The 57,015-nt window shown below is 65.7% G+C and carries 48 protein-coding genes and 1 other RNA gene (2 of these 49 cut by a window edge); 16 read left to right on the top strand and 33 right to left on the bottom strand.

Annotated features, from left to right (window positions below; genetic code table 11):
- On the top strand, positions 1-844 hold the 3' portion of the coding sequence (locus tag P6U31_RS10155) for a tartrate dehydrogenase (RefSeq protein WP_407188065.1). Its footprint begins 230 nt before the window's first position; 844 of the gene's 1,074 nt are visible here — the last part of the coding sequence; the start codon falls outside the window, past its left edge; it ends in the stop codon at positions 842-844.
- A gap of 148 nt (positions 845-992) precedes the next feature.
- Here P6U31_RS10155 and P6U31_RS10150 read toward each other — a convergent pair whose 3' ends face one another.
- Both P6U31_RS10150 and P6U31_RS10145 read right to left on the bottom strand, forming a co-directional pair.
- Positions 993-1,934, bottom strand: a complete 942-nt coding sequence (locus tag P6U31_RS10150; RefSeq protein WP_407188064.1) for a LysM peptidoglycan-binding domain-containing protein — start codon at positions 1,932-1,934, stop codon at positions 993-995.
- Between the two features lie 151 nt (positions 1,935-2,085).
- A complete protein-coding gene (locus P6U31_RS10145) occupies positions 2,086-2,700 on the bottom strand; it encodes a CGNR zinc finger domain-containing protein (protein ID WP_407188063.1) in 615 nt (204 codons plus the stop codon).
- Between the two features lie 127 nt (positions 2,701-2,827).
- Between P6U31_RS10145 and P6U31_RS10140 the strand changes: the two genes are divergently transcribed.
- Positions 2,828-3,679 (top strand): alpha/beta fold hydrolase, encoded by an 852-nt coding sequence (locus P6U31_RS10140; RefSeq protein ID WP_407188061.1) that lies wholly within the window; start codon positions 2,828-2,830, stop codon positions 3,677-3,679.
- A 13-nt stretch (positions 3,680-3,692) separates the two neighbouring features.
- Positions 3,693-4,283, top strand: coding sequence for a TMEM175 family protein (locus tag P6U31_RS10135; protein ID WP_407188059.1), 591 nt, complete (start codon positions 3,693-3,695; stop codon positions 4,281-4,283).
- Between the two features lie 82 nt (positions 4,284-4,365).
- Here P6U31_RS10135 and P6U31_RS10130 read toward each other — a convergent pair whose 3' ends face one another.
- Positions 4,366-5,085, bottom strand: coding sequence for a hypothetical protein (locus P6U31_RS10130; protein WP_407188057.1), 720 nt, complete (start codon positions 5,083-5,085; stop codon positions 4,366-4,368).
- A gap of 288 nt (positions 5,086-5,373) precedes the next feature.
- Between P6U31_RS10130 and P6U31_RS10125 the strand changes: the two genes are divergently transcribed.
- Together P6U31_RS10125 and P6U31_RS10120 are read left to right on the top strand one after the other, a co-directional pair.
- Complete coding sequence (locus P6U31_RS10125) at positions 5,374-6,297, top strand: ABC transporter ATP-binding protein (protein ID WP_128927291.1); 924 nt, start codon at positions 5,374-5,376, stop codon at positions 6,295-6,297.
- Entirely contained in the window at positions 6,294-7,055 is a 762-nt protein-coding gene (locus tag P6U31_RS10120; protein ID WP_128927292.1) for an ABC transporter permease, read from the top strand. Before P6U31_RS10125 ends, P6U31_RS10120 begins: the two co-directional genes overlap by 4 nt.
- 51 nt (positions 7,056-7,106) lie before the next feature.
- Here P6U31_RS10120 and P6U31_RS10115 read toward each other — a convergent pair whose 3' ends face one another.
- Positions 7,107-7,433, bottom strand: a complete 327-nt coding sequence (locus tag P6U31_RS10115) for a hypothetical protein (RefSeq protein ID WP_407188055.1) — start codon at positions 7,431-7,433, stop codon at positions 7,107-7,109.
- 323 nt (positions 7,434-7,756) lie between these two features.
- Here P6U31_RS10115 and P6U31_RS10110 point away from each other — a divergent pair, with 323 nt between their 5' ends.
- Together P6U31_RS10110 and P6U31_RS10105 are read left to right on the top strand one after the other, a co-directional pair.
- Positions 7,757-8,542: a L,D-transpeptidase gene (locus tag P6U31_RS10110; RefSeq protein WP_407188053.1), complete on the top strand. Its 786-nt coding sequence runs from the start codon at positions 7,757-7,759 to the stop codon at positions 8,540-8,542.
- A gap of 62 nt (positions 8,543-8,604) precedes the next feature.
- Positions 8,605-9,600 carry a glycerophosphodiester phosphodiesterase gene (locus tag P6U31_RS10105; RefSeq protein ID WP_407188052.1) on the top strand — a complete coding sequence of 332 codons (996 nt, stop codon included), beginning with the start codon at positions 8,605-8,607 and terminating at the stop codon, positions 9,598-9,600.
- Positions 9,601-9,616: 16 nt separating this feature from the next.
- Here the strand turns inward: P6U31_RS10105 and P6U31_RS10100 are convergent, their stop codons facing one another.
- A complete protein-coding gene (locus P6U31_RS10100) occupies positions 9,617-11,896 on the bottom strand; it encodes a fused MFS/spermidine synthase (protein WP_407188051.1) in 2,280 nt (759 codons plus the stop codon).
- Between the two features lie 219 nt (positions 11,897-12,115).
- Here P6U31_RS10100 and P6U31_RS10095 point away from each other — a divergent pair, with 219 nt between their 5' ends.
- Positions 12,116-13,726 carry a phytoene desaturase family protein gene (locus P6U31_RS10095; protein ID WP_407188049.1) on the top strand — a complete coding sequence of 537 codons (1,611 nt, stop codon included), beginning with the start codon at positions 12,116-12,118 and terminating at the stop codon, positions 13,724-13,726.
- A gap of 287 nt (positions 13,727-14,013) precedes the next feature.
- Here the strand turns inward: P6U31_RS10095 and P6U31_RS10090 are convergent, their stop codons facing one another.
- Positions 14,014-14,169, bottom strand: a complete 156-nt coding sequence (locus P6U31_RS10090) for a Flp family type IVb pilin (RefSeq protein WP_128929373.1) — start codon at positions 14,167-14,169, stop codon at positions 14,014-14,016.
- 164 nt (positions 14,170-14,333) lie between these two features.
- Between P6U31_RS10090 and P6U31_RS10085 the strand changes: the two genes are divergently transcribed.
- Positions 14,334-15,221: a 50S ribosomal protein L11 methyltransferase gene (locus tag P6U31_RS10085; protein WP_407188048.1), complete on the top strand. Its 888-nt coding sequence runs from the start codon at positions 14,334-14,336 to the stop codon at positions 15,219-15,221.
- 51 nt (positions 15,222-15,272) lie between these two features.
- On the opposite strand, the gene P6U31_RS10080 is transcribed toward P6U31_RS10085, so the two are convergent.
- Entirely contained in the window at positions 15,273-15,455 is a 183-nt protein-coding gene (locus tag P6U31_RS10080) for a hypothetical protein (protein ID WP_407188046.1), read from the bottom strand.
- Between the two features lie 186 nt (positions 15,456-15,641).
- Here P6U31_RS10080 and P6U31_RS10075 point away from each other — a divergent pair, with 186 nt between their 5' ends.
- Positions 15,642-17,471, top strand: a complete 1,830-nt coding sequence (locus P6U31_RS10075; RefSeq protein WP_407188044.1) for an aminopeptidase P family protein — start codon at positions 15,642-15,644, stop codon at positions 17,469-17,471.
- 197 nt (positions 17,472-17,668) lie between these two features.
- Positions 17,669-18,949 (top strand): multidrug effflux MFS transporter, encoded by a 1,281-nt coding sequence (locus tag P6U31_RS10070; RefSeq protein ID WP_407188043.1) that lies wholly within the window; start codon positions 17,669-17,671, stop codon positions 18,947-18,949.
- Between the two features lie 100 nt (positions 18,950-19,049).
- Here P6U31_RS10070 and ligA read toward each other — a convergent pair whose 3' ends face one another.
- Positions 19,050-21,197, bottom strand: coding sequence for an NAD-dependent DNA ligase LigA (ligA, locus tag P6U31_RS10065; RefSeq protein ID WP_407188042.1), 2,148 nt, complete (start codon positions 21,195-21,197; stop codon positions 19,050-19,052).
- A gap of 113 nt (positions 21,198-21,310) precedes the next feature.
- Here ligA and P6U31_RS10060 point away from each other — a divergent pair, with 113 nt between their 5' ends.
- Positions 21,311-21,598 carry a GIY-YIG nuclease family protein gene (locus P6U31_RS10060; RefSeq protein ID WP_407188040.1) on the top strand — a complete coding sequence of 96 codons (288 nt, stop codon included), beginning with the start codon at positions 21,311-21,313 and terminating at the stop codon, positions 21,596-21,598.
- Between the two features lie 86 nt (positions 21,599-21,684).
- Here the strand turns inward: P6U31_RS10060 and recN are convergent, their stop codons facing one another.
- From recN to rsmH, 18 genes are all read right to left on the bottom strand, one after another.
- A complete protein-coding gene (recN, locus tag P6U31_RS10055) occupies positions 21,685-23,358 on the bottom strand; it encodes a DNA repair protein RecN (protein ID WP_407188039.1) in 1,674 nt (557 codons plus the stop codon).
- A gap of 13 nt (positions 23,359-23,371) precedes the next feature.
- Positions 23,372-24,262 carry an outer membrane protein assembly factor BamD gene (locus P6U31_RS10050; RefSeq protein ID WP_407188038.1) on the bottom strand — a complete coding sequence of 297 codons (891 nt, stop codon included), beginning with the start codon at positions 24,260-24,262 and terminating at the stop codon, positions 23,372-23,374.
- A 247-nt stretch (positions 24,263-24,509) separates the two neighbouring features.
- Complete coding sequence (gene lpxC, locus P6U31_RS10045; protein ID WP_407188036.1) at positions 24,510-25,472, bottom strand: UDP-3-O-acyl-N-acetylglucosamine deacetylase; 963 nt, start codon at positions 25,470-25,472, stop codon at positions 24,510-24,512.
- A 363-nt stretch (positions 25,473-25,835) separates the two neighbouring features.
- Positions 25,836-27,632 carry a cell division protein FtsZ gene (ftsZ, locus tag P6U31_RS10040; RefSeq protein WP_407188035.1) on the bottom strand — a complete coding sequence of 599 codons (1,797 nt, stop codon included), beginning with the start codon at positions 27,630-27,632 and terminating at the stop codon, positions 25,836-25,838.
- Between the two features lie 87 nt (positions 27,633-27,719).
- Positions 27,720-29,042 carry a cell division protein FtsA gene (ftsA, locus tag P6U31_RS10035; RefSeq protein ID WP_128927307.1) on the bottom strand — a complete coding sequence of 441 codons (1,323 nt, stop codon included), beginning with the start codon at positions 29,040-29,042 and terminating at the stop codon, positions 27,720-27,722.
- Positions 29,039-30,061: a cell division protein FtsQ/DivIB gene (locus P6U31_RS10030; RefSeq protein WP_407188033.1), complete on the bottom strand. Its 1,023-nt coding sequence runs from the start codon at positions 30,059-30,061 to the stop codon at positions 29,039-29,041. The genes ftsA and P6U31_RS10030 overlap by 4 nt, the downstream gene beginning before the upstream one ends.
- Positions 30,062-30,407: 346 nt before the next feature.
- The gene (locus P6U31_RS10025) at positions 30,408-31,394 is read right to left on the bottom strand and encodes a D-alanine--D-alanine ligase (RefSeq protein WP_407188032.1); all 987 of its coding nucleotides are present in this window, start codon (positions 31,392-31,394) and stop codon (positions 30,408-30,410) included.
- 101 nt (positions 31,395-31,495) lie between these two features.
- A complete protein-coding gene (murB, locus tag P6U31_RS10020) occupies positions 31,496-32,416 on the bottom strand; it encodes a UDP-N-acetylmuramate dehydrogenase (RefSeq protein WP_407189809.1) in 921 nt (306 codons plus the stop codon).
- 153 nt (positions 32,417-32,569) lie between these two features.
- The gene (murC, locus tag P6U31_RS10015; RefSeq protein ID WP_407188030.1) at positions 32,570-33,973 is read right to left on the bottom strand and encodes a UDP-N-acetylmuramate--L-alanine ligase; all 1,404 of its coding nucleotides are present in this window, start codon (positions 33,971-33,973) and stop codon (positions 32,570-32,572) included.
- Positions 33,974-34,110: 137 nt separating this feature from the next.
- Positions 34,111-35,211, bottom strand: coding sequence for an undecaprenyldiphospho-muramoylpentapeptide beta-N-acetylglucosaminyltransferase (gene murG, locus P6U31_RS10010; RefSeq protein WP_407188029.1), 1,101 nt, complete (start codon positions 35,209-35,211; stop codon positions 34,111-34,113).
- Between the two features lie 164 nt (positions 35,212-35,375).
- Positions 35,376-36,527, bottom strand: coding sequence for a putative lipid II flippase FtsW (ftsW, locus tag P6U31_RS10005; protein WP_407188027.1), 1,152 nt, complete (start codon positions 36,525-36,527; stop codon positions 35,376-35,378).
- Positions 36,528-36,727: 200 nt separating this feature from the next.
- On the bottom strand, positions 36,728-38,128 hold the full coding sequence (gene murD, locus P6U31_RS10000) for a UDP-N-acetylmuramoyl-L-alanine--D-glutamate ligase (protein ID WP_407188025.1): 1,401 nt from the start codon (positions 38,126-38,128) through the stop codon (positions 36,728-36,730).
- A gap of 118 nt (positions 38,129-38,246) precedes the next feature.
- The gene (mraY, locus tag P6U31_RS09995) at positions 38,247-39,350 is read right to left on the bottom strand and encodes a phospho-N-acetylmuramoyl-pentapeptide-transferase (RefSeq protein WP_407188023.1); all 1,104 of its coding nucleotides are present in this window, start codon (positions 39,348-39,350) and stop codon (positions 38,247-38,249) included.
- Between the two features lie 164 nt (positions 39,351-39,514).
- Positions 39,515-40,897: a UDP-N-acetylmuramoyl-tripeptide--D-alanyl-D-alanine ligase gene (murF, locus tag P6U31_RS09990; protein WP_407188022.1), complete on the bottom strand. Its 1,383-nt coding sequence runs from the start codon at positions 40,895-40,897 to the stop codon at positions 39,515-39,517.
- Positions 40,894-42,366 carry a UDP-N-acetylmuramoyl-L-alanyl-D-glutamate--2,6-diaminopimelate ligase gene (locus P6U31_RS09985; protein ID WP_407188021.1) on the bottom strand — a complete coding sequence of 491 codons (1,473 nt, stop codon included), beginning with the start codon at positions 42,364-42,366 and terminating at the stop codon, positions 40,894-40,896. Before P6U31_RS09985 ends, murF begins: the two co-directional genes overlap by 4 nt.
- An 82-nt stretch (positions 42,367-42,448) precedes the next feature.
- Entirely contained in the window at positions 42,449-44,191 is a 1,743-nt protein-coding gene (locus P6U31_RS09980) for a peptidoglycan D,D-transpeptidase FtsI family protein (RefSeq protein WP_407188020.1), read from the bottom strand.
- Positions 44,188-44,580 (bottom strand): hypothetical protein, encoded by a 393-nt coding sequence (locus P6U31_RS09975; RefSeq protein WP_407188019.1) that lies wholly within the window; start codon positions 44,578-44,580, stop codon positions 44,188-44,190. Before P6U31_RS09975 ends, P6U31_RS09980 begins: the two co-directional genes overlap by 4 nt.
- A 3-nt stretch (positions 44,581-44,583) precedes the next feature.
- Positions 44,584-45,573 carry a 16S rRNA (cytosine(1402)-N(4))-methyltransferase RsmH gene (gene rsmH, locus P6U31_RS09970; RefSeq protein ID WP_407188018.1) on the bottom strand — a complete coding sequence of 330 codons (990 nt, stop codon included), beginning with the start codon at positions 45,571-45,573 and terminating at the stop codon, positions 44,584-44,586.
- A gap of 566 nt (positions 45,574-46,139) precedes the next feature.
- Between rsmH and P6U31_RS09965 the strand changes: the two genes are divergently transcribed.
- Entirely contained in the window at positions 46,140-46,922 is a 783-nt protein-coding gene (locus P6U31_RS09965; RefSeq protein WP_407188017.1) for an N-acetylmuramoyl-L-alanine amidase, read from the top strand.
- Between the two features lie 115 nt (positions 46,923-47,037).
- On the opposite strand, the gene P6U31_RS09960 is transcribed toward P6U31_RS09965, so the two are convergent.
- Positions 47,038-48,270 (bottom strand): RNA polymerase sigma factor, encoded by a 1,233-nt coding sequence (locus P6U31_RS09960; RefSeq protein ID WP_407188016.1) that lies wholly within the window; start codon positions 48,268-48,270, stop codon positions 47,038-47,040.
- Positions 48,271-48,292: 22 nt separating this feature from the next.
- Positions 48,293-48,646 carry a YciI family protein gene (locus tag P6U31_RS09955; protein WP_407188015.1) on the bottom strand — a complete coding sequence of 118 codons (354 nt, stop codon included), beginning with the start codon at positions 48,644-48,646 and terminating at the stop codon, positions 48,293-48,295.
- A 150-nt stretch (positions 48,647-48,796) separates the two neighbouring features.
- Between P6U31_RS09955 and rnpB the strand changes: the two genes are divergently transcribed.
- Positions 48,797-49,274, top strand: an RNA gene (rnpB, locus tag P6U31_RS09950) — RNase P RNA component class A.
- A gap of 280 nt (positions 49,275-49,554) precedes the next feature.
- On the opposite strand, the gene P6U31_RS09945 is transcribed toward rnpB, so the two are convergent.
- Positions 49,555-49,989 (bottom strand): DUF983 domain-containing protein, encoded by a 435-nt coding sequence (locus tag P6U31_RS09945; protein ID WP_407188014.1) that lies wholly within the window; start codon positions 49,987-49,989, stop codon positions 49,555-49,557.
- Between the two features lie 79 nt (positions 49,990-50,068).
- Between P6U31_RS09945 and P6U31_RS09940 the strand changes: the two genes are divergently transcribed.
- Positions 50,069-51,439 (top strand): PLP-dependent aminotransferase family protein, encoded by a 1,371-nt coding sequence (locus P6U31_RS09940; protein WP_407188013.1) that lies wholly within the window; start codon positions 50,069-50,071, stop codon positions 51,437-51,439.
- Positions 51,440-51,449: 10 nt separating this feature from the next.
- Here P6U31_RS09940 and P6U31_RS09935 read toward each other — a convergent pair whose 3' ends face one another.
- Positions 51,450-51,710, bottom strand: coding sequence for a hypothetical protein (locus P6U31_RS09935; RefSeq protein WP_407188012.1), 261 nt, complete (start codon positions 51,708-51,710; stop codon positions 51,450-51,452).
- Positions 51,711-51,929: 219 nt separating this feature from the next.
- Between P6U31_RS09935 and P6U31_RS09930 the strand changes: the two genes are divergently transcribed.
- Complete coding sequence (locus P6U31_RS09930; protein ID WP_407188011.1) at positions 51,930-52,673, top strand: sulfite exporter TauE/SafE family protein; 744 nt, start codon at positions 51,930-51,932, stop codon at positions 52,671-52,673.
- An 84-nt stretch (positions 52,674-52,757) separates the two neighbouring features.
- Here the strand turns inward: P6U31_RS09930 and P6U31_RS09925 are convergent, their stop codons facing one another.
- The 3 genes from P6U31_RS09925 to P6U31_RS09915 form a co-directional block, all read right to left on the bottom strand.
- Positions 52,758-54,164: an MATE family efflux transporter gene (locus P6U31_RS09925; RefSeq protein WP_407188010.1), complete on the bottom strand. Its 1,407-nt coding sequence runs from the start codon at positions 54,162-54,164 to the stop codon at positions 52,758-52,760.
- 67 nt (positions 54,165-54,231) lie between these two features.
- Positions 54,232-56,031, bottom strand: a complete 1,800-nt coding sequence (locus P6U31_RS09920; RefSeq protein ID WP_407188009.1) for an ABC transporter ATP-binding protein — start codon at positions 56,029-56,031, stop codon at positions 54,232-54,234.
- Between the two features lie 324 nt (positions 56,032-56,355).
- Positions 56,356-57,015, bottom strand: the end of a protein-coding gene (locus P6U31_RS09915) for a DHA2 family efflux MFS transporter permease subunit (RefSeq protein WP_407188008.1). Its footprint extends 924 nt past the window's final position; 660 of the gene's 1,584 nt are visible here — the last part of the coding sequence; the start codon falls outside the window, past its right edge; it ends in the stop codon at positions 56,356-56,358.

Below are 57,015 nucleotides of genomic sequence, written 5' to 3'. Positions count from 1 at the left end.
TGCCCCCGATGTGCCCGATCACATCACGCTGTGGGGCCTGCGCCTGCCGATCTGCCAGGGTTTTGATCAATACGCCAATGTGCGGCCGACCAAGATCCTGCCGGGCGTTGCCTCGCCGCTGCGCAATGTCGGCGTCGGCGATCTCGACTGGGTGATCGTGCGCGAGAATTCGGAAGGCGAATATGCCGGTATGGGCGGCCGCGCCCACAAGGGCCTGCCGGAAGAGGTCGGCACCGAGGTCGCGGTCTTCACCCGCGTCGGCGTCACCCGCATCATGCGCTATGCGTTCCAGCTCGCGCAGTCGCGTCCGCGGAAATTCCTGACCGTCGTCACCAAGTCGAACGCGCAGCGCCACGGCATGGTGATGTGGGACGAGATCGCCGCCGAAGTCGCGACCGAATTCCCCGACGTGACCTGGGACAAGATGCTGGTCGACGCCATGACGGTGCGGATGACGCTGCACCCGAAGAGCCTCGACACCATTGTCGCGACCAACCTGCATGCCGACATCCTCTCCGATCTCGCCGGCGCACTGGCGGGCAGCCTCGGCGTCGCCCCGACCGGCAACATCGATCCGCAACGCCGCTTCCCCTCGATGTTCGAGCCGATCCACGGCTCGGCCTTCGACATCACCGGCAAGGGCATCGCCAATCCGGTCGCAACCTTCTGGACCGGCGCGCAGATGCTGGAGCATCTCGGCGAGAAGGACGCGGCGGCACGGCTGATGGCGGCCGTCGAACGTGTCTGCGCGGCCGGCGTGCTGACGCCCGACGTCGGGGGCAAGGCGACGACGAAAGAGGTCACAGACGCGGTGATCGACGCGATCCACGGGTCGAACGTGTGAGAAAAGCCCTGCGTCATGGCCGGGCTTGTCCCGGCCATCCACGATCTTTCGCGCGGCACCGAGAACGTGGATGCCCGGGACAAGCCCGGGCATTACGAATTCGTGGAATGATCGCCGAGCCAACAAGCCCCGCCTTGCGGCCTAGCGCTTACTTCCGCTTGGCCGGAGCCGGCGGCGGCGCCGCCATCGCGGCTGCAGGCTCGGGCGGTGCCAGATGCCTGGGCACGATGATGGTCTGGCCCGGCGTGAGCTGCGCGTCTTCCGGCAGTGAATTGCTCTGCGCCAGCGACCACAGCGGCACGCGATTGGCGGCGGCGATGCTCTCCATGGTATCGCCGCGACGCACCGGCACCCGCACGCCGCTATCCCACAACTCCACAAGCGTATCGCCAGGCACGAGATAGCGCAGCGGCACCGCATCGGCCTGGGTCTGCGGCGGAATGCGCGGCAGCTGCCTCACCATCTCGACGATCTGGCGATGGATATCGTCGGACTTCTCGATGTTGATGTGCGAGACGCGGCTGTTTTCCTTCAGGTCGTAGCTCGCGTAATGACCGCGAAAGCCCGGCACGGCCACGACGTCGCCGCCGCCGAGAACACTGTCGGACAGGAAGATGTTGATGAAGCGCTCGACATTGAGCGGCACGTCGCCGGTCGCATGCGCGGGATCGATGGCGATGACGAGACTGATCGGGACGTTCTCCTTGGCCGCCATCTCGGAGATGACGATCGAGCACAGCCCGCCCATGGAGTGGCCGATCAGCACGATCGGCGCCGGACTTTCCTTGTAACTGGAAATCGCGCGCTTGCCGATCAGCTGGCACAGTGTGAATTCATAGACGTCGGCGGAGAAGCCGGCCTGCGTCAGCTTCTCGCTGAGCCGGTCCATGCCGGTCGAGAAGATCGGGCCCATGGCGCCGCGGAATAGGTAGACCTTGGGCGGCGGCAAAGGCTCGAACGGTGGAGGCGGCGGCGCGGCGGGGGCGGCCGCGACGGCCTTCTGCTTGGCAGGTGAGGCAGCGGCCATGCCGCTGCACAAGGCGAGCAGCACGACTGCTGCCAGCGCGATCAGTCGCCTTGAATGATTCATCAGTCCAGCAGTCCCACCACGGGAGGCCGAGACCTCCCCCGACTGGCTTACTGACCACCGATTGGGTGGATTTTGGGGCACGGGAACCGAGCCGCGACGCGCCGCGCGCGCAACAAGCCCCCGCAATTGGATGCGCCCCACTCTCAGCCCGTCACGGCCTGCCCTTGAGTCGGCTGCGGTGTGCGGCCTGCTTGGCGCGATTGCCGCAGATCGCCATCGTGCACCAGCGCCGCGCACGCCTGCGGGTGTGGTCAGCAAACAGCATCGTGCAATTGTGGCCTTCGCACGCCTTCACATCGGAAAAGTCTTCCTCGCAGACGAACCTTGCCATCGCTTCGCCAATGGGCAGCAGCAGGGACTCCGGCGAGTGCCAGCGCCGCATCCGTTGCAGCGCAAGTTCGCCGTCGCCGCGCGCCGGCACGATCTGCAGGAAGGCCTTGTCCCGCTCCAGGATGTCGTTCAACGGGCCGAGCTCTTGCAACGCCTGCGCGGTCAGAGGCCGCCCCGCATGCTTCAGAACGAAGCTCCTGAACCACTCGCGCAAGGCCCGGGCCTGATCGGCCACCTCATCGAGCTCCTCCGGCCTCGCTCGCGCCTTGAGCGCGTCCAGCTCCTCCGCCGGCACCAGCTTCGCCTGCAACAGCCAGTCGATCAGGCCTTCGCCATCGTCGATCCAGTCGACGGGCGTATCGACCGGCGTTGCAACCGAGTTGAGGAAATCGAGGCCGAGCGAGTCGGCGATGAACATCGCGGGCGGTCTGTCCATGAGCGGGTCTCTGGCCTGCCGGTAAGCGGCAACGACTTAGTAACCAGTAAAATCGCAATTGACAAGTTACCATCAACATCAGTAACCTGCAATTCAGCCATTAACGGGTTACTCTTGGAGAACGCCGATGACCCCGACCACCTACCGCACCGCAGACGTCGATGGCTTCAAGGTGTTCTATCGCGAGGCCGGCCCCAAGGATGCAGCGAAGCTGCTGCTGTTGCACGGCTTCCCGAGCGCCGGCCACATGTTCCGCGACCTGATCCCGTTACTGGCGGACAGATTTCACATCGTGGCACCCGACCTTCCCGGTTTTGGCCAGTCCGACATGCCGCCGCGGGAAGACTTCATCTACAATTTCGACAACATCGCCCATGTGATCGAGCGCTTCACCGAGGTGATCGGCTTCGAGCGCTTCGCCGTCTACGTGTTCGACTATGGCGCGCCGACGGGCTTTCGGCTGGCACTCAGCCATCCCGAACGGATCACAGCGATCATCTCGCAGAACGGCAACGCCTATGAGGACGGCCTCAGCGACGGTTGGACCCCGATCAAGGCCTATTGGCAGGATCCCTCTCCTGCGAACCGCGAGGCGCTGCGCGCCTTCCTCACGCCGGAGGCGACGCGCTGGCAATACACGCACGGCGTCCCTGACGCGACCCTGGTATCGCCGGACGGCCAGAACCTCGACAATTTCTACCTGGCGCGTCCAGGCTCGGATGACGTACAGCTCGACCTGTTCGGCGACTACAAGAGCAACGTTGCGCTCTATCCGCTCTTCCAGAGCTACTTCCGCACGCACAAGCCGCCGTTCCTGGCGGTGTGGGGCAAGAACGATCCGTTCTTCATCCCGCCCGGCGCCGAGGCGTTCAAGCGCGACAATCCCAACGCGGTGGTGCAGTTCTTCGACACCGGCCATTTCGCGCTTGAGACGCATGCGAAGGAGATCGCGGAGAGCATCCGTGCATTCTTGAAATGACGGGAGCAGCACCATGGCCCATGCGAGACGGAGTCCGGAGCGGCTGAGCGCATTCTCCGACGGCGTGTTCGCCGTCCTGATCACCGTGCTGGTGCTGGAACTGCGCCCGCCGGAGCTTCCGACGTTCCCGGCGCTGCTCGCGCTATGGCCGACCTGGCTCTCTTATGCGGTGAGCTACGTCTTCATTGCGATCGTCTGGGCCAACCATCACCATCTGATGCGCTACGCGAACGAAGCGACGCCGCGGCTGATGTGGTTCAACTTCGCACACCTGTTCTCGGTGTCGTTGCTGCCGCTCTCCACGGCGTGGATGGCGGTCAGCGAGCTCGCGCCGCAGCCGGTCGCATTCTACGCCGCCGTGTTCTTCCTGGTGAACGCGACCTATGTCGCGCTGATCTTCGACCTCGTGGGGCGGGCGCCGGCGGACGAGGTCCCGCCGCGCGAGCGCAGGATCATGCGCATTCGCTCGGTCGTCACGCTTGCGATCTTCGCGCTCGCAGCAGGCTTGGCCCTGAAATACCCGGTTGCTGGACTTGCGCTGTGCTGCTGCTGCCTGATCGTCTACCTGAAGCCGGAAGCGCCAGGCGGAGAGGACCAGCCATAAAGCAATGCCGCCGTCGACCCGAGGTCGGCGGCGGCATCGACAATGTCTTAAGCTGCGAAGTCTTGAGCTGCTTCGGCAGGCTTCAGTTCCTTGCTGGCGCCGTCGCCGCCGCCGAGCGGGCCTGCCGCGGTGCGCCGGGTTCGGCGACCGGGGCTGACGGGGCGCGCGAGCGCATGATCGCGGCGTCGATCTCGGCGATGACGCGGCGCTGGATCGCCTCGTTCTTGTCGATCGAGATGTGACCGACGCCGGTGCCCCGCACGTCGACATTGTCGAGCTTGCCACGGAAGCCGGCGGCCGGCCGCACAGGCTCGCCCGGGCCATCGCCGATATAGATGTTGATATAGCGCTCCGCGCCGGTCGAGAGCTTGGTCTTGAACACGGAGTCGAGTCCGATCGCGAGCTTCACGGGCACGCCGAGCTGGTTGAGCTTGGCGATCATGTCGGGCAGCGCGGTCGCGCCGGAGGAATGGCCGACCAGAATGATGGTCTTGAGCCGGCCGGCCCTGTAGGCGGTTGCCGCCTCGTCGGCCAGCGAGGACCAGGACACGAAATTGGCGACCGTCACCGGAATGCCTTGCGCCTCGAGCCGGGCACCGATCGTGTCCAGCCCGAGCGAGAAGATGTTGAGCACGCCACGGAGGAGGTAGACGTGGGTGGTCGCGGTCGCGGCCTGGCTCGGCGCCGCCTTGGCGGTGGCCGGGCTCATGACAACAGCTGACAGCAGGAGCAGGCCCATTGCCCACACGCGGAGGGCGGACAATTGGCTGACGCCGGCGGTGTGACGGCCGTTCGGTCTCATCGATCTTTTCCCTGGGGACGATACGCTTTGCGATTGGCCGGAATCGTAGCCACGGCCCGCTCGCAGACGCAACAAAGAGGCGCGTGAATGGCAATCTTAGCCACAGCCCGTGGCCATAGCGCAACACTTGCCTGAAACCTGCCACCGAAGAGCCGGTTTTGAGACCATTTTTCTCCGGGGAATTGCGGACAGGCAAGTGCGTTCCTATTTCAGGGCTCCGCTGACCCGCCCTCGCGGCAGGTTCCGGCCTCCCCCTCCCCAGCCCTGCCCTTCAGCCTCGCGGCCATCATGTCCTCCATTATTTCCGTCGCCAATCTGTCGAAGACCTATGGGTCCGGCTTCAAGGCGCTCAAGAACGTCAATCTCGACATCAAGCGCGGCGAGATCTTTGCGCTGCTCGGGCCCAACGGCGCCGGCAAGACCACGCTGATCTCCATCATCTGCGGTATCGCCAATCCGAGCGAAGGCCGCGTCCTCGTCGGCGGCGAGGACATCCAGACCTCCTACCGCAAGGCACGCTCGCTGATCGGCCTGGTGCCGCAGGAATTGCACACCGACGCCTTCGAGAGCGTGTGGGCGACCGTGAGCTTCTCGCGCGGCCTGTTCGGCAAGCCGAAGAATCCCGCCCACATCGAGAAGGTGCTGAAGGACCTCTCGCTGTGGGACAAGAAGGACAACAAGATCATCACGCTCTCCGGCGGCATGAAGCGGCGCGTGATGATCGCCAAAGCGCTCTCGCACGAACCGCAGATCCTGTTCCTGGACGAGCCGACCGCCGGCGTCGACGTCGAGCTGCGCAAGGGCATGTGGGAAGTCGTACGCACCCTGCAGCAGTCCGGCGTCACTATCATCCTGACCACGCATTACATCGAGGAAGCCGAGGAGATGGCGGACCGCATCGGCGTCATCAACAAGGGCGAGATCGTGCTGGTGGAGGACAAGACCACCTTGATGCAGAAGCTCGGCAAGAAGCGGCTGACGCTGCATCTGCAGGGCAAGATCGCCTCGCTGCCGGAGAGCCTCCACCATTACGAGCTCGAGCTCTGCGATAACGGCGCCACGCTGGTCTACGACTACGACACCAAGGGCGAGCGCACCGGCATCACCAGCCTGCTCGGGGACCTCCGCACTGCCGGCATCCGTTTCAACGATCTCGACACGACGCAATCGTCGCTCGAGGACATCTTCGTCGACCTCGTGAGGACGTCATGAACCATCGCGCCATCCGCGCCATCTATTTGTTCGAAATGGCGCGCACCTGGCGCACGCTGCTGCAAAGCATCGTCTCGCCGGTGGTTTCCACCTCGCTCTATTTCGTGGTGTTCGGCGCTGCGATCGGCTCGCGCATCAGCCAGGTCGAGGGCGTCAGCTACGGCACCTTCATCGTGCCGGGCCTGATCATGCTCTCGGTGCTGACGCAGAGCATCGCTAACGCCTCGTTCGGCATCTACTTCCCGAAATTCACCGGCACGATCTACGAGATCCTGTCGGCACCGATCTCCTATTTCGAGATCGTGCTCGGCTATGTCGGCGCCGCCGCGACCAAGTCGATCATCCTGGGCCTGATCATCCTGGCGACCGCCGGGCTTTTCGTCCCGTTGCATATTCACCATCCGATCTGGATGCTCGCCTTCCTGGTGCTGACGGCGGTGACGTTCAGCCTGTTCGGCTTCATCATCGGCATCTGGGCCGACGGCTTCGAGAAGCTGCAGATGATCCCGATGCTGGTGGTGACGCCGCTGACCTTTCTCGGCGGCAGCTTCTATTCAATCGACATGCTGCCGCCGGCCTGGCGCACGGTGGCGCTGCTCAATCCGGTCGTCTATCTGATCTCGGGCTTCCGCTGGAGTTTCTACGAGATCGCGGACGTCAGCGTCGCCGTCAGCATCGGCATGACGCTGGCGTTCCTGGTGATCTGCCTTGGCATCATCTGGTGGATCTTCCGCACCGGCTATCGGCTGAAGAACTGATCTGTCATTCCGGGGCGTGAACAGCACGAGCCCGGAATGACGGCGTTGCACTCACCGATAGCAGTGGAAGTGGTGATAGCCGTCATAATACCCGCGGCAGCGGTGGCGGTAGTGACGATGGGGAATGCCGAGCACGCCTTCGACCGCCCCCACTGCACCGCCGACACCGGCACCGACGACGCCTCCGACTGCGCCGCCCACGGGGCCGGCGATCCGGTTGCCTTCATAGGAGCCTTCCTGCGCGCCGCGCACGATGCCCTGGGCATGGCCGGCGTGCGGCGGGGCCAACAGCGCGAGCAGAAGGGCGGCGGCTGCGAACAGCAGGCGGGCGGGCAAGCCGGCCGGCAACGGCGCGGCGGCGAGACGGGCTTTGTTCATCTTCGGTCCCACGGGAAGCAAAGGGGCAAGCGGCGGCGAGTGTCGCCGTCGAGTCTACCATCATCAACGCCGGAGGGGCTGAATGGTTGCGCTTTGTAACGAATTGTCGGCGTTATGAATGCGCATCCGCTCGCGAAAATGTCAGCGCCGCCGCGCACAGCGCGGCACAAAGCGGCCTTGCTTACGCCCCGCATGGCGTTAACGATGCCCAGGCAGGCCGCTGGAACGAAAGCCCGATTGCAGACATATTGCACGCCGGGGACGGAGAGCCGCGGCACCTAGCGTGAACAGGCCGGAGGCCAGGACTTCAAATGCGTTTCCAGATGCGTTCATTTTTCATCGCTTTCACGTCCCTGATGCTTATGAGCGCGGGCACCGCGCAGGCGAAGGTCGAGATCACCATCGACAAGGACAATCAGCAGATGACCGTCGCGGTCGACGGCGTCGCGCGCTATCACTGGCCGGTGTCGACCGGGATCCCGTCGCGCGAGACCCCGAATGGCGCGTTCCGCGCCTTCCGCATGGAGGAGGATCACTACTCCAAGGAATTCGACGACGCGCCGATGCCGCACGCGATCTTCTTCACCAAGGTCGGCCACGCCATCCACGGCACCGACTCGGTCGGCCGGCTCGGCTCGCCGGCGTCGCATGGCTGCGTGCGGCTGTCGCGGCAGAACGCATCGACGCTCTATGCTCTGGTGCAGCAGCAGGGCGTGCTCAACACGACGGTGACGCTGACCGGCTCGGCGCAGGTGGCACTGGCGCGCAATCCGCGCGGCCGCAACGCCACCGCAGTGGCCCGCGCCCCGCAGCAGCCGACCGAAGAGCAGTACGCCACCACGAGCGATCCCGTGAATCTCGCGCCGCCGGCGCAGCCCGCGCGCCGCTACATGCCGCAGGACGACAATTACATCTATCCCGCCGACGGCAGCGATACCGGCGCGCGCTACCCGGCGCCTCGGTCGGCCAGCCGTCCGCTCTATGACGCGCAGGTCTATCAGCAGCAGCCGCAGCAATATTACAATCAGGGCTACGGCCAGCAGGGCTCTTATTATCAGCCGCAGCCCCGGCAGCTTTATCAGCCGCGCGGCTACTACTATCAGAACTGACGCGGCCCTATCTCCGACGCTCGTCCCAGGTGGCACGGGCAACAGATAGTATTCGAGGCACCATGCTATCACGTGCCGCGACCATTCTGACCGTGCTCTCGGTTCTCACTGCAGGACAAGCCATGGCTGTTGATATGGCCTTCGATATCGAGGCGCATCGCGGCGGGCGCGCGCTGCTGCCGGAAAACACTCTGCCGGCTTTCGCCAACGCGCTGTCGATGGGCGTGGACACGCTGGAGCTCGACGTCGGCGTGACCGCGGACGGCGAGGTCGTCATATCGCACGAGCGCGGGCTCAATCCCGATCTCGCACGCAGCGCCGACGGCGCTTACATTGCTCCGCCCGGCACGCCTTTGGTCAAGCTACGGCTGGACGAGGTCAGGACCTATGACGTCGGCCAGATCCGGCCGGACAGTGCTTACGCGAAACAATTTCCCGACCAGCGGGCCGTACCGGGAACGCGCATTCCCACCCTGCGCGAGCTGTTCGCGCTGGTGCGCAAGTCCGGCAACACGCGTGTGCGCTTCAACATCGAGACCAAGATCGACCCGAACCATCCGGACGAAACGCTCGATCCGCAAGCCTTCGTCACGAGGCTGCTGGGACTGGTCGAGGCCGAAAAACTTTCCGACAGGGTCATGATCCAGTCCTTCGACTGGCGGACCTTGCAGCTCGTCCAGCAGCAGGCACCGAAGATACCGACGGTGTATCTGACACTCCAGCGCGGCTCGGGCCAGACGGTGGTTCTGGACAAGGCGACCAAGTGGACGGGCGGTTTCAATCCTGCCGATCACGGCGGTTCGTTGCCGCGGACGATCAAGGCGGCAGGCGGTGCGATCTGGTCGCCCTATTTCGGCGATGTGACCGCGGCCCTCGTCGCGGAAGCGCACGGGCTCGGACTACGCGTCGTGGTCTGGACGGTGAACAAGCGCGACGACATGGTGCGGATGATGGAGCTTGGTGTCGACGGCATCATCTCGGACAGGCCGGACTTGTTGCGCGAGGTGGCCGGCGAAAAGGGAATTGCCTTGCCTCAGGGAACGCCGGTCGAGCCGTAAGACGGTCTCGTGTCGCCTACTCCCCGTCCCGCAAGCGCCGGTACAGCGCACCCAGGATATTGGAATAATCGTCGGTCCAGACCCGCACCCTGTCGTCGGCTTCGGTCTGCTCCCATGACTTGGACGAGGCGAGCCGGCCGATATCGGCTTCCTCCCGCGCGGAGATGACGACGTCGGTGGAGAAGATGTAGTCCGCATCCCGCCCGGAATCCTCGTTGAAGACCCAGCTCTTGAGGTCGTTGGCATCGGCGATGCCGACCACGACGGTCTCGAGATCGAGGTGCCGGTTGGACACATGCATCACCACGGCGCCGTGCGGCGCGAGCTTGTCCTTGTAGATCTTCATCGCCTCTTCGGTGGCGAGGTGAATCGGGATCGCATCGGAGGAATAGGCGTCGACGATGATGAGATCGTAGGCGCCGTCGGGCTCCTTGGCGAAGGTCAGGCGCGCATCGCCGATCACCGGCTTCATGTCCGGCAGGCAGCTCGAGATGTAGCGGAAATTCCTGGGGTCCCGCGCGGCATCCACCATGGATTGGTCGATCTCGAAGAATTTCCAGTCCTCGCCGGGCGCGGCGGCGCAGGCGAGCGTGCCGGAGCCGACGCCGATCGCGGCGACCTTCAGCGGCGCCCCCTTGCGCTCGCGGATCGCGTCGACGGCCTGACCGATGCCACCGTCCTTGTGGTAGTAGGTGATCGGCTCGGGCCGGCCCGTCACCGGCGTGCCGTCATTGTTGCGGAAGCGCTCGGCGCCGTGAATGGTGGTGCCGTGCATCAGCACGTGGAAGTAGCCGCCGGGCGTCACCACGATCTTGTGCACGCCAAAGAAGCTGCGCACCGTCGTGACGCGGCCCTCATCCGCCGGATAGACGCGGATCAATGCCAGGGCGAGCACGACGGTGGCGAAGATCTTCCAGCGCCCGGCATTGAGCGCCAGCGCGAGCAGCGCGGCGAACACGCCGACGCCGCCAGCGACCCAGACGCGGTGATCCTCGAACCAGGTCGAGACGCCGCCCGTGGTGGTGGACGGCGCAATCAGCGCAACCGCGAGCGCGGCGAGCACCAGCCAATACCATTTGACGATGCCGGCGAGCCGCTCGTTGGCAGGCGGCCGGCACAACGCCGCGAGCGCGATCAGGATCGGATATTCGGCAATCCACGAGAAGGTGAAGGGCGCGACGAGACCGGCAAACAGGCCGCCGACCATGCCGCCGAACGACAGGGCGACATAGAAGCCGGTGAGATATTTGGCGGCCGGCCGCGTCCGCGCCAGTTCGCCGTGACAGGCCATGGCGATGACGAAGAAGCAGAGCTGGTGGCCGCCGAGCGTCAGCAGCAGGTTCTGCTCGCCGCCGAAGGCAAGCAGGACGACGACGCCCGCGATCGCCACCGGCTGCAGCATCAGCATCCATTTGTGCGGCAATAACGGCCGCGACTGGAACACCACGACCCAGGTCAGCAGATACAGCGACAGCGGCAGCACCCACAATAGCGGCGCCGCCGCGACGTCGGTCGAGATATGCGCGGTGACGGCGATGAGCAGGCCGGACGGCACCGCGGCGAGAAAGATCCAGCGCAGCCGTGTCAGGAAAGTTGGCGCCGGCGCATTGACGTTCTCGGTTCGCGCATCGACTACAGGTAGCGTCGGCGAGCGCAACAGCAGCACGCCGCAGGCCGCGATCAGGAGGATCAGAAGAGCATATCCGCCGGTCCACAGCCGGTTCTGCGTATGCAGCGTGAACACCGGCTCCAGCAGGAACGGATAGGACAGCAGCGCAAGGAAGCTGCCGATGTTCGAGGAGGCGTAGAGGAAATAAGGATCGTGCGCGGCGGGATGGCCGGTGCGGACGAACCAGGCCTGCAGCAGCGGATTGTTGGCAGCGAGCGCAAAGAACGGCAGGCCGATCGAGACCACGAACAGGCCGAGCAGCCAGACCGCATAACCGGAAGCCGGCGGCTCGCCGTAAGCCGAGGCGATGCCGAGCGGCAGCGTCGCGAAGGCCGCGATCAGCAGCACCAGATGCACGGCGACCGGCACCACGCGGCTCCTCGCCTGCATCAACAGATGCGCATAGGCATAGCCCGCCAGCAGCAGCGACTGAAAGAACACCATCGCCACCGACCACACCGCCGGCGAGCCGCCGAGCCGCGGCAGCACCATCTTCGTGAACAGCGGCTGCACCGAGAACAGCAGCAGCGCGCTGACAAAGATCGCAGCGGTGTAGACCGTCAGCAGCAGCCGGTTGCGCGAGGCGGACGGCTGCTCCGCGGCCGCGGGTTGCACGATCGAATCCATGGAAGCTCCGGCTCAAAACCCGGCGGGCGCCGGGCGCGCGCAATGGAGCACAAGGCGCCTGAACGGGCAATAAAGGGTGTCGTGATGTTGCAGCGAGGAATGCTTGATATAGAGATGTCATTCCGGGGCGCCTCGAAGAGGCGAACCCGGAATCTCGAGATTCCGGGTCTGGTCCTTCGGACCATCCCGGAATGACAGTGGAACAAATTTGAATCTTCCATGAGCGAAACTGACGTCGTCATCATCGGCGCTGGCCATAACGGCCTCACCTGCGCGGCCTATCTTGCGATGGCGGGCCTGCGAGTGCGCGTGGTCGAGCGCCGCAAGGTGGTCGGCGGCGCCGCGGCCACGGAGGAGTTTCACCCGGGATTCCGCAATTCGGTCGCGGCCTACACCGTGAGCCTGCTCAATCCGCAGGTCGCCCGCGACCTCAAGCTCACCGAGCAGGGCCTGCGGATCGTCGAACGGCGCGCCCAGAATTTCCTGCCCGCGCCGGACGGCAGCTATCTCCTCACCGGCGAGGGACGCACGAAGCAGTCCGTCGCACGGCTGAGCGCGCAGGACGCAGGCGCGATCGAGGGCTTTTCGCGCGAGCTGGAAGAGATCGCCGACGTGCTGCGGCAATTCGTGCTCCGCGCGCCGCCGAACCTCGTCGACGGTTTTGGCGCCGCGGCCGTCCGCGAAGGCCTCAACGCCTGGAAGGCCGCCAACATCCTGCGCGGCCTCACGCTGGAACAGAGCCGCAGCCTGCTCGATCTCTTCACCCGCTCCGCCGGCGAGATGCTGGACGAGCGTTTCGAGCATGATCTGGTCAAGGCGCTGTTCGGCTTCGACGCCATCGTCGGCAACTATGCCAGCCCCTACGCCGCCGGCTCGGCCTATGTGATGCTGCACCACGCCTTCGGCGAGGTGAACGGCAAGAAAGGTGTTTGGGGTCATGCCATCGGCGGCATGGGCGCGATCACGCAGGCGATGGCGCGCGCGGCACGCGACCGCGGCGTCGTGATCGATACCGATGCGGGCGTCCGTGAGATCATCGTCGAGCGCGACCGCGCCGTCGGCGTCGTGCTGGAGAACGGCTCAACCATCCGCGCCAAATATGTCGCGTCAAATGTCAATCCGAAGCTGCTCTACACGCGGCTGGTCGCGGCCGATGCCCTGCCTGCGGACTTCCTCGCGCGCATCCGGAACTGGAAGAACGGTTCCGGCACCTTCCGCATGAACGTGGCGCTGGACCGCCTCCCCTCCTTCACGGCGCTGCCGGGCGACGGCGATCATCTCTCTTCCGGCATCATCCTGGCGCCGAGCCTTGCCTACATGGACCGCGCCTATCTCGATGCGCGCGCGCAGGGCTGGAGCCGCGCGCCCGTCGTCGAGATGCTGATCCCCTCTACGCTCGACGACACGCTGGCGCCCGCAGGAAAGCATGTCGCGAGCCTGTTCTGCCAGCACGTCGCGCCCGAGCTCCCCGATGGAAGGTCGTGGGATGAGTCTCGCGACGCGGTCGCCGATCTCATGATCGCGACAGTGGATAAATACGCGCCGGGCTTTGCGGCGAGCGTGCTGGGCCGCCAGGTCCTGTCACCGCTCGATCTCGAACGGCAGTTCGGCCTGCTCGGCGGCGACATCTTCCACGGCGCGCTGACCTTGAACCAGCTGTTCTCGGCGCGGCCAATGCTGGGCCATGCCGATTATCGCGGGCCGTTGAAGGGCCTCTACCATTGCGGATCAGGCGCTCATCCCGGCGGCGGCGTCACCGGCGCTCCCGGCCATAACGCCGCGCAGGTGATCTTGAGGGATCACCGGTCGCTGTTCGGAAGCCGTGGATAGGCCTGTGGATGGCTTGTGGACAGGCTGTCGAAAGGTTTGTGGTTGGGCAGCGAAGGGCTGGGCAGATGGTCCGGGGCGATCCCCGGGGAAAAGCCAGTGGAAATCGCAAGGACAAGCGCGGGAAAAGCGGGTGGATAGGTCCTGGCCGACAGGCGGACAAGCTGTGAAGATCCCGAAGGAAAACGCGGCAAAAACGACCTCGCCCGCCAGGGGAGATCCCCCTTGCGGGCGTTGATCAGGAATAACCTCGGAAGAAAATCGCCCCCGCTGGGGAATGGAGGCGGAAATTACTTCAAGGAGCTGCTAATCGAACTGAACTTGTCGTTCAGGGTCGAGCCCAGGCTGTTCACCACGGTGATGATCGCCAGAGCGATACCCGCGGCAATCAGGCCGTATTCGATCGCAGTTGCGCCGGACTCATCAGACCAGAACTTCTGAATCATGCTCTTCAAGACTCGCCTCCGTTTCAATTCCAGGCTGTATTGCCTTAATTCGACATCCGAGAATGTACGGGGGCACACCCTTCGGTCCGGTTAATCCGGGAACCGCAAGTTATTCGGAACATTGGCGACAAAAGTTCCCAAAATTGAATTGAACGGACACCCGAATGCAGCCTTCTCCTACCCATCGCGCCAGCTTTTCGATCGGCAGCGAGGCCCACGCCAAACGCGTCGTCGACGTGCTCACCGAGGTGTTTTTCGAAGGCGATGCGGCGGTCGCCGCCTTCGAGCGGCCGGACGGCCAGTGGGACGTCACGCTGCATTTCGCCGATGCGCCCGATCAGGATCGGCTGCGCGAACTCATTGTAACTTCAGCAGGAAATGAGATTGCCGCAACGCTCGCCTTCGACACAATCGAGGCCAAGGACTGGGTCAAGGCCAGTCTGGAAGATCTCGTCCCGGTCTCGGCCGGGCGCTTCGTCGTCCACGGCAGCCACGACCGCGACCGCGTGGCGCCGAACAAGCTCGCCATCGAGATCGAGGCGGCACTCGCCTTCGGCACCGGCCATCACGGCACAACGCGTGGCTGTTTACTGCTGCTTGACCATGTCCTGAAGAGTTCCCGCCCGAGGAGCCTGCTCGACCTCGGCACCGGGACTGGCGTGCTGGCGATTGCCGCGGCGAAGGCGCTGCATCGCGCCGTGCTCGCCTCCGACATCGATCCGCCCTCGGTGCGGGTGGCGGCCGAGAACGCCTCGCTCAATGAAGCTGGCAATCATGTGCGGGTCATCCGCGCCACCGGCTTTGCCGCACCGGATTTTGCACAGGCCGGCCCGTTCGACCTGGTGCTGGCCAACATCCTAGCCAACCCCTTGCGGCAATTGGCGGGTCCGATGGCGCGGCATCTTGCGCCCGGCGGACGCGTCATCCTCTCCGGCCTGTTGACGCATCAGGCCCCCGCCGTGATCGCCGCCTACCGCGCGCGCGGCCTCGTGCCGTTGAAGCATCTGCGGATCGAGGGGTGGAGCAGTTTGTTGTTGAGGAAGCTTTCGTAGAGCGGGTTGGCCCCGGGCTGCGCAAAGCGCATTCCATTAACGTAACCCACCTCAGTCTCGAGGCTTGTCGTCGCGCCGCACCGCGCGCTCGTCAAGCAAGGCGCGCCTTGCGCGGCGCTCGGCAATCCGGTCGATCATCTGACTGATGACGCTGCGCGGCTTCTTCGGTACTGCCGAGGTGGCCGTGGCGCGGCGGGCCGGCGGCGAAATCTTCTCAAACGTGAACGCTGGCATCGTGTGTCCCCTCGTCGTTGAGATGAACCACTTGCTCGAATTTCCCTATTATCCGGACGAAGCGCGACTGCCGCATCCTTGCTCCACTCGATTCAAGTGGAACTATTTCAAGCACGGTCCATGCCAGATGCGACGCAAATGCGTCCAGATTGCGGACTCGTCCCCATGATCCTAAAGTGATCCACCATGTTCGAAGCACACTTCCAGACATTCGAGGAGCCGGAGGCCGGCGTCGCACTGACGGCACGGCTGGCCGCACTGCGCGAAGAACTCGCCCGTCGCAAGCTGACCGGCTTCGTGATCCCACGCGCCGATCAGCAGCAGAACGAATATGTGCCGCCGTCGGAAGAGCGGCTGGCCTGGCTGACCGGCTTCACGGGCTCGGCGGGCCTCGCGGTGGTGCTGGCCCAGGAAGCCGCGGTGTTCGTCGACGGCCGCTATACGCTTCAGGCCGCCAAGCAGGTCGGTGCCAAGGCCTGGGCGGTGGAATCGTTGATCGACCCGCCGCCGGAAAGCTGGGTGTCTGCGCATCTGAAGGCCGGCGACCGCCTCGGATTTGATCCGTGGCTGCACACTTTTGCGGCAGCCGAGCGCCTGGCCGCCGCCTGTGCCAAGGCCGGTGCCGAGCTCGTCGCGGTCGACAGCAATCCCATCGACGCGATCTGGCAGGACCGCCCGCAGCCGCCGCTCGCCCCCGTCGCCGTGCACGGGCTGCAGCATGCCGGCGTCACCGAAGCCGAGAAGCTGGCGCAGATCAGAAGCGAGATCGGCAAGCTCGGTGTCGACGCGCTGGTGCTGTCCGATAGCCACGCGGTCGCCTGGACCTTCAACATCCGCGGCGCCGATGTCGCCCATACGCCGCTGCCGCTGTCCTACGCGCTGGTGCCGAAGGACGGACGGCCGACCATCTTCATCGACCACCGCAAGCTCTCCAACCTCACGCGCGATCATCTCGAGCAATCCGCCGACGTGCGCGAACCCGATGCGATGGCGCCGACGCTGATGGCGCTCGCCAAGGGTGGCGGCTCGATCGCGCTCGACAGCGCCACCGCGGCCGACGCGCTCAGCCGGCTGATCGCAGGCGCTGGCGGCAAGCCGGTGCGCGGCAGCGATCCGATTGCCCTGCTCAAGGCGGTCAAGAACGCAACCGAGATCAAGGGGACGCAGACGGCGCACCGGCGCGACGCCGTGGCGCTGGCACGCTTCCTCGCCTTCATCGACCGCGAGGCTGCAAGCGGCAAGCTCACCGAGATCGACGCGGTCGAGGCGCTGGAGACGTTCCGCCGCGACACCGGCGCGTTGAAGGACGTGTCGTTTCCCACCATCTCCGGCACTGGCCCGAACGGCGCCATCGTGCACTACCGCGTCACCCGCAAGAGCAACCGGCGGATTGCGCCCGGTGACCTGTTGCTGATCGACTCCGGCGCGCAGTACGAGGACGGCACCACTGACGTCACCCGGACCATGGCCGTCGGCGAGCCGACGGAGGAGATGCGCGACCGCTTCACCCGCGTGCTGCGGGGCCACATCGCGATCGCGCGTGCAGTCTTCCCGGACGGCACCACGGGCGCGCAGCTCGACACGCTGGCGCGGCAATATCTCTGGGCCGCCGGCGTCGATTTCGAGCACGGCACCGGACACGGCGTCGGCAGCTATCTGTCGGTGCACGAAGGGCCGGCACGGATTTCGAAGCTCGGCACCACGCCGCTGAAGCGCGGCATGATCCTCTCCAACGAGCCCGGCTACTACAAGACCGACGGCTTCGGCATCCGCATCGAGAATCTCGAGCTGGTCGTCGCCGCCGACATCAAGGGCGCCGAGAAGCCGATGAACGCGTTCGAGACGCTGACACTCGCGCCGATCGACCGCCGGCTGATCGACGTCGCAATGCTGAGCCGCGACGAGCTCGACTGGCTCAATGCCTATCACGCACGCGTTCGCGCCGAGGTGCGGCCGGCACTCGACGAGGCGACCCGGGCGTGGCTCGATCAGGCTACGGCGGAGCTGCGGACGTAGTGCGCATGGCGCCACGCGCGCGACGCAACCCTTCTTGCCCCGCCGAGCGGTCATGCCGCACGGGTCACGCGCTCAATCGGTCGCCATCGTGCCCTCATCATAACCGTCCCGGAATCCGAATAGCCGCATTCCGAAACGCCGATATCCGTCTTGCGTGAGCACGCTACAGTCGGTCTGACTTCGAGAGACGGACGACGATGCACGGCATGATCCGCAGGCCGCCGGATGCGGCGACGAAGAACATCGCGACCTCGCGCGTGGTGTTGCTGCTGCTGGTCGTCATGACCGGGATCGCGCCGATCTCGCTCTACATCCTGGTTCCGGCATTGCCCGTGCTCGCAACCACGTTCGGCCGCGACATCTCGATCGTGCAGATGACGGTGTCGCTCTACATGGTCGGCATCGCCATGTCGCAGCTGATCATGGGACCACTATCGGACAGATTCGGCCGGCGCCCGGTGCTGCTTGGCGGCCTCGCGCTGATGGTCGCCGCCAGCATCGCCTGCATCTTTGCGCAAGACCTGCCGCAGCTCATTGCCGCGCGCTTCTTCCAGGCCCTCGGCGGCGCTTCCGGCATGGTGGTGAGCCGCGCCATCATCCGCGACATCTACGAGCGCGACCGCGTCGCCTCCATGATCAGCCTCGTCATCGCCGCCCTGATGATCGGCCAGATGGTCTCCCCGCTCACCGGCGGCCTGATCGAAACCGCGTTCGGCTGGCGCGCGATCTTCTACGCCGTCACATTCGGCGCCATCGCCGTTGCCCTCGGCATCGCGATCGCGCTGCCGGAGACGCGCCGCAGCCGCGCAGCCGGCAGCGGCGGATTTCGCAGCGACGTCGGTACCCTCATCAAGAGCCGCGCCTTCATCGGCTACGTGATGTGCCAGGTGCTGGCCTCGCAGATCATTTTCACCTTCGCCGGCGGCGGCCCCTACATCGTCGTCACGCAAATGGGCCGGACCAGCGCCGAATACGGCGCCTGGTTCGCAACGACGGGATTTGCGTATCTGGTCGGTAATCTGCTCTGCGTGCGCTTCGCGCCGCGGCACTCGCTGGAGAAGATGATCTGGTTCGGGCTGGGCTTGCAGCTCTGCGGCAGCCTGCTCAACCTGCTCTGGAGCTTCACCGGCTGGAACGAAGCGCCCGCGTGGCTGTTCGGCACGCAGATGATCGTGATGGTCGGCAATGCCTTCGTGATGGCGAACTCCGCCGCCGGCGCCATCAGCATTCGCCCCGAGGCGGCCGGCACTGCGTCGGGCGCGATGGGCTTCCTCCAGCAGGGCATCGGCGCGCTGATGTCCCAGTTCGGCGCCTATCTCGGCGGCCACTCCGCCACGACGCTGCCGCTGACCTCGGCCGTCCTCGCCATTTCGCTGCTCTGCGCCTGCATGATGATCTTCGTCGTCCCCCGCCGCGAACTCGTGATGAGCGAGACGCTGATCGAGCAGGCAGAGGAGGAAGAGAGCGGGATGATGTAAGGTTGAACCCGTCATTCCTGGGCGCACGAAGTGCGAACCCGGAATCTCGAGATTTTCGGGTTCGATGCTTCGCATCGCCCCGGAATGACCGTGCTGGCCCTCACTCCCCAATCAGCTTCAGCCACTCCTCTTCCGTCAGCACCTTGACGCCGTGCTTGTTGGCCTCCGCCAGCTTCGAGCCCGCACCGGGGCCGGCGACGACGAGATCGGTCTTCTTCGACACCGAGCCGGATACCTTCGCCCCGAGACGCTCCGCCGTGGCCTTGGCCTCGTCGCGCGTCATCTTCTCCAGGGATCCCGTGAACACCACGGTCTTGCCGGCGACCGGCGAATTGCTCTTCGGCTTCTCGGCGTCGACGATCTCGACCTCCTTCGTCAGCCGCTCGACAATGCCGCGATTGTGGCTCTCGCCGAAATAAGCGGCGATGCTCTTGATCACGGTCTCCCCGATCTGGTCGAGCGCATCCATGTCGGCCATCGCCTCCTCGTCGCCCTTGGCGACCTTGAGGCAGGCGTCGTGGAAGGTGTCCCAGGAGCCGTAACCGCGCGCCAGCGCCAGCGCCGTTGTCTCGCCGACATGGCGCATGCCGAGTGCAAAGATAAAGCGCTCCAGGGCGATCTTGCGCCGGCTCTCGATGGCGCCGAACAGATTGCGCACCGAGGTCGCGCCATAGCCCTCGATCTCCTCCAGCTTGAGCTTGGAATTGCGCTTCTCGAGCGTGAAGATGTCGGCGGGCTCCTTGACCCATCCTTCGTCGAAGAAATACTGGAGCTGCTTCTCGCCGAGCCCGTCGATGTCAAAGGCGCGGCGCGAGACGAACAGCTTGAGGTGCTCGATCTTCTGATAGGGGCAGGCGAACTCGCCGGTGCAGCGCGCGCGGGACCCCTCTTCGCCGGTCGCGGTCTCCTCGCGCACGACGTCGGTGTGCAGCGGGCACGGACATTTCTTCGGGAAATGGAATTCCTTGGCCGTCTTCGGCCGCCTGTCGAGAACGACGTCGACCACTTGCGGGATGACGTCGCCGGCGCGCTGGATCACGACGGTGTCGCCGATCCTGATGTCGCGGCCCTCGCGCAGCACCTCGCCCTTGTTGCCGATGCCCTTGATGTAGTCCTCGTTGTGCAGCGTGACGTTCTGCACGATCACGCCGCCGACGCCGACCGGTTCGAGCTTACCGACCGGCGTGAACGAGCCGGTGCGGCCGACCTGGATCTCGATGTCGCGCAGCACCGTCATGGCGCGCTCGGCCGGGAATTTGTGCGCGATGCCCCAGCGCGGCGTACGCGAGACGAAGCCGAGACGCTCCTGCCAGGCGATGCGGTCGACCTTGTAGACGACGCCGTCGATGTCGTAATCGAGTCTTGCGCGCTGCTCCTCGATGGAATGATGGAAGGCGAGCAGCTCCTCGACGGAATGACAGAGCCTGGTCAGCGGGTTGGTCTTGAAGCCGCAACGCTCGAACCATTGGATCATGCCGCTCTGCGTCTCTTCCGGCATCGCGCTCATCTCGCCCCAGGCATAGGCGAAGAAGCCGAGGGGCCGCGAGGCGGTGATGGTCGGATCCTTCTGCCGCAGCGAGCCGGCGGCCGAATTGCGCGGATTGGCGAAGACGGTGTCGCCGGCCGCCTTCTGCCGCTCGTTGAGCGCGAGGAACGCCTTCTTGGTCATGTAGACCTCGCCGCGGACTTCGCAGATGTCGGGGACGTTGCGGCCCTTCAGCTTCTGCGGCACGTCTTCGAGGGTGCGGATGTTGGCGGTGACGTCCTCGCCCACCGCGCCGTCGCCGCGTGTCGCGGCGGTGACGAGTTCGCCGCCCTCGTAGCGCAGCGACATCGAGAGGCCGTCGATCTTCGGCTCGGCGGAAAAATCGACCCTGTCGTCATCGAGCTTCAGGAAGCGCACGATGCGGCCGACGAAGTCGCGCACATCCTCTTCGGCAAAGGCATTGTCGAGCGACAGCATCGGGACGGCGTGCCGCACCTTCCTGAAGCGCCCCGACGGCGCCGCACCGACCTTCTGCGAGGGCGACTCCGCGCTGACGAACTCCGGAAAACGCTTTTCGATCGCGTTGAGGCGCTGACGCAGAGCGTCGTACTCGGCATCGGTGATGATGGGCGCATCCTCCTGATAGTAGCGCTCGTTGTGGCCCTCGATCTCGAGCGACAACCGCATATGCTCGACCTTGGCCTGCGCCTTGGTGAGGTCAGCGACGTCGCGAAGCGGTTTCGATTTTGCTGCTCTTGCCATTATACTTAAGGTTGCGTCTCGTCGTTCCGGGATGGTCCGAAGGACCAGACCCGGAACCTCGAGATTCCGGGTTCGCACGTCGTGCGCCCCGGAATGACGTTGGGGAGGGGCCCGTGGCGTATTACGTCTATATTCTAGCAAGCCGGCGAGATGGGGCAATCTACGTCGGCATCACCAATGACCTGGTGCGCCGCGTCTATGAACATCGAATCAAGGCGGTCCCGGGATTCACAGCCAGATACAACATCACGCAACTGGTTTGGTTCGAGATCTATGACGATCCAATCTCGGCAATCTCTCGCGAGAAGGAGTTAAAGAAGTGGAAGCGGGCTTGGAAAATTCAGCTGATCGAGAAGGACAATCCGAACTGGAATGATCTCTACGAGTCAATCTGCAGCTAAGGCGCCATTCCGGGGCGGCTCGAAGAGCCGAACCCGGAATCTGGAGATTCCGGGTTCGATGCTTCGCATCGCCCCGGAATGACGGCTCAGGCCGTCGCCGCCTTCAGCAGCCGTTCCGCCGCGGCCCTCGCCTCTGCCGTGATCTCGGCGCCGGCCAGCATGCGGGCGATCTCCTCGCGGCGGTGGTCGGCGGCCAGCGCATTGACGCGGGTGGCGACGCGCTTGCCCTTGTCGAGGGCGTCCTTGGAGATGAGCAGATGCTGGTCGGCGCGGGCGGCGACCTGCGGGGCGTGGGTCACGGCCATCACCTGGACCTTGCCGGCAAGCCGCGCCAGGCGGCCGCCGATGGCGTCGGCGACCGCGCCGCCCACGCCGGTGTCGATCTCGTCGAACACCAGCGTCGGCGCCGAGCCGCGGTCGGACAGCACGACCTTCAGCGCCAGCAGGAAGCGCGACAGCTCGCCGCCGGAGGCGACCTTCATCAGCGGGCCCGGCTTGGTGCCCGGATTGGTCTGGACCCAGAACTCGACACGGTCGAAGCCCTGCGGCCCCGGCGCGGCCTCATCGGTCTCGACCTGGGTCATGAATTTTGCGCGTTCGAGCTTGAGCGGCGCGAGCTCGGCATTGACGGCCTTGTTGAGCTTCTCCGCCGATTTCTGCCGCGCCAGCGACAGCTTCTTGGCAGCGGCGGCATAGCGGCCGTCTGCCTCGATCGCGGCCTGCTCCAGCTTCTTCAACTGCGAGGCGCCGGCATCGATCAGCACGACGTCGGCGGCATATTTGGCGGCCAGCGCCGCAAGCCCGTCGACCGGCGTCGAATATTTGCGCGAGGCGGCGCGCAAGGCGAACAGGCGCTCCTCGATGCGTTCGAGCTCGGCCGGATCGAAATCGGTCGCGGCCAGCGCCGCCTGGAGATGCTGGTCGGCCTCCTCCAGTGCGTTGATCGCCGCATCGATCGCCTTCACGGCCGGCTCGACCAGCGCCGGCGAGTTGACGCCGCGGCGCTCCAGCCGGCGCACCGCCGCCGACAGCGCCGCAACCGGCGAATGGTTGCCGCCGACCGCCTCCTGCGCCTCGCGCAGATCGGAGGCGATCTTCTCGCCCTGCATCATGGTGGTGCGGCGATGGGCGAGCGAGGTCTCCTCGCCGTCCTTTGGCGCGAGCTGCTTCAGCTCGTCGGAGGCGTGGCGCAGATAGTCGGCCTCGCGCGCGGCGCGCTCCATGCCGGCGCGATGCTCCTCCAGCGCGGTGTTGGCGGTCCGGCGCGCGTCCCAGAGCATCTCGACCGCGGCGACGTCCTTCTCCAGGCCGGCAAAAGCGTCGAGCAGGCGGCGATGGGTGGCGGCATCGACCAGCGCGCGCTCGTCGTGCTGGCCGTGGATCTCGACCAGGGCGGCACCGACCGCCTTCAGTGTCTGCACGCTGATCGACTGGTCGTTGATGAAGGCGCGGGTGCGGCCGTCGGCGAACTGCACCCGCCGGAGAATCATCTCGCCGGTGTCGTCGAGACCGTTCTCGGCCAGGATCTTCGTCGCAGGGTGATTCTTCGGGACATCGAACACGGCCGTGACCTGCCCCTGCTCCGCGCCGTGGCGCACAAGGCCGGCGTCGCCGCGGCCGCCAAGCGCCAGCGCAAAGGCATCGAGCAGGATGGATTTGCCCGCACCAGTCTCGCCGGTCAAAACCGCGAGCCCGGTGGCGAATTCGATATCGAGCCGTTCGATCAGGACGATGTCACGGATCGACAGACGCGCCAGCATGGAACCCTATTTCCTAGCCGAGGCCCATCTTCTTGAAGGTCTTGCTGATCCAGGACCCCTGATTCTCGCTCGGCTCGAGACCACCGGATTTTACAAGATTATAGGCGTCCTTGTACCAGCGGCTGTCAGGAAAATTGTGCCCCAGCACCGCCGCCGCGGTCTGCGCTTCGCCGACGATGCCGATCGCCATATAGGCTTCGGTGAGCCGGTACAGCGCCTCCTCGACATGGCGGGTGGTCTGGTACTGCGTGACGACGGTCTTGTAGCGGTTGATCGCCGCCGTGTAGTCGCGCTTCTGCGCGTAATAGCGCCCGACGTTCATTTCCTTGCCGGCGAGCTGGTCGCGGGCGCCCTCGATCTTGGCCTTGGCCGAGGTCGCGTATTCGGAAGTCGGATATTTGCGCACCACCTCTTCCAGGGCTGCGATCGCCTTCTCGGTGCGGGCCTGGTCGCGGCTGATGTCCGGGATCTGGTCGTAATGGGAGGCTGCGATCAGATATTGCGCATAGGCCGCATCCGGGCTGCCGGGATGCAGCGTGACGTAGCGGGTGGCGGCGCCGATGCAGCCGTCGAAATCGCCGCCCTGGTAGGACGCGTAGGCCGACATTAGCAGCGATTTGCGGGCCCAGTCGGAATAAGGATGCTGGCGGTCGACCTCTTCGAACTTCTTGTTCGCCGCCTTCATGTCCTTCTTCTCGTTCATGAGGTACAGGCCCTCATTGTAGATCTTGTCGGCGGGCTCCTCGACGAAGGTGTCGTCCTTGGCTGTGAACTTGTCCCAGAGCGAACCGGTGCCGCAGCCGGCGAGCGGCAGCGCGAGCACGATGAAGGTGACGGCCTGAAGCAGCCCACGGGCTCGCGAGGAGACCGAGAAATATTCGCGCGTCATACGCTGTGCCGACATGAGTTTAAGACCTGACGCCCTGTGATGCGGTGCCCGCCAGCCCATGACCCCCGTCATGGGCGCGAAATGTAACCGTGGTGCCTGCCATGCGACCACGTCGATGTATCCGAAAAGCGATCTTTGACCAGTCGGATAGGCAGGCATTTCGCCCGGATTAAGGCGAACTTGCCGCAATCCTAGCCGATCATGGTTACCAGGAGTTTCCCGGGGGTGGGCCGCGGCCAGAGGCCCGCGGCGACAACTCTGGTCAGGACACGTCCGGCCCGTAGGCCGCGGCGAGCCGGCCGCCGACGATGCCGCGACCGACCTCGCCCACGGGACGCGCGGTGCGGCGGGCCGCCTCGCCCTCGACCACCCGCCAGGCGGTACGGTCGGCGAGCAGTGCGGTCAGGACGGCATGGTTGAGCTTGTGGCCGCCACGCACCGAGCGGTAGGCGCCAAGCAGCGGCAGGCCGGCCAGCGTGAGGTCGCCAATCACGTCCAGCACCTTGTGGCGGGCGCACTCATCGGCGTAACGCAGGCCCTCGGGATTGAGCAGCCGTTCCTCGTCAAACACGACGGTGTTGCCGAAGGAGGCCCCACGGCCGTAGCCCGCAGCCCAGAGCCGCGCTTGATCGCACATCAGGCCGAAGGTCCGGGCGCGAGCGACCTCGCGGCGGAACCGCTCCGGCACGAGGTCCAGCGCGTAGCTCTGCCGGCCAATGACGGGATTGGCGAAGTCGATCTCGACTTCAGCGCGGAAACCGTCAGCATAGGGCCGCAGCTCGCCGAAGGAGTCACCGATCGCGACCGAGACGGATTTCAAAACCTGGATGAAGCGGCGCGGCGCCGGCTGGGTGACAATCCCGGCCTGATCGATCGCCGCAACGAAAGCCGCGGCGCTGCCGTCCATGATCGGCACTTCCGGACCGTCGATTTCGATGGTGGCGTTGTCGACACCCATGCCCCGCAATGCAGCAAGGACGTGCTCGGCGGTGGAAACCAGCGGTCCTTCACTGTCACCCAGCACGGTCGCCAGATCTGTCGCGACCACTTGCGCGGCCGTCGCCTGAACTTCGCGATCACTTCCCTCGAGGCCCGTACGGACAAAAATAAAACCCGCGTCAACAGGCGCAGGCCCGAGGGTGAGAGTCACGGGAAGACCGGAATGAACGCCTACGCCTGCCACGGAGGCTTGCGCACGAAGCGTTGTTTGCCGGCTAAATTTCATCAGAACCCGCCCCACTACGACCCACTGCGACTTATACGAGATCCCCCTGGCCGGTCAGTGCCGCCGGTTGCGAATCTCCGTATCCCCAAGTCACGGCGAACCATAGTCACTGCCCCAAACAGCGCCAACTCACGCTTTTTTACCGATTGTTACCCCAAACCCGCCGTATTCGCGCCAAGGCTTAACCAAATTGCGCGGAGGTTTTGGACCGCTACCGGCGATTTTACTGAACACCCAAACACGTAATTAATGATTTAAAATCAGTTGTTTGGCTGCACAATCCGGCTATGCACGGGCCAAAAGGAAAGGTCCCGGCAAGCTTGTTGCCGGGACCTGTTTTCGTATGCCTTATTGTAACAATTCTCAGGTCGCCTGCCGGCGCAGGAAGGCCGGGATATCAAGATGGTCGTCACCCTGTGGCGCCGGCGCAACAGGCGCGGGACGTCCATGCATGTCCAATCCCTGCGGCGCGGGACGACGGGCGTACTCCGATACCGGATCGTTCGACGCGATCTGCTGCGCCACGGTCTTCTGCGGGCGGCGGTCGGGCAGCGGCGGCATGGCCGGACCGGTGGTACGGGCTGCGACCGGCGGCTCGCTTTCCTCGTCACGACGGCCGAGCCCGACATTGGCCAGGCGCTGCAGCAGCGACAGACGGGTCTTCTGCGGGACCTCCTCTTCGACTTCCCCGCGGGCCTGGCGAATCTCGGCCTGGGCGGGCATCGGCAGCTCCTCGATCCGCGGCATGCGCGGCGCCCGGACCGGCGGACGCTCGGCCTGGGGCGGGATGAAGTTTTCCGGCGTCATCGGCTCCTGCATCGCGACCGGGGCCATGTCCGGCTCCGGGAACAGTGTCGGCTTCTGTGCGATCGGCCGCACGGTGACGTCGCCATAGGTCTGCGGCGCGGGCGCCGGGGGGGCTTCAGCGACGGCGGCGGCGATGGCGGCGAGCGCTGCGCGCTCGACGTTCGGGCGCGGCGCGACCGGAGCAGCCGGCGCCGGCGCGGCGGCCGGGACCTGGGCTTCCAGCTTCTGGGCGCGTTCGGCCAGGCGCTGATTGTCGGCGCGCAGGCGCGCGGTGAGATCGGCGAGACGGCTCTCGGCGGCGGCCGCCGGCGCGGCGGGAGCCTGCTGCACCTGTGGCGCGGCGTTGGCGACGGGCGCGGAGGTCGCCTGGCTGTTGCGGGCGATTGCGGCCTGTTCGATGCCGGTGGCAACGACCGAGACGCGGATCAGGCCGTCGAGCGCTTCGTCGAAGGTCGCGCCGACGATGATGTTGGCATCCTGGTCGACTTCCTCGCGGATGCGGGTCGCGGCCTCGTCGACCTCGAACAGCGTGAGGTCCTTGCCGCCGGTGATGGAGATCAGGAGGCCCTTGGCACCCTTCATTGAGGAATCGTCGATCAGCGGATTCGCGATCGCGGCTTCCGCGGCGGTCAGCGCGCGCTTGTCGCCGGAGGCCTCGCCGGTGCCCATCATCGCCTTGCCCATCTCGCGCATGACGGCGCGGACGTCGGCGAAGTCGAGGTTGATCAGGCCTTCCTTGACCATCAGGTCGGTGATGCAGGCAACGCCCGAATAGAGCACCTGGTCGGCCATCGCGAAGGCGTCGGCGAAGGTGGTCTTCTCGTTGGCGACTCGGAACAGGTTCTGGTTCGGGATGATCAGGAGCGTATCCACGACCTTGTGCAGCTCGGCGATGCCGGCTTCAGCGGTGCGCATGCGGCGACCGCCCTCGAAGTGGAACGGCTTGGTCACGACGCCGACGGTGAGGATGCCCATGTCGCGCGCGGTCTTGGCGATCACGGGGGCTGCGCCGGTGCCGGTGCCGCCGCCCATGCCGGCGGTGACGAACACCATGTTGGCGCCCGAGAGATGGTCGCGCAGCTCGTCGATCACCTCTTCCGCCGCCGCGGCGCCGACGTTCGGCTGCGAACCTGCGCCCAACCCTTGCGTGACCGCAGTGCCCATCTGCACGATGCGCTGCGCCTTCGACATCGTCAGCGCCTGCGCGTCGGTGTTGGCGACCACGAAGTCGACGCCCTGAAGGCCGGCCGTGATCATGTTGTTGACGGCGTTGCCACCGGCGCCGCCGACGCCGAACACGGTGATCCGGGGCTTCAGTTCGTGAATATCAGGAACATTGATGCTGATGGTCATGGTTGCCTCTCGATCACGCGCGCGTGGGTTCGCCCCGGCCGGCGGCCGCGGGAGTTGGTGAAATCAGGGAATTGCGGAAATGAATCATCAGAAGCCTTCGCGTAGCCATCGTCCGACCTTTCCGAAATAACCGCCGGTCCCTGTCTTGACCTGCTGCCGCGTATGCCGCGGTTCGACATGTTCGAGGTGAACATATTGCGGGTAGACGAGGAGTCCGGCCGGCACCGCGAACGCGGCGTTCTTCGCCTCGTTGGGCAGCCGGCCGAAGCCGAGCGGACGTCCGACCCGCACGGGCCGGCCGAGAATCTGGGTGCCGAGCTCGACGAGGCCGGTGAGCTGCGAGGCGCCGCCGGAGAGCACGACGCGGCCGTTGGGCTCCGAGGCGAAGGGCGAATCCTTCAGCTTGTCCCGAACCATTTCGAAGACTTCCTCGGCACGGTGCTTGACGATGTTGGCGATAGTGGCGCGGGAGACGATCTGCGGCAGATCCTGCTCGTCACCGGCTGTCGGCACAGACATCAGCTCACGCGAGTCCGATCCGCCGGTGATGACGGTCCCGTATAACGTCTTGATTCGCTCGGCATCGGCAATGGTCGCGGAGAGTCCGCGCGCAAGATCCATCGTGATGTGTTGCCCGCCGACCGCAAAACCCGCCGCATGCACGAACCGGCCGCCAGAATAGACGGCGATCGTGGTGGTGCCGGCGCCCATCTCGACGACAGCAGCGCCCAGATCGGCCTCATCGTCGGTCAGCACCGACAGGCCGGCCACGTAAGGGCTCGCCGCCATGGCTTCGACATTGATGTGGCAACGTTCGACCGCCAGCATCAGGTTGCGCGCCACGGTGGCGTCGCAGGTGACGACGTTCATGTCGACGCCGAATTGATGGGCAACCATGCCGCGGGGATCGCGGATGCCCTTGACGCCATCGAGGGTGTAGCCGACCGGCAGCGCGTGCAGCACGGTGCGGCCTTCACCGGTGGCGTGACGCATGCCGGTGGAGGTGACGCGGCTGACATCGGCCTGCGTCACGGCGCCGCCACGGATGTCGGCGGCGGCCTCGACCAGCTGGCCGGAGAGCCGGCCGCCGGAGACCGAGAGCAGCACGGACTCGACCCGCACCTTGGCCATCTTCTCCGCCAGCGCGACGGCTTGGCGCACCGCTTGCTCGCATTCGCCAAGATCGATCACCGCGCCGGCCTTCATGCCGCGCGACTGGATCTGGCTGTAACCGATCAACTCCACCGCATGGGTGCGGCCGCGCAGCGCATCGCTCGGCGGCGACGGCTTCAGCCGCGCGATCATGCAGGCGATCTTGCTGGTGCCGATGTCGAGGCAGGCGACGAGGCCGCCGCGCTTGTGCGGCATCGGGCGCGTCTTCGGCGTCTGGGTGCGATCGAGACCGGTCATGCGGAATCCCCGGCCTTCTTTTTCTTCTTGTCCTTGAACAGATCCTCGCGCGCCTTGGCGGCGTCCTCGGACAGCTGCACCACCAGCCGATCGGGCAGGCGCATGTCGACGGCGACGATGTCGCGGGAGAACAGCCTGTCCTCCTTGTCGAGCTTGGACAGCATCGCGAGCGCGTTGCCGACGTCCTGCTCGGGCAGGCGGATGTCGAGGCCGTCCTTGAGCCTCAGATTCCAGCGCCGCTCGCCGACGAAGATCGCGGCCTTCGTCACCGAATTGACCTGCGGATAGCGCGCCAGCAGCGCGAGGAAATCGCGGGCCTGGGTCTCGGCGCCCTTGCCGACCACGAGCGGCAACGACAGGAAGCGACGCGAGACGTAGGGCTCGAGCACGGCGCCGTCATCGGCGATCACGGAGAGCCGGCCGGCCTCCTGCCACAGCGCGAACGCCTTGCGCTCGGTGAGCTCGATCATGAGCTGGCCCGGATAGAGCTTCAGCACGGTGGCATCGGCGATCCAGGGATTGGCCTTGAGCTTGTCGCGCACCGCATCGGCATCGAGGAACAGCAGCGAGGAACGGCCGCTGACGCCGCCGATCGCCAGGATCTCGTCCTGGGTGAGCTGCTTGCGGCCGTTGATCACGACTGAGGTGATGCGGAACCCGGCGGAATTGGCCAGCGCGTTGCGCGTGTCGCTGACCGCAGTGATGAAATCCTGGAGATGGCCGCCCTTGACGATGCCGAAGCCGCAGCTTCCGATCAGCAGCAGCACGGTCATGCTGATCCCGACCCGGCGTGGCAGATAGCGCTCGACCAGTGCGACCACGCGCGGCGGCGGCTCGCGCTCGACGATGGCCTTGGCCCTGGCCTTGGACTTGTCCTTGGCGGCGGCGCGCGCCTCGGCGCGCTTGTCCTGCACCCACTCGCGCAGAAGCACGACCGCTCCGACAGCGGCCGCCTTCAGGTCGGCTTGGGGCCTCAGCGATCTGAAAAGCGACCGGGTGAGGCTTCCTGCTCCATCCATTGCACGAGCTCGTCAACAGTTTGCCCGCGACATCGCGCGGATCCTGGCGAACATGACGTCCGGGTGCCGGGCCGGGTGCTGGTCTTCAGCAGATGAAGCCTCTTCCCTTCAAAGCGTTCGCTGGAGGTGACATCACCCGCAACAGCTCACGCGCCGGCAGCCAAAGCGCCATATGCGCCGCCAGCGTTAACCTTCGGACGTCCTGGTAAACAAAAGGTAAAATTCGTTAACGTCCGGCGCATTTTGCCCCGCCGTGTGAGGCATTTACGCCGCGATGTCCGGCATTTTACCGGTCTTGGGCGCCAAACCGGCCGGTTTCGCCCGTCCGGCCGTTAACCAGTCCTAATTATTTCCGCACGCTCCGCCCGGCGAGCTCGATCAGGCCGCGCAGGAAGTCGACGAATTCGATGCCCTCGGCCTTCAGCGCCTTGGGGTAGAGCGAGGACTTGGTCAGCCCGGGCAGCGTGTTGGTCTCGAGATAGACGAGGCCCCTCTCCGAGACGATGAAGTCCGACCGGGAATAGCCGGTGCAGGACATCGCACGGTGCGCCAGCATCGCCTGCGCCTTTAGCGCGGCGGTGATCTCGGGTGCGAAGCGGCCGGGGCAGATCTCCTGGGTCGACTTCAGGAGATATTTCGCGGCGTAGTCGAAATTGCCTTCGCCTGGAATGATCTCGATCGGCGGCAGCGCGATGATCGAACCATCGGTGCGCTCCAGCACGGCGCAGGTCGCCTCGACGCCGGCAATGTAGGGCTCGATGACGTACTCTTCGTGCTTCGCCGCGTTGCGGACGGCAACGAGATCCTGCTTGGCGTTGACGAAGATCAGGCCGTAGCTAGAGCCGTCGCGCGCGGGCTTTGCGATCAGCCTTCCATATTCGGCGAAAGCCTCCTCGATGTCGTCGAGCGCAACGTTGGCCGGCGGCGTCACCCCGCCGAGCGCGGCAAAGCGCTTGGCCGCGATCTTGTCGAAGGCAAGATGCGAGGACGCCGAGCCCGAGCCGGTGAAAGGCACGCCGCGCGCTTCGCACATCACCTGCAATTCACCGTTCTCGGCCCGTCCGCCATGCAGGCCGAGCACCAGCACGCGTCCCTCGGCCTTGGCCTGGTCGAGCGCCTGCTCCAGCGGAATCCCCCGCGTGCCGGGCTTGAACTCGTCCTCGAACGGACGGACATGCTCGAGCAGTTGCTTGGACTGCACGGCGTGCACCTTGTCCTCGACGTCCCACCACCAGAGATCAGCCTCGGGCAACGCCTGATGCAGCGCCTGGGCCGAGGCGACCGAAACCAGACGCTCCCGGTTGGAGCCTCCGAAGAGGATGGTGATGCGCATGTGTCCTCTCATTTCATTTCGTCATTCCGGGATGGTGCGCAAGCACCAGACCCGGAATCTCGAGATTCCGGGTTCGCGCGTCGCACGCCCCGGAATGACTGTTAGATCGGAATCCCGATCCGCTTGATTTCCCAGTGTAGCTCAATTCCGGAACTTGCCTTCACCCGTTCGCGCACGGTCTCGCCCAGCGTCTCGATGTCGCGCGCGGTGGCGTCGCCGGTGTTGATCAGGAAGTTGCAGTGCATCTCGGAGACCTGCGCGCCGCCGACCCGCAAGCCGCGGCAGCCGGCCGCGTCGACCAGCTTCCAGGCGGAATGGCTCGGCGGATTCTTGAAGGTCGAGCCGCCGGTCTTCTCGCGGATCGGCTGCGCGCTCTCGCGATGGCTTTGCACCTCCGCCATGCGCGCGCGGATCGCCTCCGCGTCCCTGATCTCGCCGCGAAAGCGCGCGGAGGTGAAAATGATGGAGGGATCGACGCCGCTGTTGCGGTAGACGAATTTCATGTCGGCGTTGGAGAAGACGTGCTTGGCGCCGTCGCGTCCGACGCCGCGCGCCTCGATCAGCACGTCCTTGGTCTCGCCGCCATTGGCGCCCGCATTCATCCGCAGCGCGCCGCCGATGGTGCCGGGAATGCCGAAGTAGAATTCGAGCCCGCCGATGTTTGCGCTCGCGGCCACCTCCGCCACGCGCTTGTCGAGTGCTGCAGCGCCCGCGGTGACGACATCGCCACTCGCGCTCGCCTCGCCGAAGGCGCGCGGCGCAAGACGGATCACCACACCCGCCATGCCGCCGTCGCGCACGATGAGGTTGGAGCCGACGCCGATGACATAGACCGGAATGTCGGCGGCAAGATGCGCGAGGAAATAAGCGAGATCGTCCTCGTCCGCCGGCGTGAACAGCACCTGCGCCGGACCGCCGACGCGAAACCAGGTGAGCTCGGCGAGCGACTGGTTGGCCAGCAGCCGGCCGCGCAGGTCAGGCATCGCGGCTTTGAGTGAGGGAGTGATGTCGGGGAAGCTCATCGCGCGCTGACCGACATGCAATTGTTTTCGATATTGCACCGCGCGACGTTGTCCGCCAGCGCCCGGGGCTTACCCCTCTCCCCCGCCCTCCCCCACAAGGGGGGAGGGAGCGCAGTGTGCCGTGTGGTCATCTGTGAGACTCTCATCAGAGGCCTACCCCAACGCCTTCAGCTCATCAGGCAGCGCATACGCCCATTGCGTGATGTTGCCGGCCCCCAGGCACACCACGAGATCGCCACTCTTGGCGATGCCGTGCACGATCTTGGCAAGCTCGCCGGCGTTGGGCAGCGGGATCACCTCGCGATGACCATGCGCGCGCAGGCCCGCGACGAAATGGTCGCGATCGATGCCCTCGATTGGCGCTTCGCCCGCGGCATAGACTCCGGCGACAACAACCGCGTCGGCGTCGTTGAAGCAGGTGCAGAATTCCTCGAACAGCGATTGCAGGCGGGTGTAGCGATGCGGCTGCACGACGGCGATGATCTTGCCGTTGGTGGATTCCCGCGCCGCCTTCAGCACGGCCGCGATCTCCACGGGGTGATGGCCGTAGTCATCGATTACGGTGACGCCATTCCACTCGCCGGTCCTGGTGAAGCGGCGCTTGACGCCGCCGAAGCCGGCAATCGCCTTGCGGATCGCCTCGTCCGAGACGCCGAGCTCGCGCGCGACCGCGATCGCCGCCGTTGCATTGGAGGCGTTATGGCGGCCCGGCATCGGCAGCATCAAATCCGCAATCTCGTGCACCGCGCCGGATTTGCGATCGCGGAACGCGACCTTGAATTTCGATCCGCCGCCCATCGGCGTCAGATCCACCAGCCGCGCATCGGCCTGCGGATTCTCGCCGTAAGTGATGATACGGCGATCCTCGATCTTGCCGACGAGGCTCTGCACCACGGGATGATCGATGCACATCACGGCAAAGCCGTAGAACGGCAGGTTCTCGACGAAATGACGGAAGGCGTCCTGCACGGCGTCGAAGGTCTTGAAGTGATCGAGATGCTCGGGGTCGATATTGGTGACGATCGCGACATCGGTCGGCAGCTTCAGGAACGTGCCGTCGCTCTCGTCCGCTTCCACCACCATCCAATCGCCGGCGCCGAGCCGCGCGTTGGAACCATAGGCGTTGATGATGCCGCCGTTGATCACGGTCGGATCGAGCCCGCCGGCATCGAGCAGCGTTGCGACCATCGTCGTCGTGGTGGTCTTGCCGTGGGTGCCGGCGATAGCGACGCAGCTCTTCAGCCGCATCAGCTCGGCCAGCATCTCGGCGCGGCGCACCACGGGAATGCGCCGTTCGCGCGCGGCCATCAGTTCCGGATTGTCGCGCTTGATCGCGGTCGAGACCACGACGACCTCGGCACCGTCGATATTCTCGGCCTTGTGGCCCACCGAGACCTTCGCGCCCTTCTTGCGCAGACGGTCGAGATTGTAATTGTCGGAGGCGTCCGAGCCCTGCACGACATAGCCGAGATTGACCAGCACCTCGGCGATGCCGCTCATGCCGATCCCGCCGATCCCGACGAAGTGGATGGGTCCGATCTCGCGCGGCAGTCTCATGCTCTATCCCGTCGTTCCGTCGTCATGCCCGGGCTTGTCCCGGGCATCCACGAATCCTTACCACTTCTTGCAAGACGTGGATGGCCGGGACAAGCCCGGCCATGACGGCAAAAGTGGGAAATTTGACACGTTTCGCGTCAGATTCCAGCGACCTTGACCACGAGATCGGCTAGCCGCTCGGCGGCGTCGAGCCGGCCAGCGCCGCGAGCGGCTTCAGCCATGCGGGCGAGACGCGCGGGCTCGGCGGCGAAGGCGGAGATTTCGGAGGCCAGCCGGTCGGAGGTGAACTCGGTCTGCGGGATCCGGATCGCGCCATCGACCTTGACCAGCACGCCGGCATTGGCGAACTGGTCCTGGTCGATCGAGCCGGGCAACGGCACCAGGATCGAGGGCCGGCCGATCGCCGCGAGCTCGGCCACCGTGCCGGCGCCGGAGCGCGATACCACGAGATGATTTGAAGCGAGCCGTGCCGGCAAATCGGTGAAGAAGGGCGCGAGCTCGGCCTTGATCTTGAGCTTGTCGTAGACGGCGCGCACGCGGTTCATGTCCTCTTCACGCACCTGCTGAGTGAGGACGAGGCGGCTCCATAACGCAGGCTCGAGCCGTTCGATGGCACCGGGCACGATGTCCGCCATGATGCGCGCGCCCTGGCTGCCGCCGACGACGAGCAGGCGCAGCGGACCGCCCACCTCGGGCGCGACATATTTCACCGCAGCGGCCGCAAGGATCGCCGGCCGCATCGGGGTGCCGACGGTGGTGGTCTTGCCCGACAGCGCGGGATCGCGGTCGAGCACGCCGGGCAAGGACGTCGCGATCGCGCGCACGCGGCTCGACAGGAACCGGTTGGCACGGCCGAGCACCGCGTTGGCGTCGTGGATGATGCCGGGCACGCCGGCGAATTTCGCCGCGACCAGCGGCGGCAGGGTCGGATAGCCGCCGAAGCCGACCACGGCGACGGGCTTCAGGCGCTTGATCAGGGCATACGCGGAGAGCGTGCCGGCCGCGAGCGTGAGCCCGGCATAGGCGAGCTGGAACGGATTGCGGCCGCGCGCAGTCTCGCTTGCCACGACGTCGATCATGTCCTTGCTGAACAGCCCGCTGTAGCGCAGCGCGCGCTCGTCGGTGACGAGGCGGACGCGATAGCCGCGCCGGATCAGCTCGACACCCAATGCCTCGGCCGGAAACAGATGGCCGCCGGTGCCGCCCGCGGCGAGAAGAATCAGGGGAGACGTGTCCATGATGGGGAGTTTTACAGGGAGTTTTCGGGCATTGCGAGTGAGGCGAACGCGCCGTCAAACCCTCATCCTGAGGAGCGCGGAACGCGCGTCTCGAAGGATGAAGGCCCGGCTGGTGGCCCTGCCCTTCGAGACGCCGCGCGAAGCGCGGCTCCTCAGGGTGAGGATCAGGCGTAGCTCCGCATCGCCTCGGCATGGCCACTGGCCTCGACCTCGGTGCGCGGACGCAGCCGTGTCAGCGCCAGCATCATGCCGACGCCGTAAGCCAGCGACACGATCGAGGAACCACCATAGGAGATGAAGGGCAGCGTCATGCCCTTGGCGGGGATCAGCTGCAGGTTCACCGACATGTTGATCGCGGCCTGCACGCCGAACAGGATCGCAAGGCCCGAAGCGGCAAAGCGCGAGAACATGTCCTCGTTGGCATAGGCCCGCGACAGCGTGCGGATCACGACGAAGGCGAACAGCGCCAGCATGGCCAGGCACAGGATGATGCCGAACTCCTCGGCGGCGACCGCAAACACGAAGTCGGTGTGACTGTCCGGCAGGCTGCGTTTTGCAATTCCCTCGCCCGGTCCGAGGCCAAACCATCCGCCGTTGAAGAAGGCTTCCATGGCGGTATCGACCTGGAAGGTGTCGCCTGAGGCCGGGTTCATGAAGCGCTTGATGCGGCCCGCCACGTGCGGAACGAACAGATAGGCGCTGAACAGGCCGGCGGCGCCGAGACCCGCGAGGCCGAACACCCAGATCATGCGCATGCCGGCGATGAAGAAAAGCGAGCCCCACACCATCAGGATCAGCATGGTCTGACCGAAATCCGGCTCCATCACCAGCAGCGCGACCAGCATCATGAGCAGCACCAGCGCCATCGTCGTCGCCGGCATCTCCGGCCGCTTGGTCGATTCCGCGAACAGCCAGGCGGCGATGACGACGAAGGAAGGCTTGGCGATTTCAGAAGCCTGGATGTTGACGCCGAGCAGCGTGATCCAACGCCGCGAGCCCTTCACCTCCGGGCCGATCGCAAGCGTCAGCACGATCAGGATGATGCTGACGGTGAAGATGATCAGCGCCGAGCGACGGATCGACCGCGGCGACAGGAAGGAGACGCCGAGCAGCACGATGCAGGATGGCACCAGGAACATCACGTGGCGGCTGAAGAAATGGAAGGGATCGAGCCCAATGCGGGTCGCAACCGGCGGACTCGCCGCTAGCGACAGGATCACGCCGGTGAGCATCAGCGCCAAAATGGCGCCCATCAGCGGCTTGTCGACGGTCCACCACCACTCGGAAAAGGGGGTGCGTTCTTCACGGGAGAGCATGGGCGGCCGCTTTCGGACAGAGGTCCGTCCATTGGTCGCCGAGGTTGGTTACCGCAGGGTTAATGATTCACGGATGTTTGGAGATGATCTCTGCCGCCTCCACAAACACACGGTCATGCCCCGGCTTGACCGGGGCAGCCAGGGCGGATTCGCCCGGTCAAGCCGGGCGACGACAGCGGAGAACGACGCACCAGCGCGCCTCACACCACCGGCTTCACGCCCGGCAGCGCCTGCACCAGTTCGCGGAACTTGGTGCCGCGGATCTCGAAATTGCGATATTGGTCGAAGGAGGCGCAGGCCGGTGACAGCAGCACGACGGCGTCAGCGAGGCCCGCGGCTTCCGCATCGCGCGCGGCGTGCTCGACCGCGACGTCGAGGGTCTGGCTGATCTCGTGCGGCACCTGCGTGCCGAGCGTGCCCGAAAATTCCTGCGCGGCTTCGCCGATCAGATAGGCTTTTCGGATGCGCGGGAAGAAGCCCGTGAGGCTCGTGATGCCGCCGGCCTTCGGCTTGCCGCCGGCGATCCAGAAAATATCGGCGAACGACGACAGCGCATGCGCGGTGGCATCGGCATTGGTGCCCTTGGAATCGTTGACGAACAGCACGTTGCCGCGGCGGCCGACCTGCTCCATGCGATGCGCGAGGCCGGGAAAGCTGCGCAAGCCGTTCTGCAGCACGTTCTGGCTGATGCCCATCGCGAGCGCGGCGGCGGCGGCGCAGGCCGCGTTCTGCGCATTGTGCTGGCCGCGCAGCGAGCCGATGCCGCCGAGCGCAGCGATCTCGCTGCGCGCACCGCCCGAGCTGCGCACGATGGTGCCGTGCTCGACGTAAATGCCTGACGCGAGCGGGTTCTTGACGGAGATGCGCACGACGTTCTTACCCGAGCGGTCGAGCCGGTCGGCGATGTCGCGGCAAAAGCCGTCGTCGACACCGACGATCGCGGTGCCGCCGTCCTGCACGCCGGCAACGAGGCGCTCCTTCACCGCGGCGTAATGCTCGATCGTGCCGTGACGGTCGATATGGTCCTCGCTGACATTGAGCAGAATGCCGACGGATGGATCGAGCGAGGGCGTGAGGTCGATCTGGTAGGACGACATCTCGATGACGTGGACGCGGCCCATGCGCGGCGGCTCCAGCGACAGGATCGCGGTGCCGATATTGCCGCCCATCTGGGTGTCGTAGCCGGCGACCTTGGTGAGATGCGCGATCAGCGCCGTCGTGGTCGACTTGCCGTTGGTGCCGGTGATGGCCACGAACGGCGCGTTCGGCGCGTGGCGCCGCCGCTCGCGGCAGAACAGCTCGATGTCGCCGATCACCTCGACGCCCGCGTCGCGCGCCTTCAGCACGCTCCAATGCGGCACCGGATGGGTCAGCGGCACGCCGGGCGCGAGCACGAGAGCGGCGAAATTCGCCCAGGAGACGTTGCGCAAATCCGCGGTGATGAAGCCGGCCTGCGCCGCCTTGGCGAGGTTCTCTGCATTGTCGTCGGCGGCGATCACCTCGGCGCCGCCCGCTTTCAGCGCATGGCAGGAGGCGAGCCCCGAGCCGCCAAGGCCGAACACCGCGACGGTCTTGCCGGCGAAGGATGTGACCGGGATCATGACTTCACTCCCGTCATTCCGGGGCTCGCGGAGCGAGAACCCGGAATCTCGAGATTCCGGATCGCCGCTTCGCGCCGTCCGGAATGACGAGAATGGGGATACAGAGCTGTCACCATCATCAGCGCAGCTTCAGGGTGGAGAGGCCGGCAAGCGCCAGCATCACCGAGATGATCCAGAACCGGATCACGATCTGCGGCTCGGTCCAGCCGAGCTGCTCGAAATGGTGATGGATCGGCGCCATGCGGAAGATGCGCTTGCCGGTCAGCTTGAACGAGATCACCTGCACGATGACGGAGACCGCCTCCAGCACGAACAGGCCGCCGATCACCGCCAGCACGATCTCGTGCTTCACCGCGACCGCGATCGCGCCGAGCATGCCGCCGAGCGCGAGCGAGCCGGTGTCGCCCATGAAGATCGAAGCTGGTGGCGCATTGAACCAGAGAAAACCGAGGCCGGCGCCCAGCAGCGCGCCGCAGAGCACCGCCAGCTCGCCGGTACCCGCGACATATTTGATCTGGAGATATTCGGCGAACACGGCGTTGCCGGCGAGATAGGCAATCATCGCAAAGCTCGCCGTCGCGATCATCACCGGCACGATGGCGAGGCCGTCGAGACCATCGGTGAGGTTCACCGCATTGCCGGCGCCGACGATGACGAAGGCGCCGAAGACGACGAAGAACCAGCCGAAATGCAGCACCGTATCCTTCAGGAACGGTATCGTCAGCGCGGTCGATGCGGGATCGCGATTGAGCCGCACCAGCGCGTAGCAGGCGACCAGCGCGATCGCCCCCTCGATCAGCAGCCGAATCTTGCTGCCGAACCCGCTCGTGGTCTGCTTGGTCACCTTGAGGTAGTCGTCATAGAACCCGACGAAGCCGAAGCCCAGCGTCACGGCGAGCACGATCCAGACATAGGGGTTGAGCGGATTGGCCCACAGCACGGTGCCGACGGTGAGGCCGGACAGGATCATCAACCCGCCCATCGTGGGCGTGCCCTTCTTGGCAAGATGCGATTGCGGACCGTCGGTCCGGATCGGCTGGCCCTTGCCCTGGCGGATGCGCAAATGGTCGATGATCCAGGGCCCGAACAGGAACACGAACAGCGCGCCGGTGACGACGGCACCGCCGGTGCGGAAGGTGATGTAGCGGAAGACGTTCAGGAAGGTGCGAAAGGCACCGAAGCCCGGAAATGTGTTGGAGAGCTCGATCAGCCAGTAAAACATTCAGTCGGTCCTATGGCGCCGATGCACGCGGTCTCGGCCTTGATGCTGGCCTCTACGTGCCTCACGCGCATTCGCTGGTCTTCGTCATGAGCCGCGCGACCTCTGGGAAACCGCACGGCTTCGCACCGCAAGGGGTGGGATTCGGGAACGGCCTTCCAAGCAGTTTACGCCTTTGCCTGCAAGGCGGCCACCAGACCCGGCACAAACTTGTTGACCCAGAACATCTTCTTGCTGCCCTTGACAACCACGACATCGCCTGCCCTCAGCAGATTTGCGACCTCGTCCGGCTTCAGCGTGGCGGGATCGTCGTGCCAGCCGAGACCCTTGCCGTCCGGGAGCACATCGTAAAGGTGGCGCATCAGAGGGCCGACGCAGTAGACCCCATCGATGCCGTCGAGATGCTTGGCGAGCGCGGTGTGATAGTCCGGCGCATCATCGCCCAGCTCCAGCATGTCGCCGAGCACCGCGATACGCCGGCCGCCGCTCACGTTGCGCGCCTGCAGGCTTTGCAGCGCAGCAGCAACGCTGGCCGGATTGCCGTTGAAGCTGTCGTCGATCACGGTGACGCCGCCGATCGCCTGCTCGACGCCGCGGCCGGTCATGATGCCGACCCGGTCGAGCTTGACCGCGAGCGTCGCGACATCGAGATGCGCGGCGTGAATGGAGGCGAGCGCGGCCAGCGCATTGTGCACCCGGTGCGGCGCGCCCGGGGTCAGGCTGAAGGCGATCTCCTTCTTGCCGATCGCGGCCACGACCTGCCAGCTCTCGCCGTGCGGCGCATGCGCGACCTCGTGCACCTCGGCATGCTCGCCACCGAAGCGCACGACCTTGCCCTTCCAGTCGGGTGCCTTAATTCCGGCGGGCAGCACCAGCACCCCGTGCTCGGGCAGGCCGAGCGCGATCGATACCTTCTCGCGCCGGATCGCATCGAGCGAGCCGAGCTTTTCCAGGTGCACGGGCTGGACGTTGACGACGAGCGCGACCGTCGGCCGCGTGAGCTCGCTGAGCCGCGCGATCTCGCCCTGCTGGTTCATTCCCATCTCGACGACCCAGAGGCTGGCATCGGGCCTGGCATTGCACAGCGTCAGCGGCACGCCCCAGAAATTGTTGAAGCTCGACGGGCTGGCATAGGCGTTCGGATAGGCGGCGAGAAATTCCTTGGTGCTGGTCTTGCCCGCGCTGCCGGTGAGCCCGATCACCGGCCCGTGGAAGCGCGCGCGCGCGGCGCGAGCGAGGCCCCAGAGACCGTCGATCAGCGTATCCTTGACGACGATCTGGGGAATGCGGATGCCCGCAATCTCGTGCGGCACGATCATCGCGACCGCGCCCGAAGCTTCAGCCTTGTCCGCGAACTCCCAGCCGTCGCGCGCGCTGGCGAAGGCCGAGATGAAGCCGCCGCTCGGCGTGCCGCTGAGCGCGACGAACAGGCTGCCCGGCTTCACCAGACGGCTGTCCTGCGTGATGAAATCGATCGGCGTTTCCGGAAATGATCCGGCAGCGCCCAGCGCGCGCGCCACTTCGGCAACCGTCCATATCGGCGCGCTCATGCAACCCTCGACGTCAATGCGGCGGCGACCGCCTCGTGATCACTGAAGGGCAACACCTCTCCGCCGACGATCTGCCCGGTCTCGTGGCCCTTGCCGGCGATGAGCAGTGCATCGCCCTCCTGCAATTCCTCGATCGCGGCGCGGATCGCCGCAGCGCGGTCGCCGATCTCGCGGGCGCCCTTCGCGGTGGCGAGGATCGCGGCGCGGATGGATTCCGGCTTCTCGCTGCGCGGATTGTCGTCGGTGATGATGATGCCGTCGGCATTCTCCGCCGCTATCTCGCCCATGATCGGACGCTTGCCGGCATCGCGGTCGCCGCCGGCGCCGAACACCACGACCAGCCTGCGCTTGGCATAAGGACGCAGCGCCTGCAGAGCTTTCGCCAGCGCGTCCGGCTTGTGCGCGTAGTCGACGAAGATCGGCGCGCCGTTGCGCTCGCCGACGCGCTCCAGCCGGCCCTTGGCGCCTTCGAGATGCTCGAGGCTTGCGAACACATCGGCGGCGTCGCTGCCGGTGCCGATGGCAAGCCCCGCCGACACCAGCGCATTCTCGATCTGGAATTCGCCGACCAGCGGCAGCCGGACCGCGTAACGCTTGCCGCGATGCTCGAGCGCGAGCACCTGCGAGAAACCTTCGACATCGGCGCCGGCAAGACGGATGCCCTCGCCTGCTCCGTCGCCGTTGCGGCCAACCGCCATGACGCGCAGGCCGCGCGACTTCGCGGCATCGATCGCCTCCGCCGAGCAATCATGGTCGGCCGAGATCACCGCCGCGCCGCCCGGCGACACCAGTTCCCGGAACAGGCGGAGTTTCGCCGCGAGATAATGCGCCACCGTCGGATGGTAATCCATGTGGTCGCGCGACAGATTGGTGAAGCCGGCGGCGGAGACGCGCACGCCGTCGAGCCGGTACTGATCGAGCCCGTGCGATGACGCTTCGAAGGCGAGATGCGTGACGCCCTCGCGCGCGATCTCGTCGATCTGCCGGTGCAGCGCGACCGGATCAGGCGTCGTCAACGAACCGTAGACCGTGCGCTTGGGCGAGACGAGGCCGATGGTGCCGATGCTGGCTGAGGCGTGCCCCAGTCGCTCCCAGATCTGGCGCGTGAAGGCTGCGACCGAGGTCTTGCCGCTGGTGCCGGTCACGGCCGCGATGGTCGCCGGCTGGGCGGGGAAGAATTTGGCCGCGGCCAGCGCCAGCGCACGGCGCGGATTGGCCACCGCGACGAAGGGCACCTTGCTTGTGACCGGCGCGTGGTCTCCGACGACAGCCACGGCGCCTGCGGCCACAGCCGCATCGATGAAGCGTGCGCCGTCGGTCTTGCTGCCCGCGAGCGCGAAGAAGAGATCGCCCGGCCTGACCGCGCGGCTGTCGAGCGCAAGGCCGGTCACGTCGAGCGCCGCGACAGCGGGCTCGATCGCGGCATCATTGCCCAGAACATCTTGACCTAGGAGGTCGCGCAGCTTCATGGTCTTCCAGTCGACATGCCTGCCGGAAAGCCGAATCCCGGGGAAAATCCCGACTCAGCCACGGCGATGGCTTACCCGTTGATTACTGGGTTGTCCTGGATGCTGCAAGAATAAGGCGGTCCGCGGGCGGCAGGTCGAACCGTGGCTCGACGCCCAGGAGTGGCGCAATCCGCTCGATCACCTTGCCGCCGGTCGGCACCGCGTTCCAGCCCGAGGTGATGAAACCATGCGTTTCGGGCAGCGCCTGCGGCTCGTCCAGCATGATCAGGACGTGATATTTGGGATCATCGCATGGCAGAATCGCGGTGAACGAGTTGAGCACGCGCTTTTTGGCGTAACGGCCGTTGATCACCTTCTCGGACGTGCCGGTCTTACCGCCGACGTAATAGCCCTTGATGTCGGCGGTCTTGGCGGTACCGATCTCGGCATTGAGCCGCATCAGGTAACGCATCTTGTCGCTGGTATCCTGCTTGATCACGCGCTTGGCCAATGTCGCCGCCTCGGCCTCGCTGCGCTTCATGAAGGTCGGTGGAATCAAATAGCCGCCGTTGACGAGCGCGTTGATGCCCATCACCGCCTGCAGCGGCGCCACGGAGAGCCCTTGTCCGAATGCGGCGGTGACCGTGTTCAGTTCGCTCCAGCGGCGCGGGATCAGCGGTGCCGCGCTCTCCGGCAACTCGGTGCGCAGCCGCGTCAATTGTCCCATCTTGGCGAGGAACGCCTTGTGCGCTTCGACGCCCTGGCCGAGCGCGATCCGCGCGGCGCCGATGTTGGAGGAGTAGGTGAACACTTCCTTGGTGTTGATGAAGCGTCCGAGCGGATGGCTGTCGTGGATGGTGAACTTGCCGTAGTGCAGATTTCCGCGTGCGTCCCACGACGAGTTCAAATTGATCTTTCCGGAATCGAGCGCCATCGCCAGCGTGAACGCCTTGAAGGTCGACCCCATCTCGTAAACGCCCGTGGTCAGGCGGTTGATGCGATCAGGGTCGTGCGCTTCCTTGGGATTGTTGGGATCGAAGTCCGGCAAGGACACCATCGCCACGATCTCGCCGGTCTTGACGTTCGAGACGATGCCGGAGGCGGCCTTGGCATGGAACTTGTCCTTGGCCTTCAAGAGCTCGTCACGCAGCGCGTGCTCGACGCGCAGGTCGACCGAAAGCTCGATCGGCTTTTGCAGCCGGTCGGTGGCAAAGCCGGCGCGATGGAGATCGGCGAGGCCCTGATTGTCGAGCCACTTCTCCAAGCCGGCGATGCCCTGGTTGTCGATGTTGACGAGACCGATCAGGTGGGCAACCTCGTTGCCGGTCGGATAGACGCGCTTGTTCTCGCGCAGGAAGCCGATGCCGGGAATACCGAGCTTGTGGACGGCCTGCTGCTGGGCCGGCGTGACCTCGCGCTTGAGCCAGACAAAGCCCTTGCGCGTCCTCAGGCGCTCGCGCACCTCGGCCTCGTCGAGGTCGGGAATCGTCGCGGTCAGCAGCTCGATCGCCTCGTCCTTGTCGATGATGCGGCGCGGCTCGCCGAACAGGCTCGCCGCCTTGACGTCGGTCGCGAGGATGGCGCCGTTACGGTCGACGATGTCGGGGCGCGCGGTCGCGACCACCTCCTGCGCCGCGGCGCGGCGGGCGCCGTGGGCATCGGCGCCGATCGCAAACATCACGAGCCGGCCGCCGATCAGGGCATAGATCGAGGCGAAGGCGAGCATCGCCAGACCCACGCGCGCGCGCGCTTTCGCGGCGCGGTCGACATTGCGCCCGTAAAGCAGGCTGCGGATCAGCCGCTGCCGCCACGGTTCTGTAGGTTTGGCCGAAGTCGCAGCGCTCATTGCTTGTCCTCGGGCTGAGACACGGAGCCCGTCACGTTATCGGGATCGCTTGCGGCTTCGATGGTGTTGAGCATGGCACCGATCGGATCGGGCTCGTCCGGCCTGAACATCCGCGGCGGACGCTCCGGCAGATTCTTCAGCGAATCGTATTGCATGCCGTTGACAGGCTTCAGATGCAGATGCCGGTCGGACAGGCCTTGCAGCCGCAGCGGCGCATCGAGCTTGGCCCATTCGGACCGCAGCGCCGCAATCGCGTCGCGCTGCTCGCGGATCTCCGCATGCAGCCGCAGCACCTTCTCGGTGCGCGCCGTGGAGTCCATCTTGATCCGGTAGACATAGGCCGCCGCGAAGATCAGCGCGCCGATGACGAGGAGGTGGATGATGCGCATGCGCTAGCCGCCCCTCATCACGTCGGAGAGTCTTGGCCAGGACGATGGCTCGTCATCCTGATGCGCCGGCGCCGAGGTCCGCTCGGCGGCGCGCAGTTTGGCGGATCGCGCGCGCGGATTTTGCGCGACTTCCTCTTCGCCGGCGATCACGGGCCGCCGCGTCAGCAGCTGGAAGCTGGGCGGAACCTGCGCCAGCTCCGGCAGATGCCGCGAGCCGCCGCCGGTCTTCGAACGCGCGGCGAAGAAATTCTTGACGATGCGGTCTTCCAGCGAATGGAAGGAGACCACGACGAGGCGGCCACCCGGCCTCAGCACACGCTCGGCAGCGGCCAGCGCGGTCTGCAGCTCCTCGAGCTCTTCGTTGACGAAGATGCGCAGGGCCTGGAACGTCCGTGTCGCAGGATGGATGTCGCCGGGTTTGGAACGCACGATCCTGCCGATGAGATCGGCGAGCGCGCGCGTGGTCGTGAACGGCGTCTCCTGCCGGTCGGCAACGATGGCCCGGGCGATGCGGCGCGACTGCCGCTCCTCGCCGAGCTGATAGATAATGTCGGCAAGGTCGCCTTCCGAGGCGCGCGCGACCACGTCGGCCGCCGTCGGACCAACCTGCCCCATCCGCATGTCGAGCGGACCATCGAGGCGGAAGGAGAAGCCGCGACCGGCCTGGTCGAGCTGCATCGACGACACTCCGACATCCATCACGACGCCGTCCACAGCCTCGATGCCTTGCGCCGCGCAGACCTCGGCGAGGTTGGAGAAGCGGTCCTCGACCAGCGTCAGTCGGCCCGCGGAGTGTTCGACCAGTTCGGCACCGCCCGCGATCGCAGTACGGTCGCGATCGATGGCAACGAGCCGGGTTCCCGGCACCGCCAGGATCGCGCGGCTATAGCCGCCGGCGCCAAAAGTGGCGTCGACATAGATGCCACCTTCGCGCGGCGCGAGATGGGCGATGGCCTCGCGGCCGAGAACGGGAATGTGCGGGGCCGAGCTCATGCGCCAAGCCTTGTGACCCAAAGCCTTCTGACCCAAAGCCTTGCAACCCTGAGCCTGCCGAAGGCCTGGCCTGACGTCCAAGCGAGATCGGGGACGAACAAGCCCATAACGCCTCGAATCAATCCGCGTCGCGGCGGTTCCACGACAAAGCCCCAGTCCAGCATGGTTACCGCGCCCGGTCGTCCCGGGCTGCAAACCCAGTGTTGCCAGTGGAATCTGTCGGGCAGCCATGGGATTTCGAGCCAAAATACGCTTTGGCCGCCTCCGGACGCGGGTCGGCTCTTCATCCCTCAGTAACGGCCCTTAGCGTTAAGAAAGCGTTGATCGGCTCGCGACAAGTCGAAAAGGTGAAGCGGCGGTGATGCTTCATCCACACACTGGGCCAAAATAGATCCGTTAACCGCGCCGGGCGATTGCGCACAAGGGAGGGTAAAGGAATAGTAAAGAGAAGGGCTTGGCCCATTCTCGTCCGACTTGAGCTGTCTATGCCGCCATCCGGTTCGTCCACGTCTGGATCTGATTCGAAGCGTCAGCGCGCTCTCCCGGTTCCCAAGGCCGCGGCGAACATGCGGACGTTCGAGCCGGACTCCTCGATCGTGTCCGACGTCATCCCCTCGCCGAACTATGGCGAGCGCAACAAGGGACGGCAGCCCGACATGATCGTGCTGCACTACACCGGCATGCCTGACGTCGAGAGCGCGCTGGCGCGGCTGTGCACGGCCGGCACCGAAGTCTCGGCGCATTATGTCGTGCTGGAGGACGGCCGCATCGTGCAATGCGTGCCCGAGACCAAGCGCGCCTGGCACGCCGGCGTATCGTCCTGGGCCGGCGAGGACGACATCAATTCGTGCTCCATCGGCATCGAGATCGTCAATCGCGGCCATGACTGGGGCTATCCCGAATTTCCGCTGCGCCAGATCGCCGCCGTGATCGCGCTGTGCCGCGGCATCATGCTCCGCCGCAAGGTGCCGGCTCACCGCGTGCTCGGCCATTCCGACGTCGCGCCCGCACGCAAGAAGGACCCCGGCGAAAAATTTCCGTGGCACTCGCTCGCCAACTCCGGCGTCGGTCACTGGGTCACGCCCGCTCCCGTCGTGCGCGGCCACACTCTGATGCTCGGCACCATCAGCGACGAGGTGCTGAGCATGCAGCAGGCGCTCGCCAGATACGGCTATGGCGTTCCGCTGACCGGCAAATACGACGCAGCGACCATGGAAGTCGTCACCGCCTTCCAGCGCCATTTCCGCCCGGCGCGGCTCGACGGCGTCGCGGACCACTCGACGCTGTCGACATTGCAGGCGCTGCTGGCGAGCCTGCCTCCGGATGCGACGGCGGTGGCATCGAAATAGCAGACGTCTTTGAGAGTCCTGCTCCGTCATGCCCGGGCCTGTCCCGTGCATCCACGACTTTGCCTCCGCGCACGAAGAACGTGGATGGCCGGGACGAGCCGGCCATGACGAAACCTCAATCCATCTCCCTCATCCTCCGCGCATAGAGCCGCCGCAACGGCTCGAGCTGTGTTGCGTCCGTCGCGGCGCGATAGGCCTTTCGCGCCTCATCCTTACGGCCAAGCCTTCGTAGCAGATCCGCGCGCACCGCTGGCAGCAGCTCATAGCCACGCAAGCCCCCGCGGGCGGCGACCGCATCGACGAGATCGAGCGCGCGCGCAGGCCCGTCGACCATCGACACGGCCGCGGCGTGGTTGAGCTCGATCACCGGGGACGGATTGATGCGCAGCAAGACCTCGTAGAGCCCGGCGATCTGCGGCCAGTCGGTCTGCTCAAAGCTCGGCGCGCGCGCATGCAGCGCGGCGATCGCGGCCTGCACCACATAGGCTTGCGGCCGGCCGGGCACGCGCAGCGCAGCCTCGACCAGGCCCAGGCCTTCGTCGATCTGCGCGCGATCCCAGCGCGAACGGTCCTGCTCCTCGAGCAGCACGATGTCGCCGGCCGTCGTCTCGCGTCCGGCGCGGCGCGCATCGTGCAGCAGCATCAAGGCCAGCAGACCCTTGATGCCGGCGCGTTCCGGCATCAGCCGGTCGAGCAAGCGGCCGAGCCGGATCGCCTCGGTCGCAAGATCGGGCCGCATCAGATCCGCGCCCTCCGTCGCGACATAGCCCTCCGTGAAGACGAGATAAATCACCGCGAGCACGCCATCGAGCCGCGCCGCCAGCGCGTCCCGCTCGGGCACCTCGTAGGGAATGCCGGCGAGCCTGATCTTCTGCTTGGCGCGGACCAGCCGCTGCGCCATGGCGTCCTCGCCAACGAGAAAGGCGCGCGCAACCTGCGCAGTCGACAGACCGCAGACGGTGCGCAACGTCAGCGCAACCTGGACCTCGGCTGCGAACGCAGGATGGCAACAAGTGAAGACCAGCCGCAACACGTCGTCGTCGAGCATCAAGGCCGGCTCGTCGACCGTTTGCGCATTCAGCTCGAGCTCGTGCACGAGCGCCTGCTGCTTGCCGCGAAAGACCGCCTGGCGGCGAATCCGATCGATCGCCTTGTGCTTGGCAACGTTGACCAGCCAGGCGCGCGGATTGTCGGGGATCGCGCCCGCCCCCCAGCGCTCCAGCGCGACGGCAAACGCATCCTGCAGCGCGTCCTCGGCGAGATCGAAATCGCCGACGAGGCGGATCAGCGTGGCCAGCGCACGCCCCGCCTCGTCGCGGAAGATGGTTTCGATCTCGCTCGGGGTCATGCGCCGACGCGCGGCCTGGCCGTCACTTGTCGTACACCCAGATCGGCCGCACCTCGATCGATCCGATGCGCGCGCTGGGAATCCGCGCCGCGATCTCGATCGCCGCATCGAGGTCCTTGGCCTCGATCAGGTAATAGCCGCCGAGCTGCTCGCGCGTCTCCGCGAACGGACCGTCGGTCGTCAGCACCTTGCCGTCGCGCACGCGGACGGTCGTCGCGGTCGTGGTCGGCCGCAGGCGATCGCCGGCCTTGAAATTGCCACTCTGGATGATGCCTTGGGTAAAGGTCTGGTATTCGGCCATCAGCTTCTGAGCCGTGGTCGCGTCGTTCTTCGCGTACTCGACTTCGTTCTGGTAGATCATCAGCAGATATTGCATCGCTTCACTCCTGTTGTTCGGCTGGGTCGCCGACATCCAGTCGAACGGGCCACGCGCCAAACGACATCTTCAGGATAAATTATTTTGGACCGCCGGTGGGTGGCGATATCGGCTTGACGAAACCGTCACAAATGCCCCATGCGTTGCCGGTCAGTCGGCCGGACGGCCGCTCCGGCAGGTGCCGAAAGGCCGCCGGGGAGGAAAGTCCGGGCTCCCTTGACATACGGTGCCGGATAACGTCCGGCGGGGGTGACCCCAGGGAAAGTGCCACAGAGAACGAACCGCCCGCCTTCGCCCTTTGGGCTTCGGCGAGGCAGGCCCCCGGGCTTGCCACGTCGTAGCAGCGTCAGCTGCGTAGACGGGTAAGGGTGAAAAGGTGCGGTAAGAGCGCACCGCGGTTCCGGCAACGGAGCCGGCATGGCAAACCCCACCGGGAGCAAAACCGAATAGGGACGGCGTAGCGGGCTGTTCGCGAGAGCGATAACGCCGCGGGGCGATGTCAGGCCCGCCGTCCGGGTAGGTTGCTCGAGGCCATGTGCAAACACGGTCCCAGAGGAATGGCCGTCACGTATCGTTCGCGCAAGCGGGCGGTGCCCTACAGAACCCGGCTTACAGGCCGGCTGATATCCTAAAGCGCTTTCGAGCGAAGTGGGTGTCCGGTTCGCGTGAAGAAGGCGCGTCTTACCAAGACGTGACGAGGGGCTCGATGCTGACGCATCGGGCCCCTCACCATTTGTGCGGAGCGCGCAACCATTCAAATGGTGTCATTCCGCGGCGTGCAAGACACGAGCCCGGAATCCATCGCGCGGCAGTGTCGGTGGATGAATGGATTCCGGGCTCTCGCTTGGCAAACTCCGGAATGACGGCTGTGGGTCAGGCATGCCGCGCGATGTAGACTCTGCGGCCGCTCAGGCCGCGCGTGCGTCCGCCTTCACGAGCACCGGTGCAAGCTCATCGGCCTCGCGCCGCAGCTTGCTCGCTTCGAAACCGTGCATGCCCAGTTGCCATTGCAACCCGACGATGGCGCCCTTGGTCGGTTGCAGCAGTGCGAGCGAGGCGAACAGCGTCACCGGCAGCCACACCGCGAGTTGCAGCCACTCCGGCGGCGCATAGGCGGTTTCGACCGCAAGGATCGCCGGCACCACAAGATGGCCGACCACGACCATCACGAGATAGGCGGGGAAGTCATCGGCGCGCTGATGGAACAGCTCCTCGCCGCAATGATCGCAGCTGTGGGCGACCTTCAGGAAGCGGCCGAACAGATGCCCTTCGCCGCAATTCGGGCACTTGCCCCGGAAACCGCGCCACATCGCCTTCGTCAGAGAGACAGAACCGCGCACCATGACCACACCTCTTCCGTTTTGGTGATCCATACAATACTATCTTGCATCCATACATTCAAAGGATACGGGCTCAAATTGCATGGATTGGATCCCGACAATCTCGGAGCTGTCAGGCCCGCGCTACCAGCGCATCGTCGAGGCCATGGAAGCCGACATCGCCGCCGGCCGGCTGGTACGCGGCCAGCAATTGCCGACCCAGCGCGCGCTGGCGAAGGCGCTCGACGTCGATCTCACCACGGTGACGCGCGCCTATACCGAGGCGCGGCGGCGCGGCATCATGGAGGCGCGGGTCGGACAGGGCTCGTTCGTGTCGGAGACCAGTGCGCGCCGCGCGGTCGACCTGCCGCATCCCGTTGCGATCGATCTTTCCATGAACGTGCCGCCGCATCCGCTGGAGGCGCAGCTCGACGAGCGCATCATCGCCGGGATGGAATCCATCCGCGCGCAATCGGGCCTGACGGCGTACCTCAACTATCAGCCACCCGGCGGCAGCGCGCATGAGCGCGAAGTCGCCGCGCGCTGGATGCGCGCCCGCGTTCCGCACGCGCATGCCGACAGGCTCGTGATCTTTCCCGGCGCGCAGACGATCCTGTTCAACCTGCTCGCACACCTGGCGCAGCCCGGTGATGTCGTGCTGACGGAAGCGCTGACATTCCCCGGCATCAAGGCCGCCGCAATGCAGCTTGGCATCAAGCTCGTCGGCGTCGCCATGGATGACGGCGGCATCCTGCCCGATGCGCTGGCAAAGGCCTGCCACGCGCACCGGCCGAAGGCCGTCTATCTCATTCCGACGCTGCACAATCCGACCACCGCGACGCTTGTCCCCGAGCGGCGCAGCGCGATCGCAAAGATCATCCGCGATATTGACACTGTCCTGATCGAGGACGATGCCTACGGCCTGCTCGACCGCTCGGCAGCGCCGATCGCGAACCTGATTCCGGAGCGGACTTATCTCGCGACCACGCTGTCGAAATGCATCGCGCCGGCGCTCCGCGTTGCCTATCTGTTGACGCCTGACAGCGCGGCGCAGCGGGAGATGCGTACATGCCTGCAGGCGACGGTGCAGATGCCGGCGCCGCTGATGGTCGCACTGGTGACGCATTGGATCGAAACTGGGATTGCCGATCGCATCATCACCGCCATTCGCAACGAAGCGATCGGCCGCCAGCAACTGGCACAGCGCGCATTGAAAGGCTTTCAATTCCTCGCCAGGCCCGCCGCCCATCATCTGTGGCTGCGGCTGCCGGAGGGGCGCCTTGATGTGGCAGCCTATCTCTTGCGGAACGGCCTTGCGGTCGTCGCCGGCGAGGCCTTCACCGTGGACGGGACGCCGTCGCATGCTGCGCGCGTCTCGCTGGGCGCGGCGCGCAACAGGGCCGAATTGACCGAAGCGCTGCGCATCCTGGTCGGCGCGCTGCACACGCCCGCCGACGCCAGGCAGATCGTCTAGATCTTGCTGGTTACTGGTGGTGGCGGCGGTGGCGCGGACGAAGCGCCGGGGCCGCACCCGACGGATAGGCCGCATAGGCCTCGCCCGGTGCCACCGTCTCGCCACGGGCCGCGCGTCCCGCAGGCGTCAGCTGGCCGCCATTGAGCACGTCGCGGTCGGGGTGGGCGGCCTGATAGGCCGCCGGCTCGGAAAACTGCGCCTGCGCCATTGTCGGCACCAAGGCCGCTGCCGACAACAACGCAGCCGAAACGGCGATGCTGGTCCGAGTCATGGTCATTCTCCGTCATCTCGTTCGGAACTGGCCGATCGGATCGCGATGGCGTCGGGCCGTCCGGATTGGAGTACGGCCATCATGTAGGCCTGTCTTCCGCGAACGCCCGACGCCGCAGATCACGCTTGCGTGCGGGACGGATTGACCTGCATGGCAAGGCCCGTGCTATGCGGGCAATGGGGATCAACCATTCGGGATTGGTCCGACAGGGACAATCTGTTGGAAACGCTCACCTACGTCCTGCTGCTGTTCGGCGCATTGGCTGGCGGCTTCGTCTCGGGGCTGGCCGGGTTCGGCACGGCGCTGATGGCGCTCGGCATCTGGCTCTACGTGCTGCCGCCCTCGCTCGCCGTGCCTCTGGTGCTGATCTGCTCCGTGATCGCGCAGACTTCGACGCTGCCCTCGATGTGGAAGAGCTTCGACCTCTCGCTGGTATGGCCGTTCCTGATCGGTGGGCTGATCGGCGTGCCGCTCGGCACCATGCTGATTGCCTCGGCCGATCCAAAAGTGTTCAAGCTGAGCGTCGGCATTCTAATTCTGGTCTTCTCGACGTCGCTCTATCTGAACAAGAGGCCGCTCGCCTTCAAGTTCGGCGGCCGCATCGCCGACGGCGCGATCGGTTTTGCCGGCGGCATACTGGGCGGCCTGGCCGGGCTGTCGGGGCCGCTTCCGATCCTGTGGGCCAATATCCGCGGCTGGAACAAGCACGAACGGCGTGGCATCTTCCAGCTCTTCAATTTCACCGTGCTCGCGACCGCGCTGGTGCTGCAGACCGCATCGGGTCTCGTCGAGCTCAGGGTGCTCTGGCTCGCGATGGTCGCATTTCCGGGCACCTTGATCGGGGCCTGGGCCGGCGCGCGCGTCTATCACGCCCTCAACGACAAGCATTTCGGCGATGTCGTGCTCGGCCTGTTATTCCTGTCGGGTCTTACTCTCGTCTGGAACAGTCTCGCCGCGCTCTAGCCTTCATGTCCTCGTGGTGAGCGACATGCCGCCAGCAAAAGCTGCTGGTTCGTCACTCCGGTCATTGCTCTTGGCAACGGGCCGTCACGCGGGCTCGCGGGCGACAGGCGCAATGGCTTCGGGGCTTTCCTGCTCCGCAGGCGTCTGCTTCGGCGCCGGTGTGAGGCGTTTCCTGAACTCGCGGTGCAGCAGCCGCAGGCTCAAGCCTGCCTGCAACGTGGTCGTCGCGACCGAGAGGTACCAGACGTACTCCATGCGAAAGCCAGGCCGCGTCGAGAGCCAGATCGCCGGCAGGGAGTAGGTGAACACGCGCGTCGCCGAGCTCAGCAGCACCGGCTTGGTGTTGCCGAGGGCCTGGAACATGCTCGAGCAGGTGAAGATCAGCCCCTGCGCGACCATGTTGAGCGAGATGATCCGCAGGAACAGATAGGCGATCTCCATGGTCTCGCGGTCGTTCGAGAATCCGGCAAGCAGCAGCTCGGGCTTCACCTGCGCAAGGATCATGAAGCCGGCCATCACGATCGTGACGATCAAGGCAGCCTTGACGAAAGTCTCACGCACGCGCGCAGCGTTGGCAGCGCCGACGTTCTGGCCGGCGATCGGCCCGGCCGCCAGCCCGACCGCAAGCGCAGGCATGTTGATCAGGCCGAGCACGCGCTGGCCGATGCCGAAGCCTGCCTGCGCCGCCGCGCCGAAATCGCGCAGCACGTAGTAGACCACCGCCATGAAGATGAACATCATCGCGAACTCGCCGCCGGCCGGCAGGCCGACATTGAGGATCCGCTTCAGATGGCGCGGCTGCGGACGCCACTGCGCCGGATCGAAGGCGACGTAGCGCTCGACCTTTCGGAAATAGACAAGCAGCATCAGGGCGCCGATCGCGACCGCGATCGAACTCGCCAGCCCGGCACCGGCCACCCCGAGCGGATGGCCTGTGCCCCAGCCCGAGATCAGGACCGGCGCCAGCGCGATATTGATCGCCACGGCAAGCGCCTGCACCAGCATGGCGGGACGCACGATACCGGTGGCGCGCAGCGCCGATGCCATCACCTGGGTCGCGAACTGCAGCGCGAGCGCCGGCATGAACCACAGCAGATAAGTGGTGCCGGCCTCGATCGTGGCCTGATCCGCGGCGATCGAACGCATGTAGGCATGCGACAGCGCGGCACCGGCGACCAGGGTCAACAGGCCGAACAGCACCGACAGCACGATCGCCTGGTTGAAGATCAGGTTGGCATCCGGCCGGTCCTTGCGTCCGACCGCATGCGCGATCAGCGCCACGGTTCCGACGCCGAGCACCTGCATCAGCCCGTTGACGAGAAAGCCGGCATTGCCGGCCGCGGCGACGCCCGCCACGGCGGCATCGCCCAGACCCGACACGAAGTACAGATCGACCAGCTGGCAGACCATGATCGAGATCATGCCGGCCATGATCGGCGGCGCCATGACCAGGATGTGTCTCACGATGGAGCCGTTCGTCAGGTCTTTCATGTCAGTCCGTCCTTGACGCATTCCTTGACGGCGCGGCAGCAGAACGTTCGCCCCGCTGCCGCGCGCATCATTCCGCTGCCGCGATATGTCCGAGCTCCACCACCTGGCGCTCGAACAGGCCGCGATAGATTCCCCCGGGCTTGCCCGCGAGCAGAGCATGCGTGCCCTGCTCGACGATCTCGCCGCGATCGAACACCAGGATCCGATCGAGGCTCTTCACGGTCGAGAGCCGGTGCGCAATCACGATCGAGGTGCGGCCCTTCATCAGCCGCTCCATCGCCTGCTGGATCATTGCCTCCGATTCCGAATCCAGGCTCGAGGTCGCCTCGTCCAGGATCAGCACCGGCGCATCCGCCAGGAACGCGCGCGCCAGCGCCACGCGCTGCCGCTCGCCGCCCGACAGTTTCACGCCGCGCTCGCCGACGAGGGTGCCATATCCCTTCGGCAGGCGCAGGATGAAGTCGTGCGCATTCGCCAGCCGCGCCGCCTGCTCGATCGCTTCCAAGCTGGCACCGGGCCGGCCATAGGCGATGTTCTCCGCGAGCGTGCGGTGGAACAGGATCGGCTCCTGCTGCACGATCGCGATCTGGCTGCGCAGCGATTGCTGCGTGGCGTGCGCGATGTCCTGCCCGTCGATCAGCACGCGACCGCCGCTGACGTCGTAGAGCCGCTGCACCAGCTTGACGAAGGTGGTTTTGCCGGAGCCGGAACGGCCGACGAGGCCGACGCGTTCGCCGGCGCGGATCCTGACCGACAAGCCGTCGTACAGCGGCGCGCGATGGCCGCCATAGTGGAACGTGACATCGTCGAACACGATCTCGCCACCCTCGATCGCGATCGGCCGCGCATCGGCTGCATCCGCAATCCCGATCGGCTCGTCATGGATCGCCACCAGCTCGTCCATGTCGTTGACCGAACGCTGGAGGTTGTTGATGTGCATGCCCACGTCGCGCAAATAGGCGTGGATGACGTAGTAGCTCGTCAGCACATAGGTGACGTCGCCGGGCGAGGCATGCCCGTACATCCACAGCAGCACCGAGCCGCCGATCACCGACCCTCGCAGGCATAGCAGCAGCGAGAGCTGCGCCATGGCGGTGTAGTTGTAGCGGAACCAGGTTCGCCGCACCCGCACGCGCCAGCGGCTGATGACGCGGGCGAGCCGCGCATCTTCGCGCCCTTCGGCGCCAAACGACTTCACCACGGCGTTGCAGGTCAGCGCGTCCGCCAGCGTGCCGCCGACCTTGGTGTCCCAGGCATTGGAGACGCGCGCGGCCGGCGCGATGTAGCGGGTCGAGAACAGCACCGTCATCGTGACATAGGCCAGCGCGCCGAGCGCGATCACCGCGCCGAGCGAGGCCCAGTGCACACCGAGCAGGATCATCGAGCCGATCAGCACGACCAGCGACGGCAGCAGCGCCAGCAGGATGGTGTCGTTCAGCAGGTCGACCGCCCACATGCCGCGCGTGATCTTGCGCACGGTCGAGCCCGCGAAGGAATTGGCGTGCCAATCGGTCGAGAAGCGCTGCACGCGCAGAAAAGCATCCTGCGCCAGGTCGGACATGATCTTTAGCGTGAACGGCACGATGGCCTGGAGCCCCGCCAGCCGCAGCACCATCGAGGCCGCGCCCAGCGCCACGATGGCACCGAATGCGACCAGGGCCGCGTGGCGCGCGTCAGGGTCCGACGGCCCGCGCGTTAGCGCGTCGATCAGATGTCCGGAAAACACCGGCATGAACAGATCGGCAGCCGTTGCGCCCAACAGGCCACCGACCACGACGAGGCCGCGGCTCGGCTGCTTCAGCCAGTGCCGGAACACGAAGGGCAGTACCACGCGGATAGCCGCGGGCTTCTTTGACAGGGCGGTCATGGCATCATCCGGCCGCGTCGCGCGGGCCGGCTCCATCGCTGGACGCAAACCGGCCGCGAGGAGCCGAGAGGCGTCACGTAAGACTGATTTTGACTTGGGAAGCGGAGCGATCGGGACGTGGCGCCCAATCGAAACTGGCGGAGGAGGCCTCTAACAGGCCGCGTACATACCGAACCAGGAGATCATCGAGCGCGGGCGTACGATCTGCGAAAGCAACGAAGTCATGCAAATCTCCCCGGTTCGATTGAATGAGGCGCGCTTTATAGATGTGTCGCGGGCTAATTGCAACGGGGCCGGCGTGAGATCACGGATGAGTGTTGCAAATTAGTGCGCGTCGCCGCCGGCGGCCGGCGAGACCGGCTTGTTCAGCAGCGTCACCAGCAGGCTGAGGCCGAGATAGAACAGCGTGAGGATGAAGAAGGCATCGCCGAAGCTCATCACCACGGCCTGGCGGTGCACCAGCTGGGACAGCTGCTTCATCGCCATCAGCGTGGAATCGCCGAGCCCCTGGAATTTCTGCATGAACATGGTCAGGGTTTCGGTCGCAGTAGCGTTGCCCCAGGTCACGCGCTCCTGCAGGCGGGTGATGTGCAAATCGGTGCGGTCGTTGAGCACGGTGTTGATGACGGCAAGGCCGACCGCGCCGCCGAGGTTGCGCATCAGGTTGAACAGGCCGCTGGCGTTCTTCACCCGGTCGGGCGCGAGCGTTCCGAGCGCGATGTTGTTGGTGGGCACCATCGCGAACATCATGCCGATGCCGCGCAGGATCTGCGGCACCAGCAGCTCGTAGAAATCGTAGTCGCGCGTGATCCACGTCATCTGGTAGGAGCCGATCGCGAACACGATGAGGCCGAAGGCGATCATGTAGCGCATGTCGAACTTCACCATGAGCCGGCCGACCAGCGGCGCGATCAGGAACATGGTGATGCCGGAGACGAACATGGTCTCTCCGATCATCAGCGCGCTGTAGCCGCGCACCTCGGC

This window comes from Bradyrhizobium centrosematis (genome assembly GCF_045571495.1).
GTDB lineage: Bacteria > Pseudomonadota > Alphaproteobacteria > Rhizobiales > Xanthobacteraceae > Bradyrhizobium > Bradyrhizobium centrosematis.
The sequence above is the reverse complement of the archived record's forward strand: the minus strand, read 5'-3'. Positions and strand labels throughout refer to the sequence as shown.

What these genes read in the sequence shown, in the direction of transcription:
- P6U31_RS10025 (WP_407188032.1), bottom strand. Translation starts at nt 31,394, where the DNA reads ATGCGCATCACCATCCTCTTCGGAGGCTCCAACCGGGAGCGTCTGGTT.
- P6U31_RS10150 (WP_407188064.1), bottom strand. Translation starts at nt 1,934, where the DNA reads ATGAATCATTCAAGGCGACTGATCGCGCTGGCAGCAGTCGTGCTGCTC.
- P6U31_RS10100 (WP_407188051.1), bottom strand. Translation starts at nt 11,896, where the DNA reads ATGGATTCGATCGTGCAACCCGCGGCCGCGGAGCAGCCGTCCGCCTCG.
- ftsZ (WP_407188035.1), bottom strand. Translation starts at nt 27,632, where the DNA reads ATGACCATCAGCATCAATGTTCCTGATATTCACGAACTGAAGCCCCGG.
- P6U31_RS10145 (WP_407188063.1), bottom strand. Translation starts at nt 2,700, where the DNA reads ATGGACAGACCGCCCGCGATGTTCATCGCCGACTCGCTCGGCCTCGAT.
- P6U31_RS10125 (WP_128927291.1), top strand. Translation starts at nt 5,374, where the DNA reads ATGTCCTCCATTATTTCCGTCGCCAATCTGTCGAAGACCTATGGGTCC.
- P6U31_RS10105 (WP_407188052.1), top strand. Translation starts at nt 8,605, where the DNA reads ATGCTATCACGTGCCGCGACCATTCTGACCGTGCTCTCGGTTCTCACT.
- P6U31_RS09925 (WP_407188010.1), bottom strand. Translation starts at nt 54,164, where the DNA reads ATGAAAGACCTGACGAACGGCTCCATCGTGAGACACATCCTGGTCATG.
- P6U31_RS09945 (WP_407188014.1), bottom strand. Translation starts at nt 49,989, where the DNA reads ATGGTGCGCGGTTCTGTCTCTCTGACGAAGGCGATGTGGCGCGGTTTC.
- P6U31_RS09960 (WP_407188016.1), bottom strand. Translation starts at nt 48,270, where the DNA reads ATGACCCCGAGCGAGATCGAAACCATCTTCCGCGACGAGGCGGGGCGT.
- P6U31_RS10135 (WP_407188059.1), top strand. Translation starts at nt 3,693, where the DNA reads ATGGCCCATGCGAGACGGAGTCCGGAGCGGCTGAGCGCATTCTCCGAC.
- P6U31_RS10070 (WP_407188043.1), top strand. Translation starts at nt 17,669, where the DNA reads ATGCACGGCATGATCCGCAGGCCGCCGGATGCGGCGACGAAGAACATC.
- P6U31_RS10030 (WP_407188033.1), bottom strand. Translation starts at nt 30,061, where the DNA reads ATGGATGGAGCAGGAAGCCTCACCCGGTCGCTTTTCAGATCGCTGAGG.
- P6U31_RS10140 (WP_407188061.1), top strand. Translation starts at nt 2,828, where the DNA reads ATGACCCCGACCACCTACCGCACCGCAGACGTCGATGGCTTCAAGGTG.
- murD (WP_407188025.1), bottom strand. Translation starts at nt 38,128, where the DNA reads ATGATCCCGGTCACATCCTTCGCCGGCAAGACCGTCGCGGTGTTCGGC.
- mraY (WP_407188023.1), bottom strand. Translation starts at nt 39,350, where the DNA reads ATGTTTTACTGGCTGATCGAGCTCTCCAACACATTTCCGGGCTTCGGT.
- P6U31_RS10115 (WP_407188055.1), bottom strand. Translation starts at nt 7,433, where the DNA reads ATGAACAAAGCCCGTCTCGCCGCCGCGCCGTTGCCGGCCGGCTTGCCC.
- P6U31_RS10090 (WP_128929373.1), bottom strand. Translation starts at nt 14,169, where the DNA reads ATGATTCAGAAGTTCTGGTCTGATGAGTCCGGCGCAACTGCGATCGAA.
- P6U31_RS09985 (WP_407188021.1), bottom strand. Translation starts at nt 42,366, where the DNA reads ATGAAGCTGCGCGACCTCCTAGGTCAAGATGTTCTGGGCAATGATGCC.
- P6U31_RS09935 (WP_407188012.1), bottom strand. Translation starts at nt 51,710, where the DNA reads ATGACTCGGACCAGCATCGCCGTTTCGGCTGCGTTGTTGTCGGCAGCG.
- ftsW (WP_407188027.1), bottom strand. Translation starts at nt 36,527, where the DNA reads ATGCTCTCCCGTGAAGAACGCACCCCCTTTTCCGAGTGGTGGTGGACC.
- lpxC (WP_407188036.1), bottom strand. Translation starts at nt 25,472, where the DNA reads ATGAAATTTAGCCGGCAAACAACGCTTCGTGCGCAAGCCTCCGTGGCA.
- recN (WP_407188039.1), bottom strand. Translation starts at nt 23,358, where the DNA reads ATGCTGGCGCGTCTGTCGATCCGTGACATCGTCCTGATCGAACGGCTC.
- P6U31_RS10110 (WP_407188053.1), top strand. Translation starts at nt 7,757, where the DNA reads ATGCGTTCATTTTTCATCGCTTTCACGTCCCTGATGCTTATGAGCGCG.
- ftsA (WP_128927307.1), bottom strand. Translation starts at nt 29,042, where the DNA reads ATGACCGGTCTCGATCGCACCCAGACGCCGAAGACGCGCCCGATGCCG.
- P6U31_RS10095 (WP_407188049.1), top strand. Translation starts at nt 12,116, where the DNA reads ATGAGCGAAACTGACGTCGTCATCATCGGCGCTGGCCATAACGGCCTC.
- P6U31_RS10085 (WP_407188048.1), top strand. Translation starts at nt 14,334, where the DNA reads ATGCAGCCTTCTCCTACCCATCGCGCCAGCTTTTCGATCGGCAGCGAG.
- P6U31_RS10120 (WP_128927292.1), top strand. Translation starts at nt 6,294, where the DNA reads ATGAACCATCGCGCCATCCGCGCCATCTATTTGTTCGAAATGGCGCGC.
- P6U31_RS09965 (WP_407188017.1), top strand. Translation starts at nt 46,140, where the DNA reads ATGCGGACGTTCGAGCCGGACTCCTCGATCGTGTCCGACGTCATCCCC.
- P6U31_RS09920 (WP_407188009.1), bottom strand. Translation starts at nt 56,031, where the DNA reads ATGACCGCCCTGTCAAAGAAGCCCGCGGCTATCCGCGTGGTACTGCCC.
- rsmH (WP_407188018.1), bottom strand. Translation starts at nt 45,573, where the DNA reads ATGAGCTCGGCCCCGCACATTCCCGTTCTCGGCCGCGAGGCCATCGCC.
- P6U31_RS10075 (WP_407188044.1), top strand. Translation starts at nt 15,642, where the DNA reads ATGTTCGAAGCACACTTCCAGACATTCGAGGAGCCGGAGGCCGGCGTC.
- P6U31_RS09940 (WP_407188013.1), top strand. Translation starts at nt 50,069, where the DNA reads ATGGATTGGATCCCGACAATCTCGGAGCTGTCAGGCCCGCGCTACCAG.
- murC (WP_407188030.1), bottom strand. Translation starts at nt 33,973, where the DNA reads ATGAGACTGCCGCGCGAGATCGGACCCATCCACTTCGTCGGGATCGGC.
- P6U31_RS10080 (WP_407188046.1), bottom strand. Translation starts at nt 15,455, where the DNA reads ATGCCAGCGTTCACGTTTGAGAAGATTTCGCCGCCGGCCCGCCGCGCC.
- ligA (WP_407188042.1), bottom strand. Translation starts at nt 21,197, where the DNA reads ATGGCAAGAGCAGCAAAATCGAAACCGCTTCGCGACGTCGCTGACCTC.
- P6U31_RS10130 (WP_407188057.1), bottom strand. Translation starts at nt 5,085, where the DNA reads ATGAGACCGAACGGCCGTCACACCGCCGGCGTCAGCCAATTGTCCGCC.
- P6U31_RS09955 (WP_407188015.1), bottom strand. Translation starts at nt 48,646, where the DNA reads ATGCAATATCTGCTGATGATCTACCAGAACGAAGTCGAGTACGCGAAG.
- P6U31_RS09980 (WP_407188020.1), bottom strand. Translation starts at nt 44,191, where the DNA reads ATGAGCGCTGCGACTTCGGCCAAACCTACAGAACCGTGGCGGCAGCGG.
- P6U31_RS09975 (WP_407188019.1), bottom strand. Translation starts at nt 44,580, where the DNA reads ATGCGCATCATCCACCTCCTCGTCATCGGCGCGCTGATCTTCGCGGCG.
- murG (WP_407188029.1), bottom strand. Translation starts at nt 35,211, where the DNA reads ATGGACACGTCTCCCCTGATTCTTCTCGCCGCGGGCGGCACCGGCGGC.
- murB (WP_407189809.1), bottom strand. Translation starts at nt 32,416, where the DNA reads ATGAGCTTCCCCGACATCACTCCCTCACTCAAAGCCGCGATGCCTGAC.
- murF (WP_407188022.1), bottom strand. Translation starts at nt 40,897, where the DNA reads ATGAGCGCGCCGATATGGACGGTTGCCGAAGTGGCGCGCGCGCTGGGC.
- P6U31_RS10050 (WP_407188038.1), bottom strand. Translation starts at nt 24,262, where the DNA reads ATGTCGGCACAGCGTATGACGCGCGAATATTTCTCGGTCTCCTCGCGA.